This window comes from Pararhizobium capsulatum DSM 1112 (genome assembly GCF_030814475.1).
GTDB classification, from domain to species: Bacteria; Pseudomonadota; Alphaproteobacteria; order Rhizobiales; family Rhizobiaceae; genus Pararhizobium; species Pararhizobium capsulatum.
In genome coordinates, this window is record NZ_JAUSVF010000001.1 from 909,010 (window position 1) to 965,167 (window position 56,158).

56 protein-coding genes and 1 tRNA gene (2 of these 57 running past the window's edge) are annotated in these 56,158 nt (G+C 60.1%); 42 read left to right on the forward strand and 15 right to left on the reverse strand.

Annotation, left to right across the window (positions count from 1 at the left end; all coding sequences use genetic code 11):
* From trpS to trmB, 14 genes are all read left to right on the forward strand, one after another.
* Positions 1 to 645, forward strand: the 3' portion of a protein-coding gene (gene trpS, locus QO002_RS04265; RefSeq protein ID WP_307227012.1) for a tryptophan--tRNA ligase. It extends 423 nt beyond the left edge of the window; the window shows 645 of its 1,068 coding nt (coding positions 424-1,068); its start codon lies beyond the left edge, outside the window; its stop codon occupies positions 643 to 645.
* A 52-nt stretch (positions 646 to 697) separates the two neighbouring features.
* The gene (locus tag QO002_RS04270) at positions 698 to 1,189 is read left to right on the forward strand and encodes a universal stress protein (protein ID WP_307227014.1); all 492 of its coding nucleotides are present in this window, start codon (positions 698 to 700) and stop codon (positions 1,187 to 1,189) included.
* Positions 1,190 to 1,331: 142 nt separating this feature from the next.
* Entirely contained in the window at positions 1,332 to 1,898 is a 567-nt protein-coding gene (locus QO002_RS04275) for a NifU family protein (protein WP_307227016.1), read from the forward strand.
* A gap of 36 nt (positions 1,899 to 1,934) precedes the next feature.
* Positions 1,935 to 2,588, forward strand: a complete 654-nt coding sequence (gene tsaB, locus QO002_RS04280) for a tRNA (adenosine(37)-N6)-threonylcarbamoyltransferase complex dimerization subunit type 1 TsaB (protein WP_307227018.1) — start codon at positions 1,935 to 1,937, stop codon at positions 2,586 to 2,588.
* A 9-nt stretch (positions 2,589 to 2,597) separates the two neighbouring features.
* Positions 2,598 to 3,095 carry a GNAT family N-acetyltransferase gene (locus QO002_RS04285; protein ID WP_307227020.1) on the forward strand — a complete coding sequence of 166 codons (498 nt, stop codon included), beginning with the start codon at positions 2,598 to 2,600 and terminating at the stop codon, positions 3,093 to 3,095.
* A 258-nt stretch (positions 3,096 to 3,353) separates the two neighbouring features.
* Positions 3,354 to 4,142, forward strand: a complete 789-nt coding sequence (gene olsA, locus QO002_RS04290) for a lyso-ornithine lipid O-acyltransferase (RefSeq protein ID WP_307233148.1) — start codon at positions 3,354 to 3,356, stop codon at positions 4,140 to 4,142.
* A gap of 49 nt (positions 4,143 to 4,191) precedes the next feature.
* Positions 4,192 to 5,592 carry a tRNA (N6-isopentenyl adenosine(37)-C2)-methylthiotransferase MiaB gene (gene miaB / locus QO002_RS04295; RefSeq protein ID WP_307227022.1) on the forward strand — a complete coding sequence of 467 codons (1,401 nt, stop codon included), beginning with the start codon at positions 4,192 to 4,194 and terminating at the stop codon, positions 5,590 to 5,592.
* A 29-nt stretch (positions 5,593 to 5,621) separates the two neighbouring features.
* Positions 5,622 to 6,677 carry a PhoH family protein gene (locus QO002_RS04300; protein ID WP_307227024.1) on the forward strand — a complete coding sequence of 352 codons (1,056 nt, stop codon included), beginning with the start codon at positions 5,622 to 5,624 and terminating at the stop codon, positions 6,675 to 6,677.
* A gap of 14 nt (positions 6,678 to 6,691) precedes the next feature.
* Positions 6,692 to 7,198: an rRNA maturation RNase YbeY gene (ybeY, locus tag QO002_RS04305; protein ID WP_307227026.1), complete on the forward strand. Its 507-nt coding sequence runs from the start codon at positions 6,692 to 6,694 to the stop codon at positions 7,196 to 7,198.
* Positions 7,199 to 7,210: 12 nt separating this feature from the next.
* A complete protein-coding gene (locus QO002_RS04310) occupies positions 7,211 to 8,359 on the forward strand; it encodes a transporter associated domain-containing protein (RefSeq protein ID WP_307227028.1) in 1,149 nt (382 codons plus the stop codon).
* A 284-nt stretch (positions 8,360 to 8,643) separates the two neighbouring features.
* Complete coding sequence (lnt, locus tag QO002_RS04315) at positions 8,644 to 10,239, forward strand: apolipoprotein N-acyltransferase (protein ID WP_307227030.1); 1,596 nt, start codon at positions 8,644 to 8,646, stop codon at positions 10,237 to 10,239.
* A 153-nt stretch (positions 10,240 to 10,392) separates the two neighbouring features.
* Positions 10,393 to 10,812, forward strand: a complete 420-nt coding sequence (locus QO002_RS04320; protein ID WP_307227032.1) for a helix-turn-helix domain-containing protein — start codon at positions 10,393 to 10,395, stop codon at positions 10,810 to 10,812.
* A 227-nt stretch (positions 10,813 to 11,039) separates the two neighbouring features.
* Positions 11,040 to 12,296: a methionine adenosyltransferase gene (metK, locus tag QO002_RS04325; protein WP_307227034.1), complete on the forward strand. Its 1,257-nt coding sequence runs from the start codon at positions 11,040 to 11,042 to the stop codon at positions 12,294 to 12,296.
* Positions 12,297 to 12,389: 93 nt separating this feature from the next.
* Complete coding sequence (trmB, locus tag QO002_RS04330; protein WP_307227036.1) at positions 12,390 to 13,088, forward strand: tRNA (guanosine(46)-N7)-methyltransferase TrmB; 699 nt, start codon at positions 12,390 to 12,392, stop codon at positions 13,086 to 13,088.
* Positions 13,089 to 13,153: 65 nt separating this feature from the next.
* On the opposite strand, the gene QO002_RS04335 is transcribed toward trmB, so the two are convergent.
* Complete coding sequence (locus QO002_RS04335; RefSeq protein ID WP_307227038.1) at positions 13,154 to 13,411, reverse strand: BQ00720 family protein; 258 nt, start codon at positions 13,409 to 13,411, stop codon at positions 13,154 to 13,156.
* A 138-nt stretch (positions 13,412 to 13,549) separates the two neighbouring features.
* Complete coding sequence (locus QO002_RS04340) at positions 13,550 to 13,981, reverse strand: Hsp20 family protein (protein ID WP_307227040.1); 432 nt, start codon at positions 13,979 to 13,981, stop codon at positions 13,550 to 13,552.
* A gap of 187 nt (positions 13,982 to 14,168) precedes the next feature.
* Between QO002_RS04340 and QO002_RS04345 the strand changes: the two genes are divergently transcribed.
* Positions 14,169 to 15,113, forward strand: coding sequence for a nucleoside hydrolase (locus QO002_RS04345; protein ID WP_307227042.1), 945 nt, complete (start codon positions 14,169 to 14,171; stop codon positions 15,111 to 15,113).
* A gap of 124 nt (positions 15,114 to 15,237) precedes the next feature.
* Here the strand turns inward: QO002_RS04345 and QO002_RS04350 are convergent, their stop codons facing one another.
* The 3 genes from QO002_RS04350 to QO002_RS04360 form a co-directional block, all read right to left on the reverse strand.
* On the reverse strand, positions 15,238 to 17,613 hold the full coding sequence (locus QO002_RS04350; RefSeq protein WP_307227044.1) for a methyl-accepting chemotaxis protein: 2,376 nt from the start codon (positions 17,611 to 17,613) through the stop codon (positions 15,238 to 15,240).
* A 303-nt stretch (positions 17,614 to 17,916) separates the two neighbouring features.
* Positions 17,917 to 18,816, reverse strand: coding sequence for a ribokinase (locus QO002_RS04355; protein WP_307227046.1), 900 nt, complete (start codon positions 18,814 to 18,816; stop codon positions 17,917 to 17,919).
* An 83-nt stretch (positions 18,817 to 18,899) separates the two neighbouring features.
* Positions 18,900 to 20,093 (reverse strand): DNA recombination protein RmuC, encoded by a 1,194-nt coding sequence (locus QO002_RS04360; protein WP_307227047.1) that lies wholly within the window; start codon positions 20,091 to 20,093, stop codon positions 18,900 to 18,902.
* Positions 20,094 to 20,235: 142 nt separating this feature from the next.
* Between QO002_RS04360 and def the strand changes: the two genes are divergently transcribed.
* From def to truA, 3 genes are all read left to right on the forward strand, one after another.
* Entirely contained in the window at positions 20,236 to 20,760 is a 525-nt protein-coding gene (def, locus tag QO002_RS04365; RefSeq protein ID WP_307227049.1) for a peptide deformylase, read from the forward strand.
* A 93-nt stretch (positions 20,761 to 20,853) separates the two neighbouring features.
* Positions 20,854 to 21,789: a methionyl-tRNA formyltransferase gene (gene fmt / locus QO002_RS04370; protein ID WP_307227051.1), complete on the forward strand. Its 936-nt coding sequence runs from the start codon at positions 20,854 to 20,856 to the stop codon at positions 21,787 to 21,789.
* On the forward strand, positions 21,789 to 22,532 hold the full coding sequence (gene truA / locus QO002_RS04375) for a tRNA pseudouridine(38-40) synthase TruA (RefSeq protein WP_307227053.1): 744 nt from the start codon (positions 21,789 to 21,791) through the stop codon (positions 22,530 to 22,532). Before fmt ends, truA begins: the two co-directional genes overlap by 1 nt.
* 9 nt (positions 22,533 to 22,541) lie before the next feature.
* On the opposite strand, the gene QO002_RS04380 is transcribed toward truA, so the two are convergent.
* From QO002_RS04380 to dapD, 4 genes are all read right to left on the reverse strand, one after another.
* The gene (locus tag QO002_RS04380; RefSeq protein ID WP_307227055.1) at positions 22,542 to 23,138 is read right to left on the reverse strand and encodes a hypothetical protein; all 597 of its coding nucleotides are present in this window, start codon (positions 23,136 to 23,138) and stop codon (positions 22,542 to 22,544) included.
* On the reverse strand, positions 23,125 to 24,318 hold the full coding sequence (gene dapE, locus QO002_RS04385; RefSeq protein ID WP_307227058.1) for a succinyl-diaminopimelate desuccinylase: 1,194 nt from the start codon (positions 24,316 to 24,318) through the stop codon (positions 23,125 to 23,127). The genes QO002_RS04380 and dapE overlap by 14 nt, the downstream gene beginning before the upstream one ends.
* Before the next feature lie 141 nt (positions 24,319 to 24,459).
* Positions 24,460 to 24,849: a DUF805 domain-containing protein gene (locus QO002_RS04390; RefSeq protein WP_307227060.1), complete on the reverse strand. Its 390-nt coding sequence runs from the start codon at positions 24,847 to 24,849 to the stop codon at positions 24,460 to 24,462.
* Positions 24,850 to 24,853: 4 nt separating this feature from the next.
* A complete protein-coding gene (gene dapD, locus QO002_RS04395; protein ID WP_307227062.1) occupies positions 24,854 to 25,711 on the reverse strand; it encodes a 2,3,4,5-tetrahydropyridine-2,6-dicarboxylate N-succinyltransferase in 858 nt (285 codons plus the stop codon).
* A gap of 206 nt (positions 25,712 to 25,917) precedes the next feature.
* Between dapD and QO002_RS04400 the strand changes: the two genes are divergently transcribed.
* Positions 25,918 to 26,817: an LOG family protein gene (locus tag QO002_RS04400; protein WP_307227064.1), complete on the forward strand. Its 900-nt coding sequence runs from the start codon at positions 25,918 to 25,920 to the stop codon at positions 26,815 to 26,817.
* A gap of 79 nt (positions 26,818 to 26,896) precedes the next feature.
* On the opposite strand, the gene QO002_RS04405 is transcribed toward QO002_RS04400, so the two are convergent.
* Positions 26,897 to 27,415, reverse strand: coding sequence for an EF-hand domain-containing protein (locus tag QO002_RS04405; RefSeq protein WP_307227066.1), 519 nt, complete (start codon positions 27,413 to 27,415; stop codon positions 26,897 to 26,899).
* 120 nt (positions 27,416 to 27,535) lie between these two features.
* Positions 27,536 to 28,243, reverse strand: a complete 708-nt coding sequence (locus tag QO002_RS04410; protein ID WP_307227068.1) for a pyrimidine 5'-nucleotidase — start codon at positions 28,241 to 28,243, stop codon at positions 27,536 to 27,538.
* 102 nt (positions 28,244 to 28,345) lie between these two features.
* Here QO002_RS04410 and QO002_RS04415 point away from each other — a divergent pair, with 102 nt between their 5' ends.
* The 13 genes from QO002_RS04415 (at position 28,346) to QO002_RS04475 (ending at position 45,038) form a co-directional block, all read left to right on the forward strand.
* Positions 28,346 to 29,251 carry a DMT family transporter gene (locus QO002_RS04415; protein WP_307227070.1) on the forward strand — a complete coding sequence of 302 codons (906 nt, stop codon included), beginning with the start codon at positions 28,346 to 28,348 and terminating at the stop codon, positions 29,249 to 29,251.
* Between the two features lie 72 nt (positions 29,252 to 29,323).
* The gene (locus QO002_RS04420; RefSeq protein ID WP_307227072.1) at positions 29,324 to 30,403 is read left to right on the forward strand and encodes a bifunctional transcriptional activator/DNA repair enzyme AdaA; all 1,080 of its coding nucleotides are present in this window, start codon (positions 29,324 to 29,326) and stop codon (positions 30,401 to 30,403) included.
* A complete protein-coding gene (locus tag QO002_RS04425) occupies positions 30,400 to 31,167 on the forward strand; it encodes an isocitrate lyase/PEP mutase family protein (protein ID WP_307227073.1) in 768 nt (255 codons plus the stop codon). The genes QO002_RS04420 and QO002_RS04425 overlap by 4 nt, the downstream gene beginning before the upstream one ends.
* A gap of 114 nt (positions 31,168 to 31,281) precedes the next feature.
* Complete coding sequence (locus QO002_RS04430; protein ID WP_307227075.1) at positions 31,282 to 31,740, forward strand: BA14K family protein; 459 nt, start codon at positions 31,282 to 31,284, stop codon at positions 31,738 to 31,740.
* A gap of 437 nt (positions 31,741 to 32,177) precedes the next feature.
* Entirely contained in the window at positions 32,178 to 33,182 is a 1,005-nt protein-coding gene (locus QO002_RS04435; protein ID WP_307227077.1) for an MBL fold metallo-hydrolase, read from the forward strand.
* Positions 33,183 to 33,438: 256 nt separating this feature from the next.
* Positions 33,439 to 35,130, forward strand: a complete 1,692-nt coding sequence (aspT, locus tag QO002_RS04440; RefSeq protein WP_307227080.1) for an aspartate-alanine antiporter — start codon at positions 33,439 to 33,441, stop codon at positions 35,128 to 35,130.
* A 270-nt stretch (positions 35,131 to 35,400) separates the two neighbouring features.
* The gene (locus QO002_RS04445; protein ID WP_307227082.1) at positions 35,401 to 38,112 is read left to right on the forward strand and encodes an aminotransferase class I/II-fold pyridoxal phosphate-dependent enzyme; all 2,712 of its coding nucleotides are present in this window, start codon (positions 35,401 to 35,403) and stop codon (positions 38,110 to 38,112) included.
* 149 nt (positions 38,113 to 38,261) lie between these two features.
* The gene (gene aspT, locus QO002_RS04450; protein ID WP_307227084.1) at positions 38,262 to 39,956 is read left to right on the forward strand and encodes an aspartate-alanine antiporter; all 1,695 of its coding nucleotides are present in this window, start codon (positions 38,262 to 38,264) and stop codon (positions 39,954 to 39,956) included.
* A gap of 210 nt (positions 39,957 to 40,166) precedes the next feature.
* Positions 40,167 to 41,330 carry a DUF2092 domain-containing protein gene (locus tag QO002_RS04455; protein WP_370878451.1) on the forward strand — a complete coding sequence of 388 codons (1,164 nt, stop codon included), beginning with the start codon at positions 40,167 to 40,169 and terminating at the stop codon, positions 41,328 to 41,330.
* Positions 41,327 to 41,539, forward strand: a complete 213-nt coding sequence (locus QO002_RS04460; RefSeq protein ID WP_307227086.1) for a hypothetical protein — start codon at positions 41,327 to 41,329, stop codon at positions 41,537 to 41,539. Before QO002_RS04455 ends, QO002_RS04460 begins: the two co-directional genes overlap by 4 nt.
* A 677-nt stretch (positions 41,540 to 42,216) precedes the next feature.
* Positions 42,217 to 42,951: a MarR family winged helix-turn-helix transcriptional regulator gene (locus tag QO002_RS04465; protein WP_307227088.1), complete on the forward strand. Its 735-nt coding sequence runs from the start codon at positions 42,217 to 42,219 to the stop codon at positions 42,949 to 42,951.
* Positions 42,944 to 43,276, forward strand: coding sequence for an HNH endonuclease (locus tag QO002_RS04470; protein WP_307227090.1), 333 nt, complete (start codon positions 42,944 to 42,946; stop codon positions 43,274 to 43,276). Before QO002_RS04465 ends, QO002_RS04470 begins: the two co-directional genes overlap by 8 nt.
* Before the next feature lie 112 nt (positions 43,277 to 43,388).
* Positions 43,389 to 45,038 (forward strand): terminase large subunit, encoded by a 1,650-nt coding sequence (locus tag QO002_RS04475; RefSeq protein WP_307227092.1) that lies wholly within the window; start codon positions 43,389 to 43,391, stop codon positions 45,036 to 45,038.
* Between the two features lie 101 nt (positions 45,039 to 45,139).
* Here QO002_RS04475 and QO002_RS04480 read toward each other — a convergent pair whose 3' ends face one another.
* On the reverse strand, positions 45,140 to 45,349 hold the full coding sequence (locus tag QO002_RS04480) for a helix-turn-helix domain-containing protein (RefSeq protein ID WP_307227094.1): 210 nt from the start codon (positions 45,347 to 45,349) through the stop codon (positions 45,140 to 45,142).
* A gap of 99 nt (positions 45,350 to 45,448) precedes the next feature.
* Between QO002_RS04480 and QO002_RS04485 the strand changes: the two genes are divergently transcribed.
* The 10 genes from QO002_RS04485 to QO002_RS04530 all read left to right on the forward strand — a co-directional run bounded on the left by QO002_RS04485 (position 45,449) and on the right by QO002_RS04530 (position 52,156).
* Positions 45,449 to 45,736 (forward strand): hypothetical protein, encoded by a 288-nt coding sequence (locus tag QO002_RS04485; protein WP_307227097.1) that lies wholly within the window; start codon positions 45,449 to 45,451, stop codon positions 45,734 to 45,736.
* Positions 45,723 to 45,989, forward strand: coding sequence for a hypothetical protein (locus tag QO002_RS04490; protein ID WP_307227099.1), 267 nt, complete (start codon positions 45,723 to 45,725; stop codon positions 45,987 to 45,989). Before QO002_RS04485 ends, QO002_RS04490 begins: the two co-directional genes overlap by 14 nt.
* A 336-nt stretch (positions 45,990 to 46,325) precedes the next feature.
* Complete coding sequence (locus QO002_RS04495; protein ID WP_307227101.1) at positions 46,326 to 46,517, forward strand: hypothetical protein; 192 nt, start codon at positions 46,326 to 46,328, stop codon at positions 46,515 to 46,517.
* A 44-nt stretch (positions 46,518 to 46,561) separates the two neighbouring features.
* The gene (locus tag QO002_RS04500; RefSeq protein ID WP_307227103.1) at positions 46,562 to 47,230 is read left to right on the forward strand and encodes a MerR family transcriptional regulator; all 669 of its coding nucleotides are present in this window, start codon (positions 46,562 to 46,564) and stop codon (positions 47,228 to 47,230) included.
* 359 nt (positions 47,231 to 47,589) lie between these two features.
* Positions 47,590 to 48,828 (forward strand): phage major capsid protein, encoded by a 1,239-nt coding sequence (locus QO002_RS04505; RefSeq protein ID WP_307227106.1) that lies wholly within the window; start codon positions 47,590 to 47,592, stop codon positions 48,826 to 48,828.
* A 3-nt stretch (positions 48,829 to 48,831) separates the two neighbouring features.
* Complete coding sequence (locus QO002_RS04510) at positions 48,832 to 49,110, forward strand: head-tail connector protein (protein WP_307227108.1); 279 nt, start codon at positions 48,832 to 48,834, stop codon at positions 49,108 to 49,110.
* Complete coding sequence (locus QO002_RS04515) at positions 49,107 to 49,643, forward strand: HK97 family phage prohead protease (protein WP_307227110.1); 537 nt, start codon at positions 49,107 to 49,109, stop codon at positions 49,641 to 49,643. The genes QO002_RS04510 and QO002_RS04515 overlap by 4 nt, the downstream gene beginning before the upstream one ends.
* The gene (locus tag QO002_RS04520; protein ID WP_307227113.1) at positions 49,640 to 50,869 is read left to right on the forward strand and encodes a phage portal protein; all 1,230 of its coding nucleotides are present in this window, start codon (positions 49,640 to 49,642) and stop codon (positions 50,867 to 50,869) included. The genes QO002_RS04515 and QO002_RS04520 overlap by 4 nt, the downstream gene beginning before the upstream one ends.
* Positions 50,869 to 51,093: a hypothetical protein gene (locus tag QO002_RS04525; protein ID WP_307227115.1), complete on the forward strand. Its 225-nt coding sequence runs from the start codon at positions 50,869 to 50,871 to the stop codon at positions 51,091 to 51,093. The genes QO002_RS04520 and QO002_RS04525 overlap by 1 nt, the downstream gene beginning before the upstream one ends.
* On the forward strand, positions 51,068 to 52,156 hold the full coding sequence (locus QO002_RS04530; RefSeq protein WP_307227116.1) for a tyrosine-type recombinase/integrase: 1,089 nt from the start codon (positions 51,068 to 51,070) through the stop codon (positions 52,154 to 52,156). Before QO002_RS04525 ends, QO002_RS04530 begins: the two co-directional genes overlap by 26 nt.
* Before the next feature lie 21 nt (positions 52,157 to 52,177).
* Here the strand turns inward: QO002_RS04530 and QO002_RS04535 are convergent.
* From QO002_RS04535 to QO002_RS04545, 3 genes are all read right to left on the reverse strand, one after another.
* A tRNA-Arg gene (locus QO002_RS04535) sits at positions 52,178 to 52,254 on the reverse strand.
* Positions 52,255 to 52,460: 206 nt separating this feature from the next.
* Positions 52,461 to 53,939, reverse strand: coding sequence for an ATP-binding protein (locus QO002_RS04540; protein ID WP_307227118.1), 1,479 nt, complete (start codon positions 53,937 to 53,939; stop codon positions 52,461 to 52,463).
* Positions 53,940 to 54,205: 266 nt separating this feature from the next.
* Positions 54,206 to 56,158, reverse strand: partial view of a methyl-accepting chemotaxis protein gene (locus QO002_RS04545; protein ID WP_307227120.1) — the 3' portion only. It continues 54 nt past the right edge of the window; 1,953 of the gene's 2,007 nt are visible here — the last part of the coding sequence; its start codon lies off the right edge, out of view — the gene reads right to left on this strand; the stop codon is at positions 54,206 to 54,208.

Genomic DNA, 56,158 nt, shown 5'->3' on the forward strand with positions numbered 1-56,158 from the left:
TACCGTGCGACCCATGTTCCTGTTGGAGACGACCAGAAGCAGCATCTGGAACTTGCCCGCGATATCGCCATGAAGTTCAACGTCGACTTCGAGCAGCATATCGCCCGCACGTCCTACGGCATCGACATCACTGTCGGCGAGCAGCCGGTGCATGCCTATTTCCCGATGGTCGAGCCGCTGATCGGCGGCCCGGCGCCACGGGTCATGAGCCTGCGTGACGGCACGAAGAAGATGTCGAAGTCGGATGCTTCCGATCTGTCGCGCGTCAACCTGATGGACGATGCCGAGACGATCTCCAAGAAGATCCGCAAGGCCAAGACCGATCCGGATGCGTTGCCGAGCGAAACCGATGGCCTGAAGGGTCGCGCCGAGGCTGAAAATCTTGTCGGCATCTACGCGGCGCTTTCCGACAAGACCAAGCAGCAGGTGCTCGACGAGTTCGGCGGCCAGCAGTTCTCGGTGTTCAAGCCGGCACTGGTCGATCTTGCCGTCAACGTGTTGTCGCCGATCACGCAGGAAATGCGCCAGCTGATGGACGATACGAGCCATATCGATGCCATTCTGCGCGATGGTGGCGAGCGTGCCCGCGCCCGTGCCGAAGTGACGATGAAGGAAGTTCGCGAGATCATCGGCTTCCTGCAGTAAGTCTCGAAAAAGGCCTCTTGCAGCCGTCCGGAACGAGTGTAAGTATCCGGCCATGGTTTCGACACGACTCTCACGAATGGAAGGTCACCGCCGTAAATTCATGGCGGTGATCGACGACACGCCCGAATGCGGCCGTGCCGTCCACTATGCCGGCATGCGCGCCAAGAATTCCAATGGCGGCCTCGTCCTGCTCTATGTGATCGCCGATGAAGATTTTCAGCAATGGCTGGGGGTTGAGGCGGTCATGAGGGCTGAAGCGCGGGCGGAAGCCGAGGCGACGCTGGCGAAGATTGCCCAGACGGTGCGCGAAACGATCGGCATCGAGCCGGAAATGGTGATCCGCGAAGGCAACGCCACGGAGCAGATCTACGGCCTGATCGAAGAAGACCGCGATATCGCCATTCTCGTTCTCGCCGCCGGATCGGCCAAGGATGGACCCGGACCGCTGGTCTCCTCCATCGCTGGCAAGACGGCCGCGTTCCCCATTCCCGTCACGGTCATCCCTGATCTGCTGACGGACGAGGAGATCGACGCTCTCAGCTAATGGCAGCATCAACAGATTTGATCCTCAAGGATTGCAAACGCAGTCCCGCGCATCTTGAAGCGGTTTGCCAAACAGCTTATATTCTTTTGAATAATTCTAAACAGGCTGGTTGAACACGATCCCGGCCGACGCGGAGAAGCCAATGTTCATCCAGACCGAAGCCACGCCGAACCCGGCGACCCTGAAGTTCCTGCCGGGCAAGGTGGTGATGGAACATGGCACCGCCGAATTCCGCGACAGCGAGGAAGCCGCTGCCGGTTCGTCGCTCGCCGCCCGCCTGTTCATGATCCCGGGCGTGACCGGCGTCTATTTCGGCTACGACTTCATCACCGTCACCAAGACGGATCAGGAGTGGCAGCATCTGAAGCCGGCCATTCTCGGTTCGATCATGGAGCACTTCATGTCCGGCCAGCCGGTGATGGCGATCCACAGCCGTGCCGAGGAAAGCGACCAGGAAGGCGAGTTCTTTGACAAGGGCGATGAGACGATCGTCGCCACGATCAAGGAACTGCTTGAAACCCGCGTCCGCCCGGCCGTGGCCCAGGATGGTGGCGACATCACCTTCAAGGGTTTCCGCGATGGTACGGTGTTCCTCAACATGAAGGGCGCATGCTCCGGTTGCCCGTCCTCGACGGCAACGCTCAAGCACGGCGTCCAGAACCTGCTTCACCATTTCGTACCGGAGGTTCAGGCGGTCGAAGCCGTCTGATCGGAAACGCATGCAGTCCATTTCGCGTATCAGTCCATGATCGTTCTTGCTCTTGATACGGCCGGAACGGGCTGCTTTGCCGCACTCTATGACAGCACTGAAAACCGTATTCTCGGCTCGGCCGGTGCCGATATCGGCCGCGGTCACGCCGAGCAGCTGATGGCGTTTATCGATGAAGCGCTCGTCGCCAGCGGCAAGGCGCTGTCGGATGTCGAGCGCGTCGCCGTCACTATCGGCCCCGGCTCGTTCACCGGCATTCGTGTCGGTGTCGCCGCGGCGCGTGGGTTTGCGCTGGCGCTCGCAGTGCCTGCGGTCGGCGTTTCGCGGCTTGCGGCGCTTGCTGCGGCCGCTCGGGAACGCAATCCCGGCCAATCGGTTGCGGTGGTGATGGATGCCAAGCGCGACGAAGTCTACTGCCAGATGTTTTCAGCCGACCTTGGTGCGCTGACGCCGCCGGAGGCGCTTGAGGTGTCCGAAGCTGTCGCGCGGCTTACGGGTTTTGACGGTATCATCTGTGGTTCGGGTGCTGTCCTTGTCGGGGGTGAGGCCAATGGTAGCGATCTGACGGATATTTGTGTCGTCGCAAGACTGGGCGCGGTGGCTGATCCTTCGCAAGGCAAGCCGAAGCCGCTCTATCTGCGTGGTCCGGACGTTAAGCCGCAGGCCGGCTTTGCGGTTTCGCGAGCGTGAGGTCCGATCATGGCCCTGACCGACTACTTTATCCGCAAGCCTGAATTCGACGTCTTCGCTCTTGAAGCGGCGCATCTCGCGCAGGCTTCCGCCATCCACAAGCTGCGCTTTTCCCCCCATTGGAGCGACGGTGAACTGCACCGTCTGTTGGTGCAGGATACGGTTTTCGGCTTCGTGGCGCAGCAAACCAATAGCGTGGCGAGACCGCCGATCGGCGGCTTCGTGCTGTCGCGGGTCGCCGCCGGCGAGGCCGAAATCCTGACCATCGGCGTTGATCCCCGTTTCGAGCGCAATGGTCTCGGCTGGAGGCTGATGCGCGCCGCCCTGCGCGAGGCGCGCGACAAGGCGGCCGACAGCATGTTTCTCGAAGTGGATGAAACCAATCTCGCCGCCATCGGCCTTTATCGCAAGCTCGGTTTCGCCAAGGTGGGTGAGCGGCGGGCCTATTACCAGAATGCGGATGGTGCGCGCACAGCCGCACTTGTCATGCGGCTTGATCTTGCCTAGGCGTTGGTTCCTGACAGCAGCAGGGCTATTGCATATGAATCGACCAGGGTTGCCGCGACCTCCCTCTTCTCCCCGGCGGGGAGAAGTGCCGAGCGTATGCGAGGGGATGAGGAGGTCTTCGCCTGATATTCCGAGCCCGTTGTCCCCCTCATCCGGCCCTTGGGACCACCTTCTCCCCGCTGGGGAGAAGAGGGCATTCGCGGAACCATCTTTCCTTCCGCCAAAGGCGCTTGCGCTGTGAAGTTCGATCCCGGTGCCGTGCTCAACTGGCTGCGCATTGGCGTGTGTATGATCATTCTGCTGTTGGTCACGCTCTTACTGGCGCCGATCCAGGTCCTGCTTTTGTGGCTGGACGGGCCGCTGCGACGCTCCCTGCCACGCACTTGGCATCGCCTTGCCTGCCGCCTGATCGGGATCCGCGTCACCGTTCACGGAACACCCGACCGCCAGCGCCCGCTGATGCTGGTGTCCAACCATGCCAGCTGGAAGGATATTCTCGTCCTCGGCTCCATCGCCGATGTTGTCTTCGTTGCCAAATCGGATGTGAAGTCATGGCCTGTTTTCGGCCTTCTCGCGCGGTTGCAGGCGACGATCTTCGTTCAGCGCGAGCAGAAGCGTACGACCGGAAACCAGGTGAACGAGATTGGTCAGCGGATGGCGGCGGGCGAAGTCGTGGTGCTTTTTCCAGAAGGCACGACGTCGGACGGCAACCGGTTGCTGGAAATCAAGACGTCGCTTTTCGGAGGTGCCGCCGCTGCAGTTCCGCTTTCGCCGACGGGCATGGTGCATGTGCAGCCGATGGCGATTGCCTATACCGGCCTGCATGGCATGCCGATGGGGCGATTTCATCGCCCGCTCGCGGCCTGGCCAGGGGATATCGGCATGTTGCCGCACCTGATCGACGTGCTGAAGGAAGGGGCGGTCGATGTTGATGTCATCTATGGCGAGCAGATCAACTATACCGCCGACAGCAACCGCAAGCTCGTCAGCCGCGAGATCGAAAAGCGGATGCGCGACATGCTGTCCTTGAAGTTGCGCGGCCGGTGACCGCCTAAAAACGCTTCAAATCCGGGCTTTCTTGCTCTATGGAAGCCGCATGACACAGGAAATCGCCACGCTCTCCAGCGCGCCGGACGCGCTCGTCGATCATCAACCCACCCGCAAGGTCTTCGTCAAGACCTACGGTTGTCAGATGAACGTCTATGATTCGGATCGCATGCAGGACGCGTTGGCCAAGGACGGCTATGTCGCGACCGATGTGATGGAGGATGCCGACCTCGTTCTTCTCAACACCTGTCATATCCGCGAGAAGGCGGCGGAAAAGGTCTATTCTGCGCTCGGGCGACTGCGTGATCTGAAAAAGAAGAAGGCCGGCGAAGGCCGCGAGATGATGATCGGCGTTGCCGGCTGCGTCGCGCAGGCCGAGGGTGACGAGATCCTGCGCCGGGCGCCGGCCGTCGATCTCGTCATCGGCCCGCAGACCTATCATCGCCTGCCGGAAGCCTTGAAGCGCGTGAAGCGCGGCGAGCGTGTGCTCGAGACCGATTACGCGATCGAGGACAAGTTCGAGCATCTGCCCGCGCCGGAAAAGGCAAGGACCAAGGCACGAGGGGTGACCGCGTTTCTGACCGTGCAGGAGGGCTGTGACAAGTTTTGCAGTTTTTGCGTTGTGCCCTATACGCGCGGGTCGGAAGTGTCCCGACCTGTTGCGCAGATCGTTGCGGAGGCCCGCAAGCTGGTGGACGCGGGCGTGCGTGAAATCACGCTGCTTGGCCAGAACGTCAATGCCTGGCATGGCCTCGGCCCGGATGGTGCCGAATGGGGTCTCGGCGAGCTGCTGCATCATCTTGCCGGTATCGAGGGGCTTGCCCGGCTGCGCTATACGACCAGCCATCCGCGCGACATGGATGATGGCCTGATCGCTGCCCACCGCGACCTGCCGCAACTGATGCCTTACCTGCATCTGCCGGTACAGTCGGGCTCGAACCGCATCCTGAAGGCCATGAACCGGCGTCACACGGCCGCCGAATATCTGGCACTGATCGAGCGCATCAAGAAGGCGCGGCCGGACCTCGCTTTGTCTGGCGATTTCATCGTCGGCTTCCCCGGCGAGACCGACGAGGACTTCGAAGACACGCTGCGGCTTGTGAAAGCCGTGGGTTATGCACAGGCGTTTTCGTTCAAATATTCGACCCGTCCGGGAACGCCCGGCGCCGACCTGAAGGACCAGGTGCCGGAAGATGTGAAAGCCAACCGTTTGGAAAGATTGCAGGCTTTGCTCCTGAAGCAGCAGCATGCCTTTGCCGAGGAATGCGTCGGCCGTGAGATCGACCTGCTTCTGGAGAAGCCGGGCCGCATGCCCGGCCAGCTTATCGGCCGCTCGCCGTGGCTGCAGTCTGTGAATGTTGATGCAAAGTCATCGCAAATCGGTGACATTATAAAGGTACGAATCACTGGCACCGGCCCTAACAGTTTGTTTGCCGAAGTGGTAAGCTAAAGGGACCGAACCTTAAGGAGCTTTGCCGCTTGAACGGACACGAATTGGTTTCAACTTCGCCGCGCCAGTCGAAAACATCCGCGACAGACGTCAATCACTTCGTGCTTACTTTCGAGAACAATCGCTTCGCCAGCGAACTCTTCGGTCAGTTCGATCAGAACCTCAAATTGCTGGAGCAGCGGCTGAACATCGACGCCCGACCGCGCGGTAATTCCGTGTCGATCTCGGGTGATGTGCTTGCGACCAACCAGGCGCGCCGGGCTCTCGATTTCCTTTACGGCCGCCTGCAGAGCGGCGGCAGCATTGATGCCTCCGATGTTGAGGGCGCGGTACGCATGGCCCTCGCCGCCGATGACCAGCTGCAATTGCCGACAATGGAAAAGAAAGCCAAGCTGAACCTCGCGCAGATTTCGACGCGCAAGAAGACCATCGTCGCCCGCACGCCAACGCAGGACGCCTATATGCGCGCTCTGGAGCGTTCCGAGCTCGTCTTCGGCGTCGGTCCCGCCGGTACCGGCAAGACCTATCTCGCGGTTGCCCATGCGGCCCAGCTTCTGGAGCGCGGCGCCGTCGATCGCATCGTCCTGTCGCGCCCGGCCGTCGAAGCCGGCGAGCGCCTGGGCTTCCTGCCCGGCGACATGAAGGAAAAGGTCGATCCCTATCTGCGCCCGCTCTATGACGCGCTTTACGACATGATGCCCGGCGACAAGGTGGAGCGGGCGATCACCGCCGGCGTCATCGAAATCGCGCCGCTCGCCTTCATGCGCGGGCGCACCCTTGGCAATGCCGCCGTCATTCTCGACGAAGCGCAGAACACCACGTCGATGCAGATGAAGATGTTCCTGACGCGTCTTGGGGAAAACGGCCGCATGATCGTCACCGGCGACCCGAGCCAGGTCGATCTGCCGCGCGGCGTCAAGTCCGGCCTCGTTGAAGCGCTGCAGATCCTGAAGGGTGTCGAGGGTGTATCGGTGACCCGCTTCAAGGACGTCGATGTCGTTCGCCATCCGATGGTGGCGCGCATTGTCAGGGCCTATGAAGCACAGACCGCCGTGCAGGACGAAAGCGAGCAGGGCGACCGCTGAGGCCGCCAACCGTTATGAGCAGTCTCGATATCCAGATCAGCGTCGAGGAGGGCGAATGGCCCTCCGAAGATGCTCTCCAGTCGTTTTGCGACGGTGTGCTTGAAAAAGCTGCCACGTTTATGGCGCGCGAAGAAAAACAGCCCTTTCCCAAGATGCCGACCGAGTTGTCGCTGGTCTTCACCGATGATGCCTCCATCCGCGCCATCAATGCGGAATGGCGCAGCATCGACAAGCCGACCAATGTGCTGTCCTTCCCGGCCTATCCTGTCGAGCCTGGGGGCATGCCGGGACCGATGCTGGGCGACATCATCCTGGCGCAGGAGACGATCGCCCGCGAGGCGGCCGATCTCGGCAAGCCTTTCGACGAGCATCTGACCCACCTCCTCGTGCATGGATTTCTGCATCTTTTTGGCTATGATCACATCGACGCAGACGATGCGGAAAGAATGGAAGGGCTTGAGACTCGCATTTTGGCCGATCTTGGGTTATCTGATCCCTATGGGGATAGTGATCCCGTATGATAGTTTGGAACGATGAGCGATTTTAAAGCACAGCCGGCCGCGGCTGTAAGAGACGAGGCGGAAGCCTCAAGTTCGGACGAGGCGGGCAGTAGCAGCGCCGCCGCCCAGAAACCTGAAAGCGGCAAATCAACTTCCTTCTGGAGCCGGGCTGCCCGCATCTGGCGCAGCACAAGCAACGCGAACCTGCGGGAAGATCTCGCCGACGCGTTAATGACAGACCCGGGCACGGACACGGCGTTTTCTCCGGCCGAGCGGGCCATGCTCAACAACATCCTGCGCCTGCGTGAGGTTCGCGTCGAAGACGTCATGGTTCCGCGTGCCGATATCGAAGCCGTGGACCAGAGCATCACCGTGGGTGAACTCATGGTGATCTTCGAGGAATCCGGCCGCTCGCGCATGCCGGTCTACAGCGAAAGCCTTGATGATCCGCGGGGAATGGTTCATATCCGCGACCTTCTCTCCTACGTCACCAAACAGGCGCGCAACAAGCGCCGCACCAGTGCCCGTCCTGCCGCGTCTGCTGAAAAGGCAGAGAAGGCGCCGCGCCAGCCAAAGGCAGTTTTCGATCTGGCCCGCGTCGATCTTTCCAAGACGGTGGAAGAAGCCGGCATCATTCGTCAGGTTCTGTTCGTGCCGCCATCCATGCACGCCTCGGATCTGATGCAGCGCATGCAGGCGGCCCGCATCCAGATGGCGCTGGTCATCGATGAATATGGCGGGACGGATGGTCTGGCCTCGCTTGAGGATATCGTCGAAATGGTCGTCGGTGATATCGAAGACGAGCATGACGACGACGAAGTGATGTTCGCCAAGACCTCCGACGACGTGTTTGTCGCCGATGCCCGCGTCGAACTGGAGGAGATCGCTGCGGCGATCGGTCCGGATTTCGATGTGCGCGAGCAGCTTGAGGATGTCGATACGCTCGGCGGTCTGGTGTTCGCGTCGCTTGGCCGCATTCCGGCCCGTGGTGAGGTCGTCCAGGCACTTCCCGGTTTCGAATTCCAGGTTCTTGATGCCGATCCGCGCCGCGTCAAGCGCGTGCGCATCATCCGCAAGCGCCCGTCCGCCCGCAGCAGGCGTCCCGCGCTCAAGGGTGAGGACGAAGCCGGCGGTGAGGTTATCACAACGCCGGAAGCCAATCCGCTGCGCGAAACCGGCTGACCTGCCGATCAATGATCTTCAATGACGCCAGACGCCCGTTCCGAAAGAGCGGGCGTTTTTGTTAGGCGCCATTGATCCGACTATTCGCCATCTCCCAGAAAATCATTGGGTCTACCAGCACGACAAAGGTTCGCTTTTTTGGAAGACTGCCCCTCGCATTGATTCGGCGCGCGCGCGGTGTGCCTGCGGCTGGGCAGACGGTGTGCGATCGGGGATGCACGCTCTTGCTGACGCCAAGCCGAAACGATTGCTGCGAGGCTACAATGAACAACAAGGGGAACTTCATGGAATGGCTTTCTGGCAGGATCATGCTTTTGTCGGGCGCGCGCCGGGCGCTCCTTGCGTTTCTTGCCGGCCTGCTCACGGTTCTTGCCCTGCCGCCCTTCGGCATTTTTGCCGTTCCTTTCCTGAGCTTCCCCGTCCTTGTCTGGCTGCAGGACGGCGCGTCGGGCAATCCCGATCATGGCCGCCTGCGGCGTGGGTTTCCGGCCTTTGCAATCGGCTGGTGCTTTGGTTTCGGATATTTTCTGGGGGGGCTCTGGTGGCTTGGAAACGCGCTGCTGATCGAAGCGGATGAGTTCGCCTGGGCCTTGCCGCTGGCTGTTCTGGGGCTTCCGGCTTTTCTCGCTCTCTATTACGGCTTTGCGGCACTTGTCGCGCGCATGCTCTGGTCTGATGGCCTGGGCAGACTTGCAGCGCTCGCGCTTGCTTTTGGCCTCGCCGAATGGCTGCGCGGTATCCTGCTGACCGGCTTTCCCTGGAATGCCGTCGGTTATGCGGCGATGCCCGTGCCCATGATGATGCAGTCGGCCGTGATCTTTGGGCTTGCCGGCATGAACATGCTGTCGGTCTTCGTCTTTTCCGCGCCGGCACTTCTGGGAACGCGCAAGGGGATGGGGCTCGGCCTGTCGCTCGCGGCGCTGCTGGTGGTCGGCCATATCGGTTACGGCTACTGGCGTTTGCAGGAACCGGCCCCCACGGCGCCCCAGCCGGAGCAGACGGTGCGCCTCGTCCAGCCGGTCATCGATCAGGCAATGAAACTCGATGACGCTGCCCGGGCCGAAATCTTCACCGAGCATCTCGAATTAACAGCCGCAGCTCCGGCCGATGGCGCCAAGCGCCCGGATATCATCGTGTGGCCGGAAACCTCCGTCCCGTTTCTCCTGACGGAAAATCCCGATGCTCTCGCCAGCATCGCGGATGTCCTTCAGGACGGGCAGATCCTGATTGCCGGCGCGGTGAGGGCAGAAAATGCGGGTGCGGGACTGCCGCCACGTTACTACAACTCGGTTTATGTGATCGATGATCGCGGCCAGATCGTCGGGGCGGCCGACAAGCTGCATCTCGTGCCGTTCGGCGAATACCTGCCCTTCGAGGATCTCCTGGCCTCGGCTGGCCTAAAGGCGATTGCCGCAGCGATGCCTGGCGGCTTTTCGGCGGCAGCGACCCGTTCGATGCTGACCTTGCCGGGCGGTCAGGTCTTCTATCCGCTGATCTGCTACGAGGCGATCTTTCCGAACGAAGTGGGGAATGCTGCCTTGCCGGCGAGTGCGCTCCTCAATGTTACGAACGACGCCTGGTTTGGAGATACCCCCGGTCCCTATCAGCATTTCCAGCAAGCACAATTGCGTGCAGTGGAAACCGGGCTCCCCCTGGTTCGAGGGGCCAATAGCGGTATATCGGCTGTCGTAAATGGACTGGGAGAGGTTGTATCTGGAGCATCCTTCAACGTACGGGGTGTGGTAGATACAATCCTGCCGGGAAAAATCATGACGCCCTACGATCCCGGGCAACAGAAACGGAACGCCGCAATTGTTGCTGTAATGTTTCTGTTGGTTGCGGGGTTTTCACGCGGTAGTTTTATTTTCCGGGTGAATTGACCAAAAACCCCTAAAATTGCATAGTAGCAAATGCCGTAGACTTAAACCTATGGTCGGAGGGTTTCCGCCCGGCCTGCACATGTGGCGTGCAGCCTGCTCTCTGGCAGCATTCAAATTAATGGATGCTGAAATTTCGCATATTAGGAAACCGTTATGATTGAAAACAAAAAGAAGCCGAATCCGATCGACATCCATGTCGGTAGCCGGATTCGCCTTCGTCGCACCATGCTGGGCATGAGCCAGGAAAAGCTTGGGGAAGCTCTTGGCATCACGTTCCAGCAAATTCAGAAGTATGAAAAGGGAACCAACCGGGTCGGCGCCAGCCGTCTTCAGAACATTTCGGGCATCCTGAACGTTCCGGTTTCTTTCTTTTTCGAAGATGCTCCGGGCGAAAACACGTCCGGTGCTCCTGGAATGGCGGAAGCTTCAAGTTCGAACTACGTGGTTGATTTTCTGTCTTCTTCGGAAGGCCTGCAGCTCAACCGCGCCTTCGTGAAGATCGGCGATCCCAAGGTTCGCCGCAAGATTGTTGACCTCGTCAAGGCGCTGGCGGCGGAAGCTGAAGCCGAATAAGGCAGACGCAAGCTACTGATGCAAAAAAAGCGGCCGCAAAGTGCCGCTTTTTTTGTGCCTTTGGAAAATTTCGGTCCGTTCGGGAAAGCTAATTCCCTGCGCATTCGCCAGAAGCACATTCTTTTCGTGACTTTGACATAAAGATATATTTATATCCTTGTGTCACTGCTATCTGATGTCAGGCCTACGAACACTGACAGACGTCTTTCATTGAGGGGAATTCCCGCATGCGTGCCAACTACCTGTTTACAAGCGAGTCCGTGGCCGAAGGTCATCCCGACAAGGTCTGCGACCGGATTTCCGACGAAATCGTCGATCTCGTCTACCGTGAAGCCGGCAAGACCGGCGTTGATCCCTGGAGCGTCCGTATCGCTTGTGAAACGCTCGCAACCACCAATCGCGTGGTCATCGCCGGTGAAGTGCGCCTCCCGCCCAGCCTGATGAAGACCGACAAGGATGGCAACTCGGTCATCAACCCCTCCAAATTCAAGTCCGCAGCGCGCAAGGCCATCCGCGAGATTGGCTATGAGCAGAGCGGCTTCCATTGGAAGAGCGCCAGGATCGACGTGCTCCTGCATTCGCAATCGGCCGATATCGCCCAGGGCGTCGACAGCGCGGCCGACAAGCAGGGCGACGAGGGGGCTGGCGATCAGGGCATCATGTTCGGCTATGCCTGCCGCGAAACGGCGGACCTCATGCCGGCGCCGATCTATTACTCGCACCGTATCCTGCATCTGCTCGCTGCCGCCCGTAAGAAGGGCGAAGGCGATGCCGGCAAGCTCGGCCCCGATGCCAAGAGCCAGGTGACGGTCCGCTATGTCGACGGCAAGCCGTCCGAGGTCGCTTCGATCGTACTCTCCACACAGCATCTCGACGAGAGCTGGGATAGCGACAAGGTACGGTCGGTGGTGGAGCCCTATATCCGCGAAGCGCTGCATGACATCGCCATCGCTGATGATTGCAACTGGTACATCAACCCGACCGGCAAGTTCGTGATTGGCGGCCCGGATGGCGACGCAGGCCTCACTGGCCGCAAGATCATCGTCGACACCTATGGTGGCGCGGCCCCCCATGGCGGCGGCGCGTTCTCCGGCAAGGATACGACCAAGGTCGACCGTTCGGCTGCCTATGTCGCGCGTTATCTCGCCAAGAACGTCGTTGCCGCAGGCCTCGCTGATCGTTGCACGATCCAGCTTTCCTACGCGATCGGCGTTGCTCAGCCCCTGTCGATCTACGTTGACCTGCACGGCACCGGCAAGGTGACCGAGGATGAGGTTGAAGCCGCTATTCGCAAGACGATCGATCTCTCGCCCTCGGGCATCCGCCGGCATCTCGATCTCAACAAGCCGATCTATGCCAAGACGTCCGCCTATGGCCATTTCGGCCGCAAGGCCGGTCGGGATGGATCGTTCTCCTGGGAGAAGCTCGATCTCGTCAAGCCGCTCAAGGATGCTCTGAAAGAGAACGGGCTGAAGGCTGCCTGATCCCGCCTCTGGACGGACAACGGCATAAAACAGTAAAGAGCGGGTGCTTCTTGCCGGAAGCGCCCGCTTTTCTATAACCGAGAGACCGCAGACATGACCGAACAGCACCCCAGCCGCTCGACCGAAGCCTTCTTCGGACGCCGCAAGGGCAAGCCTTTGCGCGCGCTGCAGGCAGCGCATCTGGAAACGGTTCTGCCATTGTTGCGGCTCGATCTGGCGTCGCAGGCGCCGGCCGATATCAAGACGCTGTTTCGCCATCCCGTCGATCGGGTGCGGCTGGAAATCGGTTTCGGCGGCGGTGAACACCTGATCCATCGCGCGGTGGAAAACCCCACGACCGGTTTCATGGGTGTCGAGCCCTTCGTGAATTCGATGGCAAAGCTTGTCGGTCAGATCGAGGAAAAAGGTGCTGAGAACATCCGGCTGCATGACGACGACGCGACCCAGGTTCTCGACTGGTTGCCGGAAGCATCGATCGACCAGATCGACCTGCTCTATCCCGACCCGTGGCCCAAGCGCAAACACTGGAAGCGCCGCTTCGTCTCGAAGGTCAATCTCGAACGTTTTGCCCGCGTTCTGAAGCCGGGCGGCGTGTTCTGCTTCGCGTCCGATATCGATACTTACGTAAACTGGACGCTCGCAAAATGCCGGGATCACGCGTCCTTTGAATGGACCGCGGAGAATGCCTCCGACTGGCTGACACCGTTCGCCGGTTGGCCAAGCACGCGCTACGAGGCAAAAGCGCGCCGTGAAGGCCGAAGCTCCGCCTATCTTACCTTCCGCCGCGTCTGACAGGCGGGCGGCAAACCTCATGAAAGCGGCGGCTCGCCGAAAAAGATCGGCGCGCCGCGGTACTTCTAATGCAGGCTGACGGTCCGCAGATCGTCTTCGGCTGCCTTGAAGAATGTGCTGGAACGGTTGTCGGTCAGAAGGATAGGCGTGCCGTCGGCGCCGAAAAGAGCCCAGAGATCAAGGCCTGGGTCCATGTCGGGAGCTTCCGGAAAGCAGCGCGATACTTCATCCGAGCGCATCTTTCTGATGTAACCGACTTCTCCGGCGCCGAGATGGGCCAGATCGTTCTTCGAAAGGTGCGTGTCGACGTGTTTCAGTCCCATGAGTCTCGCTCCGTGGTTTACGGTCGGGCATTTGAGATGCCCGATTCGTAAGACTTGAATTTCCGACCAACCCAGGAAAACCTAGGGTCTAGCGCCTGTCGCTGGTCGTTCAAGCGGTCGGGTGACCCGTCCGCAATCCTAGTCTGGGACCAAAATATTAATTTTCTTTACCATACGGGAGGGTTCGGGCCGCACGAGGTCGATGGAGAGCAATCCGTTGCGCAATTCGGCCTTCAGGACCTGCATTCCATCGGCCAGCATGAATGTCCGCTGGAACTGCCGGGCGGCGATGCCCCGGTGCAGATATTCACGTTCAACGGTCTCGATCTGGCGTCCGCGGATCACGAACTGATTGTCCTCGGCGGTGACTTCTAGATCATCCTCTGAGAAGCCCGCAACGGCCAATGTGATGCGAAGACGTTCGGGCTGATCGGTGGTGTCGTCGCGATGCACGCGCTCGATATTGTAGGGCGGATAGCCGTCATTGCCTTTGGCGATGCGCTTGAGCGTGCTTTCCATGGCATCGAAACCGAGCATCAGGGGGCTCGTGAAAGGCGGCAGGCGGCTCATGTCCTTGTCCTTGTAATCAAGCGACTTCGGGGTGGGCGACGGAGAGGGCAGGCGACATCATGGTGGATCCGCATGGGCAGCATCCGCCGGCCAGAATATGGTAGTTGTGCGCAATCAGTACAAGGCGCTTGCGCCGGGGGAGTGTGCAAATCATAGTCCGCACCGGAAATCTCAGGGAGTGCAGGACATGGCCGCGGCCAGGAAAATCATCATCGACAGCGATCCCGGTCAGGACGACGCCGCGGCCATCATGCTGGCCCTTGGCAGCCCGGAGGAGCTCGATATCCTCGGCATCACCACCGTTGCCGGCAACGTCCCCCTGGCCCTGACCTCGCGCAATGCCCGCGTGGTTTGCGAACTCTCCGGCAGGCCGGACATCAAGGTCTTCGAGGGCGCCGACAAGCCGCTGCTGCGCCAGTTGGTGACGGCCGAGCACGTCCACGGCAAGACGGGCCTCGACGGACCCGTCGTCGACGAGCCAACGATGCCGGTCCAGGAACAGCACGCCGTCGATTTCATCGTCGAAACCATTCTTGCTGAAGATGCGGGCACGGTTACGCTCTGCACGCTCGGCTGCCTGACCAATATTGCGCTTGCGCTGCAGAAGGCGCCGGAGATTGCGCCACGCATTCGCGAGCTGGTGATGATGGGCGGTGGTTTCTTCGAGGGGGGAAACATCACGCCGGCGGCCGAATTCAACATCTATGTCGATCCTGATGCGGCAAAGATCGTTTTTGCCTCGGGTATCCCGATCGTCATGATGCCGCTGGACGTAACGCACCGTGTGCTCACCTACAAGCACCGGGTTGAGAAGATCCGCGCTATCGGATCGCGCCCGGCTGTCGCCATGGCCGAGATGCTGGATTTCTTCGAGCGCTTCGATATCGAGAAATATGGCTCGGATGGCGGTCCGTTGCATGATCCGACGGTTATTGCCTACTTGTTGCGTCCCGAACTCTTCAAGGGACGCGACTGCAACGTCGAAATCGAAACGACGTCCGAATTGACGGTCGGCATGACCGTGGTCGACTGGTGGCAGGTGACCGGCCGCAAGCACAATGCCAGGGTCATGCGTGAAGTGGACGACCAGGGCTTCTTCGATCTCCTGACCGAGCGGCTCGCACGGCTCTAACGCTACACATGAAAACGGCGCCCGAGGGCGCCGTTTTCATGTTGAAACCACTTAAATTCCACGCTCTCCGCGTCATTCCCGGCCTGGTGCCGCGGATAACGGAGGAGAGCGTTGCGGCAGGCGATCAGAACTCTTCCCAGCTGTCGGCAGCGAGTGCGTTTGCACCGGAGGTCTGCGGCATTGACTTCGTCGGGGTCGTATAGCGGGCAGGGGCAGGCTTTGCCGCGGCGTAGCTTGCCGGGGCCTTCGCCGGTGCGGCCGGTGTGCGCATGCGCTCGGCTGTACCCCGCAGCATGGCGGCTGACGACTGACCCTGGCGGGCGACCTGGAAGCGCGAGACGAGCGAGCTCAGCGTGCGGGCTTCTTCGTTCAGTGCCATGCTGGCGGCTGTGGTTTCTTCGACCATGGCTGCGTTCTGCTGGGTCACCTGATCCATCTGGTTGACGGCGGTGTTGATCTCCTTGAGGCCGACGGCCTGTTCGGAAGCAGAGCCGGAGATCTGGCGGATGAGGCCGTTGATCTGGACAACCTGATCGGCGATCTTCTGCAGCGCACTGCCGGTCTGGCCGACGAGATCCACGCCCTCGCGGACCTGTTCGGCCGAGGTGTTGATCAGCGCCTTGATTTCCTTGGCGGCATTGGCGGAGCGCTGGGCGAGCTCACGCACTTCCTGGGCGACGACCGCGAACCCCTTGCCGGCATCACCGGCGCGGGCTGCCTCGACACCGGCGTTGAGCGCCAGCAGGTTGGTCTGGAAGGCGATTTCGTCGATGACGCCGATGATGCGGCTGACTTCGCCGGACGACTGCTCGATGCCCTTCATGGCCGAAATCGCCTTCTGGACGACTTCGCCGGACTTTTCAGCATCGCCGCTGGCCGATTCCACCGATTTGGCGGCAACCTTGGCATTGTCGGCGCTGGCATTGACCTGCGAGGTCAGCTGGTCGAGGGCGGCTGCGGTTTCCTCGAGGCTTGCGGCCTGTTGCTCCGTGCGGTGCGACAGGTCGTTGGCAGCCGACGAGATTTCGCCGGTACCGTTGCCGATGTTGTGGACGGACGCGTTGACGGTCTGGATGGTCTCTTCAAGGCTCTGCATCGCGGCATTGAAGTCGATTTTCAGCTGCGCGTATTCGCCCGGGAAATCGTCGGCAATGCGGTAGGCGAGATCACCGGCCGACAGATGCGACAGACTCCTGCCGAGACGGGCGACGATATCGCGCTGGAGGGCGTTCGACTGAGCACGCTCGGCTTCCGTCATGTTGCGCTGTTCTTCCGACTGACGACGTTCGTGCTGAGCTTCGGCTTCCAGGCGCTTGGTATGGGCGAGCTGGTGGCGGAAACCTTCCAGGGCCTTGGCGACAGCGCCGGTTTCGTCGGTGCGGTCCTGGCCGGCGATCGGGTTGGTGTAGACGCCGCGGCCGAGGGCTTCGACGTCAGTCACAAGGCCGGTAAGGGGCTTCTGGACGAAGCGGCGAACGGCGAAATAAAGGCCGAGCATAACAGCTGCAAGAACAACGAGACCGCCAATGATCATCATGTAGGTCTGGTCATTGACCGGGGCGGCAATGGCGCTGCGCGGCACATCCACCAGAACGACCCAGCTCGTGTTGATATCGGGCAGGGCGAAGGGATAGATGATGCGGTCGAACGGTTCAGCTTCACTGAACTGAAGACCCTGGACAAGACCGGTTTTGCCGGAAGCGAGCGCCTCTTTGACGAGATCGACGCCGCCATCCTCATACGGCTTCATCAGCAGTTCCGGGATCGGAGCGACCAGCCAGTTGCCGTTCTGGGCAAGCAGAGTAACGCGGCCTGTGCCGAAGGGATGCAGCTTGCTCAGCTTTTCGGCAAGCGAATTCAGAGACACGTCGACGCCGCTGACGCCGATCATCTTGCCGCCCGATTTGACCGGATAGGCAATGGAAGCCATCGAGACTGCCTCACCGGTCGTCGTCTCCGAGTAAGGCGCAGACATCGCGCCCTTGCCGCTCTTGGCAGCCAGTGAATACCACTGGCCCTCATAATCGGATTCAAAGGCGGAGAAGCTGATGCCGCCGGTCTTGTTCTTGGTCCAGTAGGGGTTGAAGGCACCGGTCTTGCTGCCGCCAAGGTCTTTCTTTTCTACGTAGTCGGCAGCCTTGCCGTCAAAGGCAGCGTCCGGCGCTTCCGCGAACCAACTGCCGAAGGCAAAGGCGTTGTTTTCAACGTTGGACTTCAAGATGCTGATGATCGACTTGCGATCAAGGAAGCCCCCTTCATGGCCAAGCCCGACCGAACCAGCCATCGAGCGGGCGGCACCGGCAAGTTCGCCGATGTCGCTTGCGACACCCGAGGCGATTGCCTTGGCTTCGGCCTCAGCCTGTTGGCGAACCAGCGTCTGCACGCGGTCCTGCGTCTGGGAAATGAGAACGTAGTTGGATGCAAGCAGGACGAGGGCGATTGTTCCACCCGTTACCGCGATGAGCTTTGTCGCCAGAGATTTGGCTTGAAACTTGAGCATGAAGATCCCCTCGGGATGGCAGATTGGCGGTCGGGAGGCCGCAACGGGATGCAGACAGATGTTGGGAAATGCTCCCTCATGGAGCGCCAGATGTCAGACGACATCGCAGGATCGAGCCGAAGCTGGCGGCAAGGCTCGCTGCACAGATCCTGAATAGCTGGAAGTTTATTAAAATTAGAACAACGTAAAAACCGAAAAGTTTGGTTTAAAAGGCGTTTTGGCCTTTCTGCCGCTTTGCGACACTCTTTGTCCCGATGGCGGACAACGAGGCAAGCGCATCGCTATTTGCGGTTGTTTACCGTCTCAGACGCGGGCATCCACGTCCTTGGCAAGGGGGATCGCCGGTTGGGCGCCGGGCTTCAGACAGGCAAGAGACCCGGCAACAGCTGCGCGGCGCAGGGCCGTCTCGAACGCCAGACCGGCATCAAGACCGGCTGCCAGATAACCGCAGAAGGTGTCGCCTGCACCCACGGTATCCACCGGTTCGATTTTCAGGCCATCGGCACGGTAAAGCGTGCCATCCCTGAGGGCGACGACACCCTCGGCACCGAGCGTGACGATAATGGTCTGCCCGGTTTCACCCTGCAGCCTTCGCATTTCCTCAATGCGTTCGTCAGCAGACAGGCCGCTCTTTTCCGCAAGCAGTTCGAATTCGGTTTCGTTGGCAATAACGATATCGGCCATTCGTCCGAGACGCGCCGCATCAGCCGTCAGAGGCGCGATGTTGATCAGGGACCGGATACCGGCTTGACGGGCAGCGATGAGTGCCGTCTCGATCGCGGATGGGGGGACTTCGAGCTGCAGGACCAGCGTGTCGTTGGCGGACATCGCTGCGACGGCGGCACGGCCATCTTCGTCGCTGACCTTGCCGTTGGCGCCGGCCACGACGACGATGACGTTTTCACCATCTCCGCCGACGAGAATATGGGCGGTGCCGGTGGCCTCATCCACGGTCCTGGTCGCCGAAAGGTCGGTTCCGGCTTCCTTCATCAGCACCAGCGCATCTGCCGCGAAAGCGTCTGAGCCGACGGCGCCGGCCATGCGCACCTTGGCGCCGGCACGCGTGGCAGCGAGAGCCTGATTGGCACCCTTGCCACCGGCCGCAGTAGAAAAGCTGGTGCCGGCCACGGTCTCGCCGGGTTTCGGCAGGCGCGGGGTGGTGGCAATCAGGTCCATGTTGATGGAACCGAACACAGTGATCATGAAAGCCTCCCCGGCCGTGTTGATACGGCACCATCAGGCACCGTTTTCGCTCAGTGATTTTGGCCGGACACTGCCCGAGAGCATCAGTCCTCGTCAACCACCTTCAGCTTCAACTGGCCGAAACGATTTTCCGCCGTTCGCGACTCGGGGGCGGAGGACGCAGGTTTGCTGTCGAGTTCCAGGGCTTCGATACGGGCGCCGCGGCGCTTCAACTTGTCGGAGGAGACAAGAATGTCGTCCACGTCCTTCTGCGCCGAGGTGAAGTGACCATGCAACTTGCGAATGCGTTCGTCCAGGCGACCGAGATCCTCCATCAGCCTGATGACTTCACCCTGGATCAGATGGGCCTGCTCACGCATCCGGGCATCGCGCAGGATCGACTGGATCACCTGGATCGACAGCAGCAGAAGCGAGGGCGAAACGATGACGATGCGGGCGCGGTGCGCCTTCTGCACGATGGCCTCGAAATGCTCGTGGATTTCGGCAAAGATCGATTCGGAAGGCACGAAGAGAAAGGCCGTTTCCTGCGTTTCTCCTGCGATCAGATACTTGCCGGCGATATCGCGGACATGCACCTCCATGTCTCGGCGAAACTGCAGGCCGGCCTGCCGCGCCGCCTCAGTGTCGCTCCCGGCGTTGCGGATGGCATTCCAGCTTTCCAGCGGAAACTTGGCATCGACCACAAGCACGGGCTGACCGTTCGGCATGCGGATGGTGCAATCCGGTCGCGAACTGTTCGAAAGCGTCGGCTGGAAGGTATAGGCGCCCATTGGCAGGCCGTCGGCGATGATGGTCTCCATGCGAGACTGGCCAAAGGCGCCGCGCGTCTGCTTGTTGGAGAGGATATGCTGCAGCCCGGCCATGTCCTTGGCCAGCGACTGGATATTGTTCTGCGCCGTGTCGATCACGGCCAGTCGCTCCTGCAGCCGGCGCAGATTTTCGTGGGTCGCCTTCGTCTGCTCGGTGATCGACACGCCGAGACGATGGGTCATGCCATCGATGCGCTGGTTGATCGATTGGTTGAGTTCGGATTGCCGGGTGCCGAAAACCTCGGTCATCGCCGCGATCCGGCCTTGCATTTCCGTTTGTGCCGCGACGAGTGTCGCCATTCGCTCGTCCGCTTCGCGCGCCCGCCGCCGTTCGCGGCGCGCGCTGAAAACGATGCTGAGGACGAGCCCTGCCAGCAGGATCGCCCCCGCGGCAAGCAGGAGATCAGGCCCGATCGGATAGGTGCCGAGGATGAAAACTGGATTGTCGGTGCTGAAGATCGAATTCATGGCGCAAAACTAGCAGGTTTTTCGATTGTTTCCAGATCAAAACAAGAACATTGCCGCCAGTCCAGCATTCGCAGTGCGTTGATGGCCAAAAATTCTTCGCAGGGAGAATTCCATCCGTCTTCAAGATCGGTTATGGGAGCCAATGACCATTAAGCCGCTCATTATTCTTCCCGATCCGGTTCTTCGCGAGCTTTCCAAGCCCGTCGAAACCGTCAATGATGACATTCGCCGCCTGGCAGATGACATGCTGGACACGATGTATGATGCGCCGGGCATCGGCCTTGCCGCCATTCAGATCGGCGTTCCCAGACGCATACTGGTGATCGATGTTTCCAAGGATGGTGAAGAGAAGCAGCCATTGGTGTTCATCAATCCCGAGATTGTCCGCTCAGCCGAGGAGCGCTCGGTCTACGAAGAGGGCTGCCTGTCGATCCCGGACTACTACGCGGAAGTCGAGCGCCCGGCGGAAATCACGGTCAATTTTCTCGATCGCGATGGAAAGGCCCACACCGTCGAAGCCGACGGCCTGCTTGCCACCTGCCTGCAGCATGAGATCGATCATCTGAACGGCCTGCTGTTCATCGATTATATCTCCAAGCTGAAACGTGAGATGGTGATCCGCAAGTTCACCAAGGCAGCCAAGGTCCGCGGCGCCAAGGCGATCTGAGCGCGCCGGACACTATCGGCGGGCCAATCCTGCGCCGCCGAGGCGGCGGTTCAAGACCCTTGACGGGTTTCTTCCTTCACAAGGAACTATGCCGTGTCGCTTCGTATCGTCTTCATGGGAACACCTGAATTTTCAGTGCCGACGCTTTCGGTGCTGGCCCAAGCCGGCCACAGGATTGTTTCGGTCTACACCCAGCCGCCGCGGCCGGGTGGCCGTCGTGGTCTCGATCTTCAGAAGTCACCGGTGCATCAGGCCGCTGAACTGCTCGGCATTCCGGTGCGAACGCCACTCAATTTCAAGAATGAAGCTGATCGCGAGGAGTTTCGCGCTCTTGACGCCGATGTTGCCGTCGTCGTCGCCTATGGTCTTCTGCTGCCCGAAGCGATCCTGAACGGAACACGGCTCGGTTGCTACAACGGCCACGCCTCGCTTTTGCCGCGCTGGCGCGGTGCAGCGCCGATCCAGCGGGCGATCATGGCGGGCGATCATGAGACCGGCATGATGGTCATGAAGATAGATGTCGGCCTCGATACCGGACCGGTCGCGATGACCAAGGCAGTGGCTATCGGGCCGGAGATGACGGCCGGTGAACTTCACGACAAGCTGATGCTGGCCGGGGCGAGCCTGATGCGTGACGCGATGGACAAGCTGGAAGCCGGCGATCTGCCGCTGACGCCGCAGCCGGACGAAGGTGCGCTGTATGCGGCCAAGATATCGAAGGCGGAGACCCGCATCGATTTTTCCAGGCCGGCTCAGGAGGTGCACAACCATATTCGCGGGCTTTCCCCCTTTCCCGGCGCATGGTTCGAGGCCGATATCGGCGGCAAGGCAGAGCGGATCAAGGTGCTGTCCTCGGTTGTCGAGACGGCAGGTGGCGTGGCGGGAACCGTGCTTTTCGACGACCTGACGATTGCCTGCGGCGAGGGATCGGTCAGGCTCACCCGGCTGCAGAAGGCGGGTGGCAAGGTGCTTGGGGCGGAAGAGTTCCGGCGTGGTACGCCGATCGCTGCCGGCACAAGGCTTGCCTGATGCCCCGTTTTCGTCTGCTCATCGAATATGACGGTTCGGCCTATGTCGGCTGGCAGCGGCAGGACAACGGTCCGTCGATACAGGGCGCCATTGAAAAGGCGATCCTCGGCCTGACCGGTGAGACCGTATCCATCCGTGGCGCCGGGCGCACCGATTCAGGCGTCCACGCCCGTGGACAGGTCGCAAATGTGGATTTGCAGCGCGGCTGGAAGGGCGAGACGCTGCGCAACGCGCTCAATGCCCATCTCGGCCAGAATGGCGAACAGGTGTCGATCCTCGACGCGGCGGAAGTATCACCCGAATTCGACGCGCGCTTCTCTGCTTTACGGCGGCATTATCTCTACCGGATCATCTGCCGACGCGCGCCATTGGCGCTTGAGGCCCGGCGTGCCTGGTGGGTGGTGAAGCCGCTTGATCACGAGGCAATGCACGAAGCCGCCCAGATGCTGGTCGGAAAGCATGACTTCACGACATTCCGGTCGGCCCATTGCCAGGCCAACAGTCCGGTGCGCACAATCGATCGGCTGGATGTTACGCGCGACGGCGAGATCATCGAGATCAGGGCGACCGCGCAAAGCTTCCTTCACAACCAGATCCGCTCTTTTGCCGGCACCTTGAAACTGGCCGGGGAGGGCAAGTGGACGCCTGAGGATGTGCGTACGGCTCTTGAAGCGAAAGACCGCAAGGCCTGCGGCCCGGTGGCGCCGCCGGACGGGCTCTATTTCATGCAGGTGGATTACTAACCGTCAGGCTCAGCCCGGAAACAGGCCAAGCGCTCGCTGCATCAGTTCACCGATAATCAGCGATGGCAGGATGGAAAGTGTTGTCAGAGCGAATGCCAGCAGCGCATGCGGGCTGGCGATCGTCTTTATCAGCCGGAAGACTGCGGCAAAGGAAACGACCAGCGTCACCAAGGACAGCAAGGCTGTCAGCCCTTCACTGCCGGGAATGACCAGACGGATCGCGGCGGGAACGGCCATGGCGTAAAAGATAGGCAACGAAATCCAGTTCGAAGTCACGATCACATCAGCCAAGATCTCGCTATAGGCGAGCGGCCTGGCAAGCACCGCGATCAGGGCCAGTGGCAGGACCCAGGCGGAAAGATCGATCAGGAAGAGCTTCAGAATGAACGTCAGCCCCGCAGGTGTCCCTTGCGGCATGTTCGCCAGATAATAGAGCCGCCACGCTCCCCAGCTTACCGCCATTGCAGGAAGGCACCACAGGATGGATGCAAAGGAGCGCCAGACGCCGATGGCCGAGAGATCGAGATAGTCGAAGCCGCGTTTGTCGCCGCTGAGCAGCAGCCAGATACCCTTCAGATAGGTGCCGATCTCCTCAAGCTGCGGCATTGCCAAACCAGCGGTCGATAAAGGTTTCGTAGATCTGTGTCAGCGTTTCCAGATCGGAGACGGAGACGCGCTCATCCACCATATGCATGGTTTGACCGACAGGCCCGAACTCGACGACCGGGCAATGATCCTTGATGAAGCGGGCGTCGGAGGTGCCGCCGGTGGTGGAGAGTTTTGGCCGGCGCCCGACGACGGCCTCAACGGCATCTGACAGCGATGAAATCAGCGCCTCGTTGTGGGTGAGAAACACATGGCTCGGCCGTTCGCTCCAGACGATATCGTATTTTACCGGCTCCCGGCCGGCGCGCAGCGGGCTTTCCTGTGCGGCGCGGTCGAGCCGTGCCAGGATTTCAGACTGCAGGCTTTCCACGCTCCACGTGTCGTTGAAGCGGATGTTGAAGCTTGCCGTCGCACGGGCGGGAATGACGTTGACCGCGCTATTGGCGACGTCGATCGTCGTGACTTCGAGATTGGACGGCTGGAAATTGTCGGTGCCGGCATCGAAGGGCGGGTGCATCAGAGCGCTGGTGAGGGCCAGCACGCCGCGCACCGGATTGTCGGCCAGATGCGGATAGGCGGCATGCCCCTGTACGCCATGAACGGTGATCTTGCCCGAGAGAGAGCCGCGGCGACCGATCTTGATCATGTCGCCCAGTTGATCCGGGTTGGTCGGCTCGCCCACAAGGCAGGCATCCCAGCGCTCGCCCTTGTCAGCGGCCCATTCCAGCAGCTTTGTCGTGCCGTTGATCGCCGGCCCTTCCTCGTCGCCGGTAATCAGGAAGGAGATGGAACCCTTCGGTGCACCGTTCTTTTCGATGTGGCGCGCGACGGCAGCAACAAAGCAGGCGATCCCACCCTTCATATCGACCGCGCCGCGGCCATACATTTCGCCGTCGGCGATATCTGCGGCAAAGGGCGGACGTGACCAGTCAGCCTCGTTGCCAACCGGCACGACATCGGTATGACCGGCAAACAGAAGATGAGGACCATCATTGCCGAGACGCGCGTAGAGGTTTTCAATATCCGGGGTGTTCTCATCCTTCGCCATCACCCGATCGATCTTGAAACCGAGCGGAGCGAGCATAGCATCCAGCGCAGAAAGCGCGCCGCCTTCCGCAGGCGTAACGGACGGGCAGCGGATGAGCGTGGCGAGATTGGCGATAGGGTCAGTGGAGGACATTGCTGAAGCCTGTTGTTTTTCGCCGAATGTTTAGCCCATCCCCGTCGGCCTGTCACCGTCCTGCAGGCGTTCTGCCCTTATCCATGCCTGGGACAAATTGCCGTCGCTGCCGTAAGGAAGAAATGCGAAAAGCAAAAAAGCTCAGAGCGTTCCGGAAGGTTCGTTCGTGCGGGCGCCATATTCGTTTGCCTCCGCCTGTCCCGGCCAGAAACAGAGTGCAAGGAACATCAACGGGCTGACCACCGGCAGGAAGATAAAAAGCGCCAGCATGCCCGACTGCCCGATATCGTGCAGCCGCTTGATGGTGATCAGGAAGGTGGATGCCGTGGCGGCAACGCCGACGATAACGCTCAGCACCAACCAGATCATCAATGCGCCCTGGTTGTTTTCATTCGCCAGGATCCGCGCCATGGCAAAGCTGAGGATCACCAGCCAGAACAGCCAGCCCAGAATATAGGGTTGGCGGCTGATCCGGCCGGAGGGGCTGAAAAACAGCCACTGCATGGACTTTTCCGATGCCGCGGCTGCCATCCTGCTAATCCCGGAGAAGTTCGTTGATGCCGGTCTTCGAGCGGGTCTTTTCGTCGACGCGCTTGACGATGACGGCGCAGTAGAGGTTCGGGGCCGGCTGGCCATTGCCCATGGTGTTGCCGGAAGCAAGCGAGCCCGCGACTACAACGGAGTAGGGCGGCACTTCGCCATAGGTGATCTCGCCAGTGGCGCGGTCGACGATCTTGGTCGACTTGCCGATGAACACGCCCATGCCGAGCACGGAACCTTCACGCACGATGCAGCCTTCGACCACTTCCGAGCGGGCGCCGATGAAGCAATTGTCCTCGATGATCGTCGGGCCGGCCTGCAGCGGCTCCAGGACGCCGCCGATACCGACACCGCCCGAGAGGTGGACGTGCTTGCCGATCTGGGCGCAGGAGCCGACGGTTGCCCAGGTATCGACCATCGTGCCTTCGCCGACATAGGCGCCGAGATTGACGAAGGACGGCATCAGGATCGCGTTCGGGGCGATGTAGGCCGAGCGGCGCACGACGGCATTCGGCACGGCGCGGAAACCGGCCTCGCGAAAACGGCTCTCGCCCCAGCCATCGAACTTCGAAGGAACCTTGTCCCACCATGTCGAGCCGCCGGGACCGCCTTCGACGATTGCCATGTCGTTCAGGCGGAAGGAGAGCAACACGGCCTTCTTCAGCCACTGATGAACCGTCCAGTTGCCGTCACCGCCGCGCTCTGCAACGCGAACCTTGCCGGCATCGAGCAGATTGAGCGCAGTTTCCACGGCGTCGCGGACTTCGCCCCTGGTGGACGTGCTGATCGTGTCGCGATTGTCGAACGCGGTCTCAATGGTCTGCGAAAGGGCGGTCAGGTCCTGGGTTGTCATCGGAATTCCTTAAGCTTCGGCGGATATCGTGAAAATGCTGTAGAGCATGATCCCGAAAAGTTGAAGCGCTTTTCGGTTGCGGTCTGCTCCGGACGGCGCTCTATGTCGCGAAATGATCGCCGGTGATTTGCACAGGCGATATCGCGGCATCCAGAAGGGTGCGCGGCGACCATGGAAGGTTTGCGGCGAGGCAGGGAAAGTTCAGCATGGCAAGAATGAAGAAGCGCAATCTGCGTCGCAAGGACGGGGTCTGGGATCCGCTTGTCGATAGCCAGCAGACCAAACACCGGGCGGCGAGCGTGCCACCGACGCCGCAATCGATGTCGCCATCCTATCGGCTCGCCTATGTCGACGACGATTTCCTGAGCCGCGAGGAACTGAGACCGGTGCGACTGCAGCTGGAGCTTCTGAAGACGGAAATGATGCTCGCCGAACGCGGCATCACCTCGACTGTTGTCATGTTTGGCGGAGCGCGCATCCCGGAGCCGGGCGGCGATGCCTGGGCGGCGAAGAACGACATCCAGCGCAAGAACCTGACGGCGGCCTCGGTTTATTACGAGGAAGCCCGCAAATTCGCCCGCTTGTGTTCGGAGCATTCCGCCCAGTCCGACTACAAGGAGTTCGTGGTCGTCACCGGCGGCGGGCCGGGCGTGATGGAGGCAGGTAATCGCGGTGCAAGCGAAGTCGGTGCCCCGTCGATCGGTCTCAACATCGTGCTGCCGCACGAGCAGGCGCCAAACCGCTATGTCACGCCAGACTTGAGTTTCAATTTTCACTATTTCGCGATCCGAAAGATGCATTTTCTCGTGCGCGCTAAAGCGGTTACGGTGTTTCCGGGCGGTTTTGGTACCTTGGACGAGCTCTTTGAGACCGTGACGCTGATGCAGACGGGCCGCATGGCGCTGGTGCCGCTGATCCTGTTTGGGGAGAAGTTCTGGCGCTCGATCATCAATTTCGATGCGCTTGCCGAGTTCGGTACGATCGCGCCGGATGACGTCAATCTTGTGCAGTTTGTCGAAACGGCCGACGAGGCCTGGAAGATCATCTCGGATTTCTACGAGAAGGTCGATCCGGCATCGGTGCCGATGGCCTCCGGCGCCCGGTGATTTCCGGGCGCATCCTTCGTCGGATGTGAACCAGCTGTAAGCGACGAGCCCTGCATTTCCTGCCGGGCCCGTCGTTTGGTCAAATCTTCTTGGTGAAATCCGAAGCGTCGATGAAGCCGTCGTCATTGGTGTCGCGGCGCTTGAACATCTTGCCGGCCTGTTCGGTGACTTCCGCAAGGCTCAGCGAACCGTCGTTATCGGCGTCGATGCGCTTGAAGGCCTTCGGGCGCATGCCGGGCAGCATGGCCGGGCGGATATCCTTCATCTTTTCGCGGAATTCGGCACGGGCTTCTTCAGATTTTCCGGCTTTTCGCCATTCCTTGCGCGCTTCGCGGAAGGCCTGGCGCTTCGCCTTCATCTCGTCGTGCGAAACCTGGCCGTTGCCATCGGTGTTGAACGACTTGAAGGCGATTTCGGTGCGGGCCTTCACTTCGTCGAGCGAGACCTTGCCGTCCTTGTTGGTGTCGAGCCGCTTGATCATCCATTCCGCCCGCTGATCGGGCGTCAGCTTCTGACGTGCCGCAAAGCTAGGCGTGACTGCGCTGGTTACCGCGATCGTCGCGGCAACGACGCTGAGAAGGAATAACTTGGTTGTCATGGCATGTCCTTTCAGAGTTCGTCCCTGAAAGAAAAGATAGATGAGATCGCCGGCAGAACCAGTTAAACTTTGGTAATTCAGATATTTGGCGAAAGCGCGGCTTTTGCGTGGCCGCTATTCCTAACCAATCAGCCGCTGAAGGAATCCGGTCAGATCTTCTGTCACGTAATCGATCTGGTCATCCTCTTCGGAGCTTCTTTCCCAGGTTTCGGCAAATTCGTATTCCATGTTGCGCGGCACGAGAAGCACCGTTTTCATGCCAAGCGCCCGCGGCACTAGCAGGTTGCGCGGCAGATCCTCGAACATGGTGGCGCGTTGTGTATCCACGCGGTGCAGCTTCATGAACTTGTGGTAAGTGTCGCCCGCCGGCTTCGGAACATAGTCAGCCGCGACGATATCGAAGATGTTGTCGAAATTTTCGAGGATGCCGAGCGCCTGCGCGGTCATTTCCGCATGGCGTACGCTGCCATTGGTAAAGATGAACTTGCGACCCGGCAGGGCCTTGATCGCTTCGCCCAATGCGGGATCGGCCGGCACGACGGAATAGTCGATGGAATGGGCCTTCTCCAGAAAGTCATTGGGATCGATACCGTGATGGATCATCAGGCCCTGCAGGGTGGTGCCGTGATCGCGGTAATATTGCTTCTGCAGCGACTTGGCAGCGACCGGATCCAGCGTCAGCAGCGCCGAGACATACGCCGTCATGTTGCGGTCGATCTGGGAAAACAGATTGACGTGATGCGGATAGAGCGTGTTGTCGAGATCGAACACCCAGTCGGTGACGTGGGCGAAATCGGCTTTGGTCGGCAGGCGGTCGAGCTGTTTCATGGGCGCCTTATGCCACGCCGCGCGACAGAAGCAAAAAGGATTTGCGTGGCGATCGCCCGCCCGCCGGTGGATTTCCTGAAACACCCATGATAGCCGGCAGGCATGGAACCCTGGATCATCATCACCATCGCAGCCGCCTTCCTCCAGAACCTGCGGTCGGCGCTGCAAAAACACCTGCAGACGTCGCTCGGCACCACGGGGGCGAGTTTCGTTCGCTTCGGCTACGGTTTTCCGCTGGCGATCCTCTATGTGCTCGGCCTGCATTTTCTTGCCCGCTACAGTCTGCCTGACCTCAACGGCACCTTCTGGTTCTGGGCTCTTGTCGGCGGGTTGTCGCAGATCTTCGCGACGATGATGCTGGTCTATCTGTTTTCGTTGCGCAATTTTGCCGTCGGCACCGCTTACTCCAAGACAGAGCCGGTACAGGCGGCGATCTTCGGACTGATCCTGCTCGGCGAACGGCTGACGCCCGGCGCGATCGCCGCAATCATCGTCGGGGTCATCGGGGTGATGATGATCTCGATGGCGCGGCTGCCGCTCTCCTGGCGCAATCTCTTTATTGCCATGACCGGACGGACTGCGCTGATCGGCATCGCCTCCGGTGCGGTCTTTGGTATCTCCGCGGTCGCTTACCGTTCAGCGGCACTGTCGCTCGGTGGGCCCAACCCGGTCATGCAGGCAGCCGTGACGCTTGCCTGCGTCACCAGTTTCCAGACGGCCTTCATGCTGGTGTGGATGCTGATCAAGGACAAAAGGGAAATCGGCCAGGTGCTTCGGTCCTGGCGTTCGTCCTCGCTCGTCGGCATTGCCGGCGTCACCGGCTCGGCCTGCTGGTTCACGGCCATGGCGCTTCAGCAGGTGGCCTATGTGCGGGCACTGGGCCAGATCGAACTCGTCTTCACCTTCATGGCGTCGATCTTTCTGTTCCGCGAGCGCATCAGCCGGATGGAGGCAGCGGGCTGCCTTCTGATCGTCACCGGCATTCTGTTGCTGCTCATGTGGAAATAAGCAGCCTCGAACCAAAAAATAGACGCCCGAAAATCAGCGGCGGAAGCATGCGTCCGGTGATAAAAGAACGGCATGCTGTTTGACCTTCCCTCCGATGAAATTCTCTATGACGCGCTTGTGGCGCGCAGCCCCGAATATGAAGGGGCTGCCTTCGTCTGCGTCCGCACCACCGGCATCTTCTGCCGGCTGACCTGCCCGGCCCGTAAGCCGAAGAAGGAAAATACCTTCTTTGCGAGTTCGGTCGGAACATGTCTCAATGCCGGTTTTCGCCCCTGCCGGCGTTGCCACCCGATGGAAGCCGTTGGTGGCAAGGACGAGACCGTCGATGCGCTGATGCAGGCGCTCGATGCCGAGCCTGAGCGACGCTGGACGGAGACGGATATTTCGCGGCGGGGTTATGATCCCTCGACGGTACGCCGCGCCTTCAAGCGTCATCTTGGTATTACCTTTCTCGATCTCGCCCGCCAGCGGCGGATCGGTTCGGCCGCGCGCCACCTTGCCGACGGCGGCCGTGTCATTGATGCGCAGCTGGAGGCGGGCTATGATTCTGCAAGCGGCTTTCGCGCCGCCTTTGCACGATTGATCGGAGAAGCTCCTGTGACGGCACAGGGTCGGGAAATTCTCGTGGCCGCCTGGATGGAAACGCCGCTCGGGCCGATGCTCGCGGTGGGCGATCAGACACACCTGCACCTGCTCGAATTCCACGACAGGAAAGCCTTGCCCTCGGAGATGGAAAGCCTGAAGCGCAAGACCCGTTCGGCCGTGGTTGCAGGGAGAAGTGCGCCGATAGAGCAGATCGATGCCGAGCTGAAAGCCTATTTTGCCGGCGAAAGCGGCGTGTTCAAGACACCGCTGGCGCTCGATGGCAGTGCCTTTGAACGCAGCGTCTGGGCGAAACTTCTGGAAATTCCCTTGGGCGAGACCCGCTCCTACGGCGATATTGCGCGCGAGGTCGATACGCTCCAGGCGGTGCGTGCGGTTGCCAAGGCCAACGGGACAAACCGCATTGCCATTATCATCCCCTGCCACCGCTGCATCGGCTCGGACGGATCGCTGACGGGTTATGGTGGCGGGCTGTGGCGCAAGCAATGGCTGCTGCGTCATGAGGGCAAGATGAGACCTGTCGGATTGTTTGCTGAGGAGAGATCATGAACCAGATCGAAAAGACAAAAGCCTTTCACGCGTTGCATCGCAAGGGCAACCCGCTCGTTCTCTATAACGTCTGGGATGCTGGAACGGCCGGCGCCGTTGCCGCCGCGGGTGCAAAGGCGCTTGCGACGGGAAGCTGGTCGGTTGCAGCCGCCAACGGTTATGGCGATGGCGAAGCCTTGCCGCTCGAGGTGCTTGTCGTCGTCGCCCGTTCGATCGTCGCCTCGATCGATCTGCCGGTCAGCATCGATTTCGAGGGCGCCTATTCCGAGGACCCCTCGCAGGCTGCTGCCAATGCTGCCTTGCTGATGGATCTCGGTGCCGTCGGCATCAATTTCGAAGACCAGGTTGTCGGAGGTGAGGGGCTCTATTCGATCGAAAGCCAGACCGCTCGCATCCGCGCCATTCGTGCGGCGGCCGAGGATCGTGGTCTGCCATTTTTCATCAATGCCCGCACGGATCTCTTTCTGAAGGAATCGGACGGAAGCAAGCATGCGGCTTTGCTCGACCAAGCGATCGAAAGGGCGCATGCCTTCGCCGAGGCGGGGGCAAGCGGCTTCTTCGCCCCGTGGCTGGCGGACACGGCCCTTATCTCTCAACTGTGTGCTGCCAGCCCCTTGCCGGTCAATATCATGATGAAGCCCGGCGCGCCGACCGTTTCGGAACTTGCTGCCTGCGGTGTGGCGCGTGTCAGCTATGGTCCCGGGCCCTACCGTGCGATGATCGCGTGGCTCAAGGGCGAGGCAGAGAAAATCTACGCGGCTTAGCGTTCGTTTTTTAGCGACGTTAGCCGCCGATGACGAACCCGTGATGGACCCGATAGGCCCGTCGCGGGTTAACCCTGCACATAGCCAGATGATTGGCCGCAGGAGGATTTCGTCATGAAGAGGTTTGTTATCGTGTTCGCTGCTCTGGCGACAACGGTGACCGGAGTTGCACCAGCCCAGGCCTTCCCCGTCGTACCATCCGTTTCGGCGCCGCAGGCAGAAATGCAAGGCGTGCAGGAAGTCCGGGACCGTCATTACATGCGCCGCTACAATGGCAACAACGGATGGCGGAACAATGGATGGCGGAACGACCGCTATGGCAGCTATGGCCACCATTATTATGATCACGACTATGGTTGGCATGGTGATAACTACGCCGGCGTGATTATCGGCGGGCTCGCTGCGGGAGCTCTTCTCGGCAGTGTGCTGAATGCCCAGCCACGTTACTATAATCAAAGCGCCTATGGCGGGTCGCATGAGCAATGGTGCTACAATCGCTATCGTTCGTATCGTGCGTCTGACAACACGTACCAGCCGTATTACGGCTCACGCCGTCAGTGCGTATCCCCTTAACCGCCGCCAGCATCCAACCGCTGACGGCGCAGGATGCATCATTGCGTGATCACGTCGTTTGCCGTGTTTCAAGGTAACCGCCCGTCTTTAGCGTTGGAATTTTTAAGGTGGCTCGTTCTTGAAACGATGGTTCCGCTTAGGCGGATTAACCAAGACTAGAGCCTTTCCGGGTTAGATTGAAGCATTCTGTCGGAGCAGGTTTTCGGTCGGGCAGAGGCGATTGGCGAAGGGCATACCTTGCGGTACGTTCGAGCCGATCGCCTCTGATCCAGGCGGAAAAATGGCCGGCCCTTCGGTTTGGCTGAAACGGGCTGTCTGATCGCCCGGCCGGCCTGGCCGTAGAGTTGGGCTACGACAGGCGCCGGCCGGGCGACCATCCGATCCCGTTTGAGCCAACAGAATGCTTCAATCTAACCCGGAAAGGCTCTAGGAACGCAATGGCTGCCAACAGATACTATTCCGGGCCTGTTTCTGATCATTTTGACGGCACTCGCTTCTTCAACCCGGATGGTGAAGAGCCGGCTAGCGCGCTGAGCCTGATCCGCTGGAAACTCGGGAAAGGGAACGTGCCCTGGCCAAGGGCCTTTGCGAGCCCTTTCCCCCCGGCCGTGCCGGAAGGCCGGGTTTCGGGAGGTCGACTGGTTGTCACCATGGTCGGCCATGCATCGATGCTGATTCAGGTCGCTGGTCTAAACATCCTCACAGACCCGGTCTGGTCGGAACGTACCAGCCCATTTTCCTGGGCGGGGCCAACGCGCGTCAATCCTCCCGGCATCCGAATGAGTGACCTGCCCCCGATCGACGTCGTGCTTGTGACCCACAATCACTATGACCATCTCGATCTCGCAACATTGCATGCGCTGCAGCAGCTGGAAGAGCCGCCCGTGATAACCCCTTTGGGTAACGCCGCCATCATCCGGTCGCGCGTGTCCACCGCGCGGATCACCGAAATGGATTGGGGTGAACAACACTCCATTGCGCCCGGAGTAACTCTTCACTGCGAACCCTGCCATCATTGGTCGGCGCGGGGGCTTGGCGATCGCCGGATGGCACTATGGGCTGCCTTTGTCGTGGCGACGCCGGATGGCAATATTTATCACGTCGGGGATACGGGTTTCCACAAAGGGATCAACTATCGGGCAGCAAGGGAAAAGCATGGCGGCTTCCGTCTGGCGAACCTGCCGTTCGGCGCGTACGAGCCGCGCTGGTTCATGAGAGCCCAGCACCAGAACCCGGAGGAGGCAGTCAAGGGGATGCAGCTTTGCGACGCGGCCTTCGTTGCGGGGCATCATTGGGGGACGGTCAAGTTGACCAATGAAGGTATCGAGCAACCGATCGAGGCGCTTCACGCGGCATTGGACGCGCGCGGGATAGCCAGCGATCGTTTTCGCCCGATGCGGCCAGGCGAAGCCTTTGAGGTCCCGTTCGTTCCAGCGGCGTGAAATGGCCGCGGGAACTACAGCGCCGTCACGGGTGGTTCAACCACTCCGTGTTGCCAAATGTGACAGGGGCGTGACAAAAAGATCGGGCGATCAGGTATTTTCCGACAGTTTTCGTCCGCTTCAATGTCGTGCAATGCAGCATTTTTTTGTGCGAAAATGCCGTCTTGAATCGAAGTAACAACGGTGTATTCTCGCGGCATTAGCGACGTGCATTCGATAAAATTCGATACCCGAGTTCGAGCAATAGGGGGAAACTATGCTTGACTGGTTTGCCAATACGCTTCGCAGCTATCCTGAAATTGCAATCTTTTTGTCTCTGGCGCTGGGCTACTATTTCGGCTCGTTTACCTACAAGGGGCTGGGTCTCGGTGCAGTGACCGCCACCCTGATTGCGGCTGTCATCATCGGACAGCTCGGGATCACGATTTCGCCGCCGCTCAAGGCGACGTTCTTTCTGATGTTCCTGTTTGCGGTCGGCTACGGTGTCGGGCCGCAATTTGTGCGCGGCATCGCCAGGGACGGCATTCCGCAGGCCTTGTTCGCTGTGGTTGTGTGCCTCTTCTGCCTCGGCGCTCCCTATATTGCGGCAAAAATCGCCGGCTACGATGTCGGATCCGCGATCGGGCTTTATGCCGGTTCGCAGACGATTTCGGCGTCAATGGGGCTGGGAACCGACGCGATCAATCGTCTGGGATTGCCTCCTGAGGATGCCAAGCGGCTGCTTGATGCGATGCCGGTGGCCTATGCCGTTACCTACATTTTTGGCACGGTCGGATCGGCCATCGTCCTGGCTCTGTTTGGTCCCGCGCTTCTCGGTATCGACCTGGAGGCGGAATGCAAACGCTATGAGGAAGAGCACGGCGGCAAGAAGGAAGTGGGTGGTGCCGGCACCGCCTGGCATCATTACGAACTGCGTGCTTATCGTGTTCGGGAGGGTGGGCCGGTCGTCGGAAAGACGGCGCGTGAGGCGGAGGCCATGATCCCTGAACAGCGCGTGTTTGTGGAGCGTATCCGTCGCAACGGCCAAGTTGAGGACGCGACAGCAGACACAGTGATACAGGCCGGCGACATCGTTGCCGTGGCCGGGCGCCGCGATGTGCTGGTGAGCCTGATCGGCCATGCCGCGGAAGAAATCGATGATCGCGAGTTGCTCGCGGTACCGACGGAAGGGGTTGATGTTCTCGTCACGGACAAGAAGGCCGATGGCAAGACGCTGGCGGAACTGGCGCAATGGCCGACGGCTCGCGGTGTTTTCCTGCGCCGGATCGCCCGTGGTGCCACGGCGACGGAAATTCCCATCCTTCCGAACACACAGATACATCGCGGCGATGTCCTGACCATCGTCGGGAGAACGCAGGATACGACTGCTGCCGCCAACGCTCTCGGTGTGCCGGACCGTCAGACCGACGTTGCCGATGTTGCGTTCATTGGCGCGGCGATCACCATCGGCGCGCTGATCGGAGCGCTGGTCTATAAAGTCGGCGATGTGCCCTTCACTCTGTCGACCTCGGGTGGCGCGCTGATTGCCGGGCTGTTCTTCGGCTGGCTGCGCTCCGTGCGACCGAAATTCGGTCGAATTCCGTCACCGACCGTCTGGTTCATGAATTCGGTTGGCCTTAATATCTTCATTGCCGTGGTCGGCATCTCGTCCGGACCGGGCTTTGTTGCGGGCCTGCAGCAGCTCGGCTTCAGCCTGTTCCTTTGGGGCATATTTGCGACGACCGTGCCGCTGGTGCTGGCCATGTATGTTGGCAAATACGTCTTTCGCTTCCACCCGGCCATTCTGCTGGGATGCTGCTCCGGTGCGCGCACGACCACAGCATCGCTCGGCATGATCAACGACCGCGCCAAGAGCCAGATACCGGGGCTTGGCTACACAGTGACCTACGCCGTTGGAAACACGCTCCTGACGATCTGGGGCATGGTTCTCGTGATGATGATGACCTGACCGCTTTCCAGGGCGGAGGCTCGGCTTCCAAGCCTTGGAGCGGTTGATGCCGGTCCAGCATTCTCAATGCCTGTTGCGCGAACATGCGCGGCAGTTTCGCGCGAACACGCCTTGCTTGGACGCGAAGATCAGGAACGCCTCACGCCGATGCTCTTCGGCGTGAGGAGCAGATCAAACCACACAGTCACTTAGATTCGAATTGCCGACGCAGCCCGATCCTGATGGTGGGCAGCGGACGGCACTCAATCAGAACGGAATTGGGAGGGGCCAATGGCTACCAACACCACACGTGTCGATCAATTTTTGCTCATCCATTCGGGTCGCGCCGACAACTGGCGCGAGATCACGTCGCTTGCCGATGCCTGGGCGGCCGGCCGCGGCGAGCGCGCCCCGCTCGAGGCCGCGCTCTCGGCGTTGGCGCCGGCAGAGGAATATCATGCCTATCCGGGAGCACGGTTGCTCACGGCGCTGGGAGAACGCATCGCCACCAACGATGCAGGCGGGGCCGCAAAGCTTGCGCGGCGGATTTCCAATGGCTTGCTCACCCATGCCTATCGTGGGCGCCCGGGCGAGTGGGACGTCCACGAGGAGATGTCGGCGAACGAGGTGGCTGATATCATGCCTCCCGGGACCGGTGAAACGAGCGCGCGCCGCCCTTATTTCGAAGTTCTGTTCGTCAACAGCCAGCCGGCGGCGCGATGGGCGGCTTTTGCCGCGGAAATCCGCAGGCTGCGCCGACCGGAGGATGCCTTCATCTACGAGCCGATCCTGGTGGGCTCCTTCGAAGATGCGTTGTGCGCCGCGGCTCTCAACCCGGACATTATTTCGGTGGTCCTCGCCGAAGGGTTCCCCTACCGCTCGCGCCATGATGCACCGGTGCTTCGCTCCGTGCTCGATCCGCTTGGCGAAAAAGAAGGGCCTGACATGTCGGCACTTCGCCTCGCGCGCTCCTTGAAGCGGATCAGGCCCGAACTTGACGTCTATCTGCTCTCCGACCGCCAGGTGGAGAAAATTGCCGGCGATCCGGCAGCCGACGCCGTGCGGCGCGTGTTCTATGCGGTCGAGGAGCCGCTTGAGATGCACCTCGCCATCCTCGAAGGCGTGCAGGCGCGTTTTGAAACACCGTTCTTCGACAATCTGAAGAAATATGCGCGCCGGCCGATCGGGACATTTCACGCCCTGCCCATCGCCCGCGGCAAGTCGGTGTTCAAGTCCGACTGGATACGCGACATGGGCGAATTCTACGGCCTCAACCTGTTCCTCGCGGAAAGCAGCGCGACGACGGGTGGTCTCGATAGTCTTCTGGAACCGACAGGCACCATCAAGCGGTCGCAGGAGATGGCCGCCCGTGCCTTTGGCGCCGACCACGTCTTCTTCGTGACGAACGGCACCTCCACATCCAACAAGATGGCGGTTCAGGCCCTTCTGGCGCCCGGCGACATCGCCGTCGTCGATCGCAACTGCCACAAGTCGCATCACTACGGCATGGTGTTGACCGGCGCGCAGCCCTACTATGTCGAAGCCTTCCCGATGACGGAATATTCGATGTACGGCGCGGTCCCGCTCGCGACCATCAAGCGTGCGTTGCTGGCGCTGAGAGCGGAAGGACGCCTCGATCGGCTGAAACTGCTTGACCTCACCAACTGCACCTTCGACGGGCACATGTACAATGTCCGGCGGGTGATGGAGGAGTGCCTCGCCATCAAGCCGGACCTCATCTTTCTGTGGGACGAGGCATGGTCCGGTTTCGCCCGGTTCTCGCCGTTCCTGCGTCCGCGCACGGCCATGGGTGCCGCCGGGGATCTGGAGGAATGGTTGCGGGATCCTGCGTCCATCAAGGCCTATGATGAGCAGCAGGCCGAGCTCGGAGACAGTCCTTCCGATGACGAACTCATGGCCGCGCGCCTGATCCCCGATCCACGGGCCGTCCGCCTTCGTGTCTACCAGACCAACTCCACGCACAAGTCGATGTCGGCGATCCGGCAGGGCTCGATGTTGCTGGTCAAGGACGTAGACTTCCACACCGTTGAAGCCCAGTTTCACGAGGCCGTCTTCACCCATGCCTCGACTAGCCCGAACCAGCAGCTGATCGCGAGCCTCGACGTCGCGCGGCGGCAGATGGAACTCGATGGTTATGGCCTGGTGATGAACGCGATCGAGATCGCGCTCAAGATCCGCCAGGCGATCAATGAACACCCGCTGATCTCGAAATACTTCCGCGTGCTCGGAGCGGATGACATGATACCCGAGGCCTATCGGCAGTCCGGCTTCAAGGACTATCTGGCGCCGGGCTCGACCTGGGCCACGGCAGTCAAGGCAATGCAGGAAGACGAATTCTATCTCGACCCCACCCGCATGACACTGGTTTGCGGTACCGCCGGTTTCGACGGAACGCAATTCAAGGGGTTGCTGGCGAATGAATACGACATCCAGCTGAACAAGACTTCACGCAACAGCGTGCTGCTGCAGTCGAACATCAACAATACGCGCAGCGATGTCGCCCATCTCATTCGTGTCCTGGTCGAGATATGCCATGGCATCGACAAGCGTCTGGCCGATGGCGGGGAGGGCGAGCGCACCGCTTTCGCCGCGCGTGTAAAATCGCTGATGACCGATGTGCCGGATCTGCCGAACTTCAGTCACTTCCACGAGGTGTTCCGCAGCGACGCAGGGAAAATGACGCCGGAAGGCGATATCCGCACCGCCTTCTTCAACGCCTATGACGCTTCGGTGTGCGAATACGTGCCGCTGATTGGAGCCGAATGCGATCGCCGTTTGGCGGAAGGGCCGGACATGGTTTCGGCCAACTTCGTCATTCCCTATCCGCCGGGCTTCCCGATCATGGTGCCGGGCCAGGTGCTGACGCAGGAGACGATCGACTTCATGCGCAAGTTGGATGTGAAGGAAATCCACGGTTACGAGAAGGCGCGAGGGCTGAAACTGGTCAAACCGGACGCTGTCGCGGCCAAGCTGAAACGATAATCGGGAGGCGGGGAGCGCCGCGGTATGCCACGGCGCTCGATCGCTCCACCGGTGTGATTTTCCGGCTTGCCCGTTTTGGCATGAATGTCCGGGGTGGCGATCAATGTGGCCAGGCCTCGATGCGAGGCGAGAGGGGAACTAGTCTGATCATGGTTTGGTTCGAGCAATTTCTGGTCAAATATCCCGAGTTTGCCGTATTCCTTGCGATCAGCATCGGATACCTGATCGGGTCCGTCAAATTCCGGGGGTTCGGCCTCGGTCCGGTCACCGGTTCGCTGTTCGCCGGCATTCTGATCGGACAGTTGGCCCATGTGCCAGTTGCCGGCATGGCGAAATCCTTCCTGTTCCTTCTGTTCCTATTCGGGATCGGCTATTCGGTCGGGCCGCAGTTTCTGCAGGCGCTGAAACGGGATGGAATGAAACCCGTGCTCCTCGCCGTTGTCGTCTGCGTGACTGGGCTTTTGACAGCATTCGCGGTCGCCAAGATCCTTGGCCTCGATCCCGGCTTTGCGGCCGGGCTTCTGTCCGGCGCCCTGACCGAAAGTCCGGCCATGGGAACGGCGACGGAGGCGATCAACGCACTGCCATTGCCCGACGCCGACCGTGCGATGTTCGTGGCCCATGTCGCCGTGGCTGACGCTGTTTGTTACGTCTTCGGCGCGGCTGGCGTCATCCTGTTCTGCAGCGTCGTCGGCCCCTGGCTGCTCGGTGTCGATCTGGTTGCCGAAGGACTGAAACTGGAAAAGGAATACGGGATTACCCGAACGCGAGCCGGGGTCTCCTCGGCCTGGCACAGGTTCGAAATTCGCGCCTATCGGATCGCGGAAAATGCGCCGATCGTCGGCATGTCCGTTCTGGACGCGGAGGCGACATTCCCTCAATACAGGCTTTTCATCCAGCGCCTGCGACGAGACGGCACGATCCTTGAAGCGACTCCGGCGATGGTGATCACCCCGGGAGATGTCGTTGCCGTATCCGGAACGCGGGAAACGCTGGTAACCGTCCTTGGACCCCGCAGCGAGGAGGTCGAGGACCGCGAACTGCTCGATGTACCTGTATCGGTCGCTGACATCCTGCTGACAAGCCGCGCGCTCAAGGGGCGCAGCATCGAGGATGTGGCCAAGGAGGGCTGGACACGCAGTCTCTATCTGCGCGCCCTGTCGCGCGGGGGCCAGGACATCCCCATCGCACCGGGAATTGCGGTGGAGCGCGGTGACATCTTGCGGGTGGTCGGGCCGGAACCGGTTGTCGCGGCTGCGGGCAAGCAGATCGGAGTGGTCGTGGCGCCAGCGACGACGACGGATTTCTTCGTGCTCGGGCTGGCGATATTTCTTGGCGGACTTGTTGGCGTTCTCGTCACCTTTCCGATTGGAGACATGCGGATCTCCCTGAGCACCAGCGTGGGGACACTGCTGGCGGGATTGATGGTGGGGCATCTGCGCACGCGCTTTCCCCTGTTTGGCAGCATACCGGATGCCGCCGTCTCGCTGATGACGGCGCTCGGGCTTGCCGCCTTCGTCGCAATGACAGGCCTGCATGCCGGGCCTGTCTTCGTTTCGGCCATCGCTGAGGCGGGCGTCGGCCTTCTGTTCGGTGGCATGATCGTGACAGCCGTCCCCATGATCGTCGGACTTTATTTTGGACGCTACGTACTCGGGATGAACCCTCTTCTGCTCCTTGGAGGGCTGGCCGGCGCCCAGACAATGACAGCCGGAATGGCAGCAGTTCAGGATCGATCCGGAAGCACGGTCGCCGTGCTCGGATTTACACCGGCCGTGCCAATTGGCCACATTTTGCTGACAACCTGGGGAACAGTGATCGTTGGGCTCGTCGCTGGATCATAGCCGCAAATCGTGGTCGCAGACGGCCAACGCAGAGTTAAACCACAGCCAAAGGGGGTATTTTTCTGATGACAAGCACTGACTGATTGGAAAATTCACGCATCAGCCAAAAGGACCAATCTGATGTTAAGCAAACCGATCACGATATTTGAAGCGACAGGACACACTGGCACCCACCAGGATCGCGGCGGAGCCGCATCGCGGAACCGCAGGATGGCTGGACGTATGTTTGCAACGGTTGCCTTGCTGGCGATCGCAAGTACGTCTTCCTGGGCCCAGGACATGCAGACCAAATACAGCCGAGAGGCGATGCAGCAGGCGCTGGAAACGCGGGAACGGTACGACATCCACGGCCTGCGCTTCGACATCTCCACCTCGACCTTGAGACCCGGCACGGAAGCGATCCTCGATGACATCGCGACAGCTCTCAAGAATTTCCCTGAATGGGGCCTGAGGATTGTCGGCCACACCGATACGAGCGGCAATGCAGAAACCAACCAGAAACTATCGCTCGCTCGCGCGGAAGCTATCAAGGCGGCTCTTGTCGGGCGGGGGATCGATGCCGGCAGGTTGCAGGCTGGAGGTGTCGGGCAGACGATGCCTGTCGCCAGCAATGACAGCGGTGCCGGAAGAGCGCTCAACCGGCGGGTGGAGCTCGTAAGGACGACGGACTCGGCTGAAGCCAAGAAGCTGCTGAAGGCCATGACGGATTACCTGGCAGGGCAAAAGGCCATGTCGTTCTCCTATGATTCCAACCTCCAGGTCGTCACCAACAGCGACCAGAAGCTTGGGCTCGCAAGCTCGGGGACCGTGGTTCTCAACCGACCCGACAAGGTGCACACGTCCCGCTCCGGCGGCTTTGTCGATAGCGAGGCCTTGTTCGACGGCAAAACGCTGACGCTCCTGGGAAAGAACGTCAACAAATATACGCAGGTCGAAATCCCCGGCACGGTGGATCATCTGATTGACGAACTGAAGGACAAGTATGGATTGCCGTTGCCGGCGGCGGATCTGTTGATGACCACGGCCTATGACGAGCTGATGAAGGGGGTCTATGATTCGAAAGATCTCGGAAGTGGCGTCGTCAATGGTACCGAGTGTGATTCCCTTGCCTTCCGAAAGGACGACGTGGACTTTCAGATCTGGGTAGCACAGGGCGCACAACCCTATCCCTGCAGGCTGGTCATAACCTCCAGTCAGGTCAAAGGCGGGCCGGAATACAGTGTTCAGATCAGCAACTGGAAATCCGGAGATGCTGTCGCACCGGGTGATTTCGGCTTCAAGAACACGACCAATGCCGAAAAGATCGATGTGAGCGATCTCAAGCACAATCTGGGTGATTTGCCAGAAAACTTCATGGTAGGAGACAAGAAATGACCCTCTTCAAGCGCATAGGAATCATTGCCCTCGTCTGGGCCGCGTTGCTGGGTGTGGGCGATCTTTCGAGGGATATTCCGTCCCTTTCGATCCCCATGCTTGCCCCGGATGCCGTTGCCAGAGTCGGCCGGCCCCTGACCCCGGTCAGCGTAGCCGGCGTTGCCCGGCGAACCACACGGCGTTGTGCCGCCGATGTTTACGACTGCTAGAGGATGTCTGGTTCAGATTGGACCAGACATCCTCTAGATTCTTTTGTTTCCGTTTGTTTTTTCGGGAAAACCGGTTTCCACTTGTCCCTGACAAACTCTAGGAAAGCTAACAGCAGCGGCGCGGGATACGTTACGTGATATTGACGGAACGTGCTCACGGCACCGTGTCAACAAGGGTGCCCGGCGATGATCACGCCAGGCGGCCTGTGTTGAATGCAACCGAAAGCCAATGTTTCAACGGGTGCGGCAGCGGCCGCACTCGATGTCTGTTGCTTCAAGCGGTTCACATCAAGCTTCAATAGGCCAGATGAGCCCGCGCAGCAGAAGCTTAGGGCGTATGAAGAGGCTCTCGCCTGCGTTCTAAACTATTGAAAGAAATGGCGCACCCGAAGAGATTCGAACTCCTGACCCCCAGATTCGTAGGCAGTCGCGGTTTGTTGGTTCGGAAGCGGATTTCTGCAAATCACACGAAATTCCACTTAAGTTAAATCAATGCGTTAGCGTAGGCTTTGCAAACCGCCAAGACGGAGTCCATGCCGCCGCGTTGTGGCTTCATCAGCATCGCTCTTCCCTGACGCGAGCTGCGATCCCGACGCTTCGCGAACGCTTCCAGCTCACCATTCTGGAAGCCATTGAGGCCTCTAAGCAGGCCCACGGTCTCGCATACGGTGGCAACAATGAGTAAGGTGACGACGCTTAATTTCTTCGTTGCCCTCCCTGGCCGTGTGCTTTCAGACGACGATCTTACGGCCCTCGATTTCCGCGTTCTCGGAGTCGTTGCAGCTCACGACCGTATGGGGCGAAATGGGCAATGCTGCTGGGCTGGACAAAAGAAACTTGCAGCCATGGTCAAATGTGACCCGACACGCCTCAGTAATTCTCTCTCGAAATTGGTCAATAGAAAATATCTACAGGAACTACGCGACGAGAACGACAAGCGCCGAAAGGGTTTCCGCGTCATCTACGTTGCTGACAAGGATGCAGCCGCTATCGGCTCCAAGGTCAGAGATAGGTTGCCGGACGGCAATGTAAATTCTGCGTCAGATAGATTGCCGGACGGCAATGCAAGTGGACCAGATAGATTGCCGAATAGTCACCTAAATGGCAACACAGAAGTGATGAAAGGCAAAATAAATCAAGCACTTAAGTCGGCCATGCCAAACCCTAATATATTCTGCGAAGCAGAACATATACCCCTGAAGGGTGGCTTTGGAGGGGGCAAAAAGCCGCCAGATCGAGTTCTTGCTGATCTGCTTGGGAACGGGGACAGCGGCGCAGGATGGAACATGCTTACCCAACTACCCGACGAAGTGCTGCACCATCTGCGTGAGCGCTATGCGGCTGGCGACCTCGACCCCGGCGACCTCTTGCAGGCGCGGGACGCAATCCGAAAGGCGGCGAATTATGGCTGACTGGCCGTACAACACCAGCGCCTGGCGTAAGCTGCGGTTGGTCAAGCTTGCCACTGATCCAGCCTGCTATGCGTGCAAGCTGCGCGGTCAGGCGAAGCTTGCCGTCGCTGTTGACCATGTGAAGTCGATCAAGGCGGGCGGCGACCCGTTCCCTCCCTTGTCTGGTCTCATGAGCCTTTGCGAGCGCTGCCACAACGAGAAGACGAGTGCTGTTGATCGACAGGATCGGGCAGGCTCCGGCCGGCGCTTCAAGGGGTTCGACCTCAATGGAAACCCGATTGATCCGGCTGACGACTGGCACGCGAGAAATGGCAATCCGGAATAATGTTCTAGGGTAGGGGGCAAGAATCACCAGAACGGCTCTAGGCAAGACCGACGTCCCCCAACAAAATATACTTAGTTTCAGGTTTTCTGGAATGAGATTCTAAAAGTGAAGAATGGAGACCCGCAAGGGCGACGATATGGCAACACGGGGCATAGGAGCAAAGGCGCTTTCGGAGCGCGGCAAGATCGCCATACGACCGACGATGCCATGGGATGTGCCGGGGATGTCGCGCGCCGAGCGAGTGATTGCCTTTCTTGAAGACCTGCCGATCACAGCCGGCACGCTGGCTGGCACGACTATGAAAATTCGTACATGGCAACGTAAATTCCTCATGGCGGTCTATGCAGAAGATGCAGGCGGCGGGCGCCCGATCAGAACGGCGGTGCTTTCCATGGCGCGCAAGAACGGCAAGACGCAGCTTGCGGCCGGCCTGGCGCTCTGCCACCTGATGGGGCCGGAATCGGAACAGCGTGGCGAAGTCTATTCGGCCGCACTCACCCGTGACCAGGCGGCGAAGCTGTTTCAGGAAATGCGCGCAATTCTGACGGCACACTCGGAGCTTGATGACCGAGCAAACGTAATTCAGTTCAACAAGCAGATCGAGGTTCTAACGGGCGAGGGCGAGGGCTCGATCTATGCCGCGCTCTCCTCGGACGCGGGATCGAAAATGGGCCTTTCACCGAGCTTCGTCGTCTATGACGAACTGGGAAGCGCCCCGAATCGTGATCTGTTTGACGCGCTTGATACCGCGACCGGCGCACGCAAAAATCCGTTGATGATGTGCATTTCGACGCAAGCCGCGGCTGATCACCACGTCTTCTCCGAGCTGATCGACTATGGCGAGCGCGTGAACTCCGGAGACATCATTGATCCGAGCTTCCACCTGACGCTCTACGCTGCGCCACCGGACGCTGATCCATGGAGCCGCGAGGCATGGGCGGCGGCTAACCCGGCTTTGGCCGACTTCCGGTCACTGGAGGATGTCGAGCGGCAGGCGTCACAGGCGCGGCTGGTGCCGTCGAAGGAAAGCGCGTTTCGAAACCTGATGCTCAATCAGCGCGTCTCTGCCGCCTCTCGCTTCATTCACAAGGCGGAATGGGACCGCTGCAACGCTGCGCCAGAGCTTGCCGCGCTGGCTGGCCGGGAATGCTATGCCGGGCTTGACCTTTCCGGCTCTCGTGACCTGACAGCTTTTGTCCTGGCATTCCCCGGCGAGGGCCGCAGCTTCGATATCGTCTGCCAGTTTTTCATGCCGGAGGCGAACATTGTCGATCGGTCGAACGAGGATCGCGTGCCTTACGATTTGTGGGCGCGGCAGGGCCATATCACGCTCATTCCCGGCTCGACCATCGATCCCGGCTTCGTGGCGCAGGCCGTCATGCAGGCGGCGCAGACATACAGCCTGCAGACCGTCGCCTATGACAGATGGAGAATCGAGGATCTGAAACGAGAGCTGGGCCTGTTCGGCGGCAACGTGCCGCTGGAGCCGTTCGGGCAGGGCTTCAAGGACATGTCTCCTGCTGTCGATATGCTGGAGCGTAGCGTGGCCGAAAAGCTCCTTCGGCACGGCGGCAATCCCGTGCTAAATATGTGCGCCTCGAATGCGGTCATCACGCGCGATCCGGCTGGGAGCCGGAAGCTCGACAAGAGCAAAGCCACCGGCCGCATTGACGGCCTGGTGGCCTTGGCAATGGCTTTGCAGGTCTCAGGGCGACATGAGCCGGATGCGATGCCTTCCTGCCTGCTGGAGCTGATGGATTAGAGTCTCAATCCATCCCGAATAACGTTCCAGATGGGAACGTTTAAATGGCCTCATCTGGATTTCAAGCAGGCCCGAAAACCTTCCAGGTGGAAAGAGTTTCGCTACGTGGTTTTCTTGAGCCGGACGCCTGGCCCTTCGCCGTTCTCTGCCACGAAAATCATGCCTGCCCGTTCAAGCGCCCTTTGGATGGCCTCCAGAACATCAGGTGTTCCCGCATACCGCTCATTTTCGAAGTTATTGACCGTGTTTCTATGCACGTTAGCGGCTCTTGCAAGGTCTTCTAACGACCATTTCAACGCGGCGCGTGCCATTCTCACTTGTGCAGGCTTCACAAGACCAGTTCCCTATGCTAAATGCACAAGTGCAATAATCACAAGTGCGATTTGCACAAACTAACACGAGGCAACGCGATGGGATACCGTTTTCGCGAACAGGACAACTACGTCCGCATTGTCGAGCTGACGCCGGCGATGCGGAAGCAAATCGAGAATACGATTGAGCACCTGCTTTCTGTGCTCGACCACTTCGACGGTGACGAAAACCTTGAATGGGATGACGCGGGGGAAAACGACGGCGATGAAGAATCTTCTCTCACCTGGTTCGCACGCGAGACGGTAGCGCGACCGACGCTTGCGGAGGCTGGCCGAAAAACCCATCCCAATTTTCGACAACCGGGAGCTACCCATGCCGAACACTGATGTTCCGGCCGCCGCCGAACGGATGCCCAATAATGACACCCTCGCCGATGTGCAGGCTGAAGTCTGGCGCTTGTTTCACCTGCTAGCCACCATTTCGGATTTGATCATGGAATTTCCCCTCGCGTGCGATGATAGGAGCGAAGCAGAGCTTGATAGGATCAATGCGCTTGCCTTGATCGCACGAGACCGCGCCCGGAGCCTCGGCCTCGATATCGATCAGAACTTCCGTGCAATCGAGCGGAGGGCGGGATGACAGCCAGCCGCCTCCTCCTTCTCGATAAAATCCACGATCTCCGAGATTTGCTTGGCCTCAACGACATAGGGAACAGCGCGAGGCATGAAGTACGATGATCTGGGGTAGGTGCGAATTCAGTTCGCTGTCGTTCCAGCAGAAGCAGGCTTTTCTTGTAATTTGTGACTGCCTTAAGTGCCAGGACGGCGCTTCTTGTCTTCTGGCGAAGAGAATAATTGATGGCCAGATCGGCCCCCTAGAGCTTTCTAAAGCCCCTCTGCTGTCTTCTGTCCTGCAATGTCAGACTGACCGTTTCCATTCAAAGCGGGCTGTGCCGGCCCTAGAGGCGGCGGCGGGATGATCGATCTTATGCTCACGGCCGGCATTGCTTTCGCGTTCGGCTTCCTTCTCGGTGACCTGCGCGGCGTGAAGCAGGCGAACATCATCCTCGACCAGAATCTTCGCGATCTGTTCAAGGTAATTGGCGACGACAGGCCAATGCCGACCGACAGCGAGGATTCTGAGCCAATGCGGCCGACCTTACATTGAAATTCGGGAAAATGCCTCACGTGAGCACAAATATCCTTGACTGATTGACCTCAAAAGAGCACATTTGTATTAGTTTCTCAACTGAGGCCGGATATATGAACGCCACCTTGTCGAAAAAGCTTCGGTTCTCCGATGTAGTTTATGCCATCGGCTCAACACCGAAAGCTGTCCGTTTGTGGTTGCAGCGCGGCCTTGTTGAAATCCATACGCCGAAGCTTATAGGCGGCGGCTGGACCGAATACAGCTTCCTCGATATTGCGATCCTAGCCCTTGTGCGCTCGCTGGTGAATTTCGGCGTGGACGTGCCCACGGCAGGCGGGATCGCCAACACCATCATGAGCGATCATTTCTTCCCGATGCACAAAATTGCGGAGCTCGACGATGGTGATATGCCGGTCGGATCGCTGGCGATGATGTGGGGTGGCCACCGGCTCTACCTTCACCGCGATGGTGATCAGTGGCACATGAAGCTGGTTGCGCTGTGGGAAAGCGACTTGGACCGGAAAAAGATGATTGCCAAGGACTTTCCGGATCGTGCGTCGCCCGGAGATGCGGAGTTTGACCCTGCACTTCCCAGTGGGGTCGCCACTCTTCGGCGCGAGCATGAGCCTGCACCCGTATATATTTCAATCGACGTTGCAAGCGTCCTTCGCACTGCCTTCGAACGCGCTAACGAGAGTGTGACGTATGGCGGCGAGGATGACGCCAAATGATTTCCGCAATCCACCTCGACCCCAACGGCTGCGTATGGCCTGTCGTCTCGCCTGGGGAAGGTGGTGCATCCGTTGCGCACGGATGCAAGCGCGCATGGCGAGACGACACCCTTTCGCGCCAGGAGCGGCGTTCCGCTCTTGGCGCATTCGACGAGTAGACAAGCTTCCCCGTGCCATCAAGCAACGGCTCCGCCAGCGGGCCGAGACGAAAGTTGGAAAGTGCCTCTCTGGAGGCGCGGGGTGTCCCAAAGGACCAGACAAGGGGCACAGGCTGGCGATTTTTCTGAAACTGTTCCGATCCCTCTAACCGACTACCGCTTGATTTCCTCCGGACGGCCATCAACCCAACGGAGTTACCCATGAAAAAGCTTATCGAATTGCGCGAAAAGCGTGCCGCCAAGATGGCCGAAATGCGCACCCTCCATCAGAAGGACAAGATGGAGGACAACGAAATGCAGCGCTTCACAGCGCTGGAAACCGAAGTCACCGACATTGCCGGGCAGATTTCCCGCGAGGAGCGCTTTGCCGCTCTCGAGCGTGAAGAACAACGCGGCGAAACGGTCAGCGGTGGCGAGCTTGACCGCGAGTTGCGCAACTATTCGTTGGCGTCGGCCATCAATGGGGCACTCACCGGCCGTTTGACCGGCCGTGAAGCGGAAGTCGATCAGGAATTGAAGCGCGGCCGGGAAAGCCGCTCTGGCGCTTCCGGCATCCACCTGGCTGTACCTTCTCAAATCCTGCTTGGCGGCATCGAACAGCGCAGCCAGACGGTCGGTACGCCGTCGGCGGGCGGCTACACGGTCGCCACGAACCTCGCGGCAGTTGCCGATCGCTTCCGGCCCGCACTCAAAGTCGAGAGCATGGGGGCGACCGTGCTCCGCGGCCTGACCGGCTTCCTCGACCTGCCGAACCTCGCGACGAGCGGCACGGCAAGCTGGGTCGCGGAGGACGGAAATGCCACCCGCTCCGCCGCAACCTTCGACAAGGTGTCCATGGCTCCGAAGACGGTCACGGCCGAATATGGCCTCTCCCGTCGCCTCATGCTCCAGTCCAATACCGCCATCGAAGACTTACTGCGGCGTGATCTGGGCTTCCTGCTGGCACAGGCACTCGATGCAGCGGCAATCAAAGGCAGCGGCGTTGCTCCGATCCCGCTGGGCATCCTGCACACGGTTGGCGTCGCGATGGTAACGACGGAAACCGCATTCTCCGATACCACGGCGAACCTGATTTCCGAACTGGAGCTGGACGACGTGACCGGAACGGCAGCCTTCCTGACCAATCCCACGGTCATGAAGACGGTTCGCAAGATCAAGGATGCGGATGAGCACGTCATCTCCGCCGCCGAGCTGTTCCACGATGGCCGCGTCGAGGTCTCGACGCAGGTACCGATGGATATCGGTGTAACTACTGACAAGTCCGCGTTGATCTACGGCCAGTGGAGCGAGTTGTACCTGGGTTATTGGAGCGCGGTAGATATCCTGATCAACCCGTACCACCCCGACGTTGCTTCGAACGGCGGCGCTCTTCTCCATGCCTTCCTCGATGCCGACGTTGCTGTGCGTCATCCCAAGGCATTCGCCTACGCGGAGATTTGAGCCATGATTTCGCTCGATGACGCAAAGGCTCAACTCCGCGTTGACTTTAACGACGACGACGCGAGCATCGAGCGGTATATCGCTGCTGCGGCCGCGCACCTGCGGAGGATCGGCGTCGATGTGGACGCCGATCCTCCCTCAGAAGATATCGATGTGGCCATGCTGCTGCTTGTCGGCCATTTCTATGGAAATCGTGAGGCAACAACCATCGGCGTCTCCGTCGAAATTACCCCATTGGGTCTTGACCGGCTGATTGCCCCTCACCGGGAGCACGGAATATGACCAGCTTTGAAAAACGCGGCTTCGCCATCGAAGTCCGCGCAAAAGGCCGTCGCCTCGAAGGCTATGCGGCAATCTTTTCCAAGCCCGCCGACATTGGCGGGCGCTTTACCGAGACCATCGCGCCGGGGGCCTTCTCAGCCACACTTCGCACCAGGGCGGATGTGTTGGCACTGGTCGATCATGATCCGGGTCGCGTGCTCGCCCGCACCCGTTCCGGCACGTTGAGGCTTTCGGAAGATAGCCGGGGGCTCGCCTTCGACCTCGATGTGCCGGATACGACATCCGGCCGCGACGTGCTCGCTCTTGCCGAACGTGGTGACGTTGGCGGGATGAGTTTTGGCTTCACGGCGCTGGACGAGAAACGCGACGGCGACCGTCGCGAGCTACGCGCCGTCGAGCTTCACGAAATCTCTGCTGTGATGGCATGGCCCGCCTATGATGCCACGATCATCCAGGCCCGATCCCTTTTCCTTCCGTCGCCGTTCCGCTCCTACGCGGAACGCGCCTTGCGCCTCCTGGAGCTGTCCCAATGAAGTTGATCGATCGCATCCTTGGCCGTGAAAAGCGTGCGCCCATTCAATCCAACGATCCATATCTTGCGGAATGGTTTGGCCTTACCGGCGGTCTCGGCGGTTATGTCGATCCCGTACGCGCCAGTGGAATCGCCACCGCGCATGCCTGCATCTCCATCGTGAGCCAGAACCTCGCCGCAACGCCGTTGAACCTCTATCGTCGCACTGACAACGGCGGGCGCGAACGTGAGACCGACCACCCGCTTTATGGCGTGCTGCACGATGTGGCGAATCCGACCATGACGGCATACGAGGCGCGTGAGGCTTTGGTGGCTTCGGTGATGATCGCCGGCAACGCCTTCGCCCGTCTTGAATGGAACGGACGCGGGCAGGTTTCGGCTCTTTATCCCCTCGATCCGGGCCAGGTTGCCGTCGAGCGGCTGGAGAGCGGCCGCCTTCGTTATCGTGTTTCCAGCGACCGGGGCGGCGTTCGCGTTTACCTACAGGAAGAAATCCTGCATCTGCGCTATCGTCTCGCCCGTGACGGCGTAATGGGCCTTTCACCGATCCAGATTGCCCGCGAGACGTTCAGCCTTGCGCTCACACAGCAGGAGACGGCCGCCAAGCAGGCATCGAAAAGCTTTCTACCGGAAGGTGCGCTGATATTCCCCAACGTGATTGGCAAGGATCAGCGCCAGTCCGTTCTCGACAGGATGGAAGCCAAGGTAAACTCCGATCTCTCGACGCGCGGCATTCTCGTGCTCGACGGCGGGACCGACTGGAAGTCCTTCTCCTTCAGTTCGAAGGATGCCGAATTTCTCGAGAGCCGGAAGCTCACCAATCTGGATATCTGCCGCATCTGGGGCGTGCCGCCGACCGTGGCAGGTATCACCGACAACGCGACCTATTCGAACAGCGATCAGGAGAGCCGCGCTCTCGTCGTACGGTGCCTGGCTCCCATGGCGCGTCGAATCGAACAGGCCATGAATGCCTCGCTGCTGACCGTACAGAGCGGCAAGACGCTCTTCATCGAGCACGACCTGGCGGGCCTGCTGCGCGGCGACCTGAAGGCCCGCTATGATGCCTACAGTGTAGGCCGGAACGGCGGCTGGCTGTCGGTCAACGAAATTCGCGGCTGGGAAAACATGCCGATGATTAACGGTGGCAACGAATATCTCTCGCCGTTGAACATGACCGAGGCCGGAAACCGCCAGGCGGACCCGTTGAACAATGAAGAGGACCCGTGATGGCAACCCGGAAGGCCGCAATCAAGCAGTCTGACGCAACACGACTTCTCAAGGCGGCGAAGGCGGCTGGTTTCGAACGCGCGCGCTTCTCCACCACAATGGACGGCGGAATCGTGTTCGACGTGTTTGGCGGCGGCGAACCGGATACCAGCGCAACGGAGGCGGCGACGTCGCCTTTCGAGAAATGGAAGACAGAAAATGCGAACAAAGCTAAGCGGAATTAACACGGTCAAACGCACGCTCGCGAGCGGAGACGTCGCAACGTATTACTATCATCGCGCCACCGGAGCGAGACTTGACGGCGATCCGGGATCGCCGGAATTCATGGCCGCGATCGCCAAGGCTCTGGAGAAGGCCCGTAAGCGTGACACTGGAACGCTCGCGGGCCTCATGCGTGAGTTCGAGGAAACGAAGCAGTGGCGGAAACTCGCGACCTCCACCCGCTCGGAGTATCGCCGCGTCTTCAAATTCTGGGAGGATACCTACGGCACGTGTCCTCATGCCGCGCTTGAAGACAAGGCGTTCCGTCGCGACGTCATCAAGTGGCATGACCAGTATTCGGAAGAAAAGCCTCGTGAATCCGATAATCGCGTAACGATCTTGGCGCGCGTGCTCTCATGGGCGGCGAAAGATGGTCCCTTGAAGGTGAACGTCCTCGACGGTTTCGAGCGCGCCTATCAAAGCGACCGCTCGGAAATGATCTGGCTTCCGGACCACGTGGACGCCTTCATGGCCGTGGCGAGCCCGGAGATGCAGCTCGCCCTCGTTCTGGCACTTCACACCGGGCAGCGGCAGGGCGATATCCTGAAGCTTCCCTGGAGCGCTTACAACGGTACGCACATCGTCCTTCGTCAGGGAAAGGCCCGACGTGGAAAGCTTGAAGGCCGCCTGATCCCGATCAAATGCACGAGCGCCCTCAAGGCGACGCTTGACGGCCTCCAGAAGCGTTCGCCGTTGATCCTGACCACCAAGACCGGCCGCGCCTTCCAGAAGCGCTACTTCGCGCAGTTATGGGAAGAAACGTGCAAGCAAGCCGGGATCACCGACCTGCACTTCCACGACATTCGCGGCACGACTGTGACGCTGCTCTTTCAAGCTCAATGCAATCTTGGGGAAATCGTCTCGATCACCGGCCACTCTCTCAAGCGCGCGCAGGACATTCTGGACAAGTATCTGGCACGCACCAGCACCATGGCTGACAACGCCATTGCCAAATTCGAGAACGTTTTGGAAACCGATTTTGCAAAACGGCCTGCAAAACAGGAGAGTTCAAATGAAGCAGAATGATTGTAAGGCGTTGAAGGTAAATGGCGCACCCGGAACGATTCGAACGTCCGACCCCCAGATTCGTAGTCTGGTGCTCTATCCAGCTGAGCTACGGGTGCATGTCGCTGCGGCGTCAACCGCTTGCGTGGCGATCCTCTAAAACGTCCAGTCTGGGATTGCAAGCGAATTTCCGAAGAAATTTTGCTTTTCGACTGTAAAACAGAATTATCGCTTTGAAAGTTCATCGAAATTCTCTGCAGCAGCGATCCGGGGCGGCGTCACCTCGCTGTGGCATTCCGTTCACATGAAGAGAAACAGGATCTGTTCAGCGTCTTGCGCGCGAGCGGAAGACATCGAGTGGTACGGCCCGATCCGGAAGTTCGATCTCGAACAGCGTCCCCGGCGAAGGCTTTTCAACGAGCGCGATCCTTCCGCCATGGGCAACGACAAGCTCGCGCGCGATCGCAAGGCCGAGGCCGGTTCCGCCGGAGCGCGCCGAACCGCGGAAGGCGGAGAACAGGTTCTCCCGTGCTTTCTGCGGCATGCCTGGCCCTGTATCATCGACGCTGATGGAAACGACGCTGCCGGTGCGCACGGCCGAGACGGTCACGATACGTGGCCCTTCGTTTTCCGTATCGTTCATCAGCGCCTGCACGGCATTCCTGCAGATATTGTGCACGACGCGGAAAAGTTGCTCGCTGTCTGCATCGACCTGCAGGTCCTCGGGAATCTGCAGCCTGAAATCGATGCCGGAGGCGGGATCTATGGCGAGAATCTCGGCGACGTCGCTCACAAGAGGACGAAGCGCCAGAAAACGTCGATGCGGCTCCTGCTCGGTTGTTCGGCCATAGGAGAGGACCTCGGTGGTGTAGCCCACAGCGCGATCGATGGTGCGCAACAGTGTCGGCGCAAACCGTTTGACGATGGGATCATCGACGTCCGAGAGGCGGTCGGAAATGAGCTGCGCCGACGACAGGATGTTGCGCATGTCGTGGTTGATCTTCGACACGGCGAGGCCGAGATCCGCAAGGTTCTTCTGGCTTTTCAGGGTCTTTTGCAGATGCAGCTGCATTGCGGCCAGATGTTGTTCGGCGAGCGACAATTCGTCCCGGCCGGACGAAGCCGCCAATACCCGCGAGGGATCGGACGGATCCGCAGAAAAGGACTGCATGCTTGCGGTCATCCGCCGGATGGGCGCAATCATGATGCGGTTGATGGCGACAAAAATCAGCGTCGCAGTGAACAGTGACAGGCCGATCGACAGGAAGAAGACGTTGCGGGCATAGACCAGCATCGCCTTGTACAAGTTGCGGTCGGACATCACCAGCTCGATGGTTGCGTCGCTTTCGCCAAGCGGCCCGTAGACGCGGATGATCTTGTTTCCACCGAAGAGCAGCGTATCAAAGGCGTCGCGGATAGCCTCGACGGGCATGACGGCGGAGAGATCGTATTTCGCGTCGACTTCCGGTGGCATGTCGACAGCTGCGATCAGGCGCGATTCTTCCTTGCGGCGCAGGACGATGGCCTTGGTATCCGTCGCCATCAATGTTTCGTCCTGCAGAGGTCGTGGAAGTTCGATGTTTTCCAGGCCGTCCACGACAACGCCGGCCGCGGCTGCCGTGTTCAGCCGGTCCTGCAGCCAGCGTACACGCATATTGGCGACGGAGGGGACGAAGATCAGAATTTCAGCCAGCATGACCGAGACGATCGTCAGCAGCAGAAGCTTGCCGGAAAGACCTCGCAAGACGCCGACCCTCTGCTGTGGAGGATCGCCGGATCCTGTTGCTGGTACTGGCCTTGTCATCGTCGCTCGGTTCCGCGCTGATTCAACTCACGCTGCTGCATAACCTATACGGCAAATCTGCGCGTGTGGTTTTGTAATGCCACGGTATATTAGAAGAGGCGGTTTGATTTTCCAATGCGCGCCAGCGGGAAACCGTATGCGACATCAAAGCGCTAGCCGGAAAACGGTTGAATCCCGGCTTGTTCCGCATGCCAAAATATCTGCAGAAACGAAAATCCCGCGGCCGGGGCCGCGGGATTTGAAGCATAAGGCAGGTGCTGGAAGGATCAGAATTCTTCCCAGTTGTCCTTGGCAATAGCGGCGTTTTCAGAGCCGCCGCCAAAGGCGCGGGCGACTGAGCCCATCATGCGCCGTGCCGGCGATGCCACCGGGCGGGCCGTATCGCGGGCAATGGCGGGAGCGGACATCTGACGGCCATCATCCAGCTTGAAGTGCGAGATGAGGTGCGCCAGGCTGTCGGCTTCGCTCGAAAGCTTGTGGGTCGCGGCATTGGCCTCTTCGACCATGGCTGCGTTCTGCTGGGTAACCTGATCCATCTGGTTGACGGCGGTCGAGACTTCGCCGAGCCCGGTCGATTGCTCGCGGGCGGCCGTGGCGATCGAATGGATGTGGTCGTTGATCTTCAGGACGCGGCTTTCGATCTGGCCGAGCACTTCGCCGGTTTCCTGTACCAGCTTTACGCCGGTTGCGACTTCCGAGCCCGATTTGCTGATCAGGGCCTTGATGTCCTTGGCAGCGCTTGCCGCACGCTGGGCAAGCTCCCGAACTTCCTGTGCCACGACGGCAAAGCCCTTGCCGGCATCACCTGCGCGGGCGGCTTCGACACCGGCGTTGAGCGCAAGCAGGTTGGTCTGGAAGGCGATCTCGTCGATGACGTTGGTGATCTGGCCGATTTCGCTGGAGGCCTGCTCGATGCGGCCCATGGCATCGACGGCGTTGCGCACGACGGCTGCTGATTGAGCAGCACTCTGCTTGGCCTCGGTGACCATTACGGTTGCTTCCTGGGCGCGTTCCGTCGAGTTGCGTACGGCAGCGGTGATTTCCTCGAGCGCTGCGGACGTTTCCTCGAGCGCAGCTGCCTGCTGTTCGGTACGCTTGGACAGGTCGTCGGTTGCCGAACGCAGTTCGGAGGAGTTGCCGTTGATGCTGTCTGTGGTGGCGCGAACCTCGCGCATGGTCTTTTGCAGGATCGCAAAGGTGTCGTTGACATTGCGCTGCAGTTCCGCGAAGGCGCCCTGGAACTGGCCGTTCATGGCCTGGGTCAGGTCGCCGACGGAGAGGCTGGCGATGACACGGCGGGTTTCGTTGACGCCGGTATCGACGCTGCCGACCAGCTCGTTGACGCTGCCGGCAAAGCGATTGAGATCGGCGTTGCCGTAGTCCTTGTTGATGCGGTGTGTAAAGTCACCGGCAGCAGCAGCCGAAACGACCGTTGCGATGCTCGACTGAAGATCGGCGCTTTTTTCGCGCAGCGCGCTTTCCTGGGCGTTCAGTTCGCGCACGGCCAGGCCGTTGCGTTTGAAGACCTCCACGGCACCGGCCATTACGCCGATTTCGTCCTTGCGGCCCGAGAAGGGTACGGCTGCGTCGAGATCGCCGGAGGCAAGGCTCTTCATGGAGTCCGTCAGTTCGAGGATCGGGCGGCTGAGCTGATTGGTGCCGATGTAGAAGGCGGTGCCGACGCCGATGGCAAGGCCAATGCCTGCCGTTAGCAATACGAGCACGATCATCTTGCCTTCGATGCCATTGATTTCCGCCTGGATTGCATCCAGCGCGGCAAGGTCGGTTGCGACCACGTCATCGATCTCAGCCTGGAAGGCCTTGCGGTTGGCGCGGTTTGCGTCGTTGTTGCCCTGCTCGTTTGCAGCCTTCGGCGAGACTTCCTGGCTGAGGCGTGCCGTTTCGGAGCGGAAGGTGCGGAACTCGGCGGCTTTGCTCACAACGGCATCGAACGCGGCAATCTGCTCGGCCGGAACCAGCGGGCGCCAATCCGTCAGAAGTACATCAATCTTGTCGAGGCTCTTCGCAATGCCCTCGGCGAAGGGAACGGCCTTTTCGGCAGTCGGGGCGGCGTAGATGCCGCGGGCATCCATCACCACCGCTGTCACGAGGCGGTTCAGGTGTTCGCCGTTGAAGGCACGATCCGATGCCACGTCAAATTTCTCAAGTTCTGAATTGTATTGCTTGACGACCGTAAGCGCGATGCCTGTCACCATGAG

Excerpts from the sequence above, each read along its gene's own strand:
- aspT (WP_307227084.1), top strand. The coding sequence starts at position 38,262 with ATGGTTTGGTTCGAGCAATTTCTGGTCAAATATCCCGAGTTTGCCGTA.
- QO002_RS04515 (WP_307227110.1), top strand. The coding sequence starts at position 49,107 with ATGACCAGCTTTGAAAAACGCGGCTTCGCCATCGAAGTCCGCGCAAAA.
- dapD (WP_307227062.1), bottom strand. The coding sequence starts at position 25,711 with ATGACAACCCAGGACCTGACCGCCCTTTCGCAGACCATTGAGACCGCG.
- QO002_RS04360 (WP_307227047.1), bottom strand. The coding sequence starts at position 20,093 with ATGAATTCGATCTTCAGCACCGACAATCCAGTTTTCATCCTCGGCACC.
- QO002_RS04355 (WP_307227046.1), bottom strand. The coding sequence starts at position 18,816 with ATGATCACTGTGTTCGGTTCCATCAACATGGACCTGATTGCCACCACC.
- QO002_RS04540 (WP_307227118.1), bottom strand. The coding sequence starts at position 53,939 with ATGACAAGGCCAGTACCAGCAACAGGATCCGGCGATCCTCCACAGCAG.
- QO002_RS04335 (WP_307227038.1), bottom strand. The coding sequence starts at position 13,411 with ATGGGACTGAAACACGTCGACACGCACCTTTCGAAGAACGATCTGGCC.
- QO002_RS04455 (WP_370878451.1), top strand. The coding sequence starts at position 40,167 with ATGGCTGGACGTATGTTTGCAACGGTTGCCTTGCTGGCGATCGCAAGT.
- QO002_RS04275 (WP_307227016.1), top strand. The coding sequence starts at position 1,332 with ATGTTCATCCAGACCGAAGCCACGCCGAACCCGGCGACCCTGAAGTTC.
- QO002_RS04435 (WP_307227077.1), top strand. The coding sequence starts at position 32,178 with ATGGCTGCCAACAGATACTATTCCGGGCCTGTTTCTGATCATTTTGAC.
- QO002_RS04510 (WP_307227108.1), top strand. The coding sequence starts at position 48,832 with ATGATTTCGCTCGATGACGCAAAGGCTCAACTCCGCGTTGACTTTAAC.
- QO002_RS04415 (WP_307227070.1), top strand. The coding sequence starts at position 28,346 with ATGGAACCCTGGATCATCATCACCATCGCAGCCGCCTTCCTCCAGAAC.
- QO002_RS04390 (WP_307227060.1), bottom strand. The coding sequence starts at position 24,849 with ATGGCAGCCGCGGCATCGGAAAAGTCCATGCAGTGGCTGTTTTTCAGC.
- QO002_RS04460 (WP_307227086.1), top strand. The coding sequence starts at position 41,327 with ATGACCCTCTTCAAGCGCATAGGAATCATTGCCCTCGTCTGGGCCGCG.
- QO002_RS04405 (WP_307227066.1), bottom strand. The coding sequence starts at position 27,415 with ATGACAACCAAGTTATTCCTTCTCAGCGTCGTTGCCGCGACGATCGCG.
- QO002_RS04420 (WP_307227072.1), top strand. The coding sequence starts at position 29,324 with ATGCTGTTTGACCTTCCCTCCGATGAAATTCTCTATGACGCGCTTGTG.
- QO002_RS04480 (WP_307227094.1), bottom strand. The coding sequence starts at position 45,349 with ATGGCACGCGCCGCGTTGAAATGGTCGTTAGAAGACCTTGCAAGAGCC.
- QO002_RS04490 (WP_307227099.1), top strand. The coding sequence starts at position 45,723 with ATGCCGAACACTGATGTTCCGGCCGCCGCCGAACGGATGCCCAATAAT.
- QO002_RS04530 (WP_307227116.1), top strand. The coding sequence starts at position 51,068 with ATGCGAACAAAGCTAAGCGGAATTAACACGGTCAAACGCACGCTCGCG.
- QO002_RS04520 (WP_307227113.1), top strand. The coding sequence starts at position 49,640 with ATGAAGTTGATCGATCGCATCCTTGGCCGTGAAAAGCGTGCGCCCATT.
- QO002_RS04400 (WP_307227064.1), top strand. The coding sequence starts at position 25,918 with ATGGCAAGAATGAAGAAGCGCAATCTGCGTCGCAAGGACGGGGTCTGG.
- trmB (WP_307227036.1), top strand. The coding sequence starts at position 12,390 with ATGACCGAACAGCACCCCAGCCGCTCGACCGAAGCCTTCTTCGGACGC.
- lnt (WP_307227030.1), top strand. The coding sequence starts at position 8,644 with ATGGAATGGCTTTCTGGCAGGATCATGCTTTTGTCGGGCGCGCGCCGG.
- QO002_RS04340 (WP_307227040.1), bottom strand. The coding sequence starts at position 13,981 with ATGAGCCGCCTGCCGCCTTTCACGAGCCCCCTGATGCTCGGTTTCGAT.
- QO002_RS04320 (WP_307227032.1), top strand. The coding sequence starts at position 10,393 with ATGATTGAAAACAAAAAGAAGCCGAATCCGATCGACATCCATGTCGGT.
- def (WP_307227049.1), top strand. The coding sequence starts at position 20,236 with ATGACCATTAAGCCGCTCATTATTCTTCCCGATCCGGTTCTTCGCGAG.
- QO002_RS04525 (WP_307227115.1), top strand. The coding sequence starts at position 50,869 with ATGGCAACCCGGAAGGCCGCAATCAAGCAGTCTGACGCAACACGACTT.
- QO002_RS04505 (WP_307227106.1), top strand. The coding sequence starts at position 47,590 with ATGAAAAAGCTTATCGAATTGCGCGAAAAGCGTGCCGCCAAGATGGCC.
- QO002_RS04270 (WP_307227014.1), top strand. The coding sequence starts at position 698 with ATGGTTTCGACACGACTCTCACGAATGGAAGGTCACCGCCGTAAATTC.
- QO002_RS04430 (WP_307227075.1), top strand. The coding sequence starts at position 31,282 with ATGAAGAGGTTTGTTATCGTGTTCGCTGCTCTGGCGACAACGGTGACC.
- QO002_RS04380 (WP_307227055.1), bottom strand. The coding sequence starts at position 23,138 with ATGCCGCAGCTTGAGGAGATCGGCACCTATCTGAAGGGTATCTGGCTG.
- QO002_RS04350 (WP_307227044.1), bottom strand. The coding sequence starts at position 17,613 with ATGCTCAAGTTTCAAGCCAAATCTCTGGCGACAAAGCTCATCGCGGTA.
- QO002_RS04285 (WP_307227020.1), top strand. The coding sequence starts at position 2,598 with ATGGCCCTGACCGACTACTTTATCCGCAAGCCTGAATTCGACGTCTTC.
- QO002_RS04425 (WP_307227073.1), top strand. The coding sequence starts at position 30,400 with ATGAACCAGATCGAAAAGACAAAAGCCTTTCACGCGTTGCATCGCAAG.
- miaB (WP_307227022.1), top strand. The coding sequence starts at position 4,192 with ATGACACAGGAAATCGCCACGCTCTCCAGCGCGCCGGACGCGCTCGTC.
- QO002_RS04410 (WP_307227068.1), bottom strand. The coding sequence starts at position 28,243 with ATGAAACAGCTCGACCGCCTGCCGACCAAAGCCGATTTCGCCCACGTC.
- QO002_RS04445 (WP_307227082.1), top strand. The coding sequence starts at position 35,401 with ATGGCTACCAACACCACACGTGTCGATCAATTTTTGCTCATCCATTCG.
- QO002_RS04495 (WP_307227101.1), top strand. The coding sequence starts at position 46,326 with ATGATCGATCTTATGCTCACGGCCGGCATTGCTTTCGCGTTCGGCTTC.
- tsaB (WP_307227018.1), top strand. The coding sequence starts at position 1,935 with ATGATCGTTCTTGCTCTTGATACGGCCGGAACGGGCTGCTTTGCCGCA.
- metK (WP_307227034.1), top strand. The coding sequence starts at position 11,040 with ATGCGTGCCAACTACCTGTTTACAAGCGAGTCCGTGGCCGAAGGTCAT.
- truA (WP_307227053.1), top strand. The coding sequence starts at position 21,789 with ATGCCCCGTTTTCGTCTGCTCATCGAATATGACGGTTCGGCCTATGTC.
- QO002_RS04345 (WP_307227042.1), top strand. The coding sequence starts at position 14,169 with ATGGCCGCGGCCAGGAAAATCATCATCGACAGCGATCCCGGTCAGGAC.
- QO002_RS04470 (WP_307227090.1), top strand. The coding sequence starts at position 42,944 with ATGGCTGACTGGCCGTACAACACCAGCGCCTGGCGTAAGCTGCGGTTG.
- QO002_RS04310 (WP_307227028.1), top strand. The coding sequence starts at position 7,211 with ATGAGCGATTTTAAAGCACAGCCGGCCGCGGCTGTAAGAGACGAGGCG.
- dapE (WP_307227058.1), bottom strand. The coding sequence starts at position 24,318 with ATGTCCTCCACTGACCCTATCGCCAATCTCGCCACGCTCATCCGCTGC.
- QO002_RS04485 (WP_307227097.1), top strand. The coding sequence starts at position 45,449 with ATGGGATACCGTTTTCGCGAACAGGACAACTACGTCCGCATTGTCGAG.
- QO002_RS04475 (WP_307227092.1), top strand. The coding sequence starts at position 43,389 with ATGGAGACCCGCAAGGGCGACGATATGGCAACACGGGGCATAGGAGCA.
- QO002_RS04465 (WP_307227088.1), top strand. The coding sequence starts at position 42,217 with ATGAGTAAGGTGACGACGCTTAATTTCTTCGTTGCCCTCCCTGGCCGT.
- ybeY (WP_307227026.1), top strand. The coding sequence starts at position 6,692 with ATGAGCAGTCTCGATATCCAGATCAGCGTCGAGGAGGGCGAATGGCCC.
- aspT (WP_307227080.1), top strand. The coding sequence starts at position 33,439 with ATGCTTGACTGGTTTGCCAATACGCTTCGCAGCTATCCTGAAATTGCA.